Genomic DNA, 57671 nt, shown 5'->3' on the forward strand with positions numbered 1-57671 from the left:
TGTGGAAGTGCAGTAATGCATTAAGCTAACCAGTACTAATTGCCCGTACGGCTTGTCCCTATAACCTTAGCAGGTACAGAGGATAAGACGGTACAACGTTGCGTGTGTGTTGATACACCCATTCATTACCCAAAATCTTTGCTTCTTCCAGATTCATGACGCTGCTGCCCAATTGGGAGCAACCGTCAGTACAAGTTATGCCTGATGACCATAGCAAGTTGGTCCCACCCCTTCCCATCCCGAACAGGACCGTGAAACAACTTTGCGCCGATGATAGTGCTGCAACCAGTGTGAAAGTAGGTTATCGTCAGGCTTGTTATTCGCAGTAGAGAAAAACCCCGCCGGATTCCGGTGGGGTTTTTTTTCGTCTATTGCTTTTACAACGCATTGCTTTAAAGAGTTTTTTGAATCTGAGAAGGCTATTAACTTGTGTGGATTAAGGCAATAAAATCATGCTTTATTAACGTTATGAAAATTATTTTTTCTGACAATATTATATTGTTGTGGAAAATACTTCCTAAATAGTTAATTTTGATTGAACTTATTGTGAAAGAAAAAATGAATAGAATTTTATTGAAATTGTTTGCTGCGATTTCATTGCTGGCATCGATGCAAGTACATGCGCAGAGTATGGTAAAGACTTATGATGTCATCAATGCTGCGAGTGCCCCAGATGGTTCCATCGATTCCAATTTTTATACCGGTAGCGTTACTTCCGGTACTGGCGGATTTAATTATACTGGCGGTAGTGGAACACTGAACGACGGTATAACCGACGGAACGACAAGCCAGCTTATCCAAGGCGGAGGGGCTACAATGGTGACATTGCACCTGTCGGGAAAGACGATATTGAGCGGCATAGACATTTGGGGCGCTCCGGCATTCTGGGATCCGTTTCAGAGCATGTTGAGCAATGTGTCCGTGACTATCAATGGACAGTCGCTCTTGTTTACCTCAGCTGGTCGTAACTGCGCTGTGGGTATTTGTCAGGCAATCAATAGCTTTTCAGGCACAATATTTGACGGAATTGTGACTGATACCGTTGTTTTGGGCCGTTTCATGTCACATGCTTACGACCGTAGTTTCCGTATCAATGAAATTACCGTCAACGGCGTCTCTGCGGTTCCCGAGCCAGAAACGTATGCGATGATGCTGCTCGGTTTGGGGGTGATTGGATTTACTGCGCGTCGCGCCAAACGAACAACGTAGAATATCTATTTGGATAACATGGGGAGTCGTCAACGCAGTTGACGATTCCCTTGCGCTACAGCAATTTTTTCATTTCCTTAAAAATTGTCAGGCTTAACTTCCTCGATAAGTCGAATACGACCACGGCGATACCACCAGCGGCACGTGGTAGTTCTCATCCGTATGCGCGATGCCGAAGGACAGGGTCACCAGATCGATGAAGCGGGGTGAAGGCAATTCCACGCCCTGGGCGGCGAAATAGTCGCCTGCGTTGAATACCAGTTCGTACTGTCCCGCCTTCATGCTGTCGCCTTCCAGCAAGGGCGAGCTGCAACGGCCGTCGCTATTGGTCATATCCATCTTCAACAACACTTTTCCTTCCGGCGCGACCGAAAACAGGGTGACCTTGACGCCGGCTCCGGGCCTGCCGTGGGCGATATCGAGTACATGCGTGCTGAGTTTTCCCATTTGCTATCCTGTATATAGGGTGAGTGAATGTGCTTATCTTGCAAATCATATACCTGCATCAGCGGCTGGCTATATGATTGGGCGTATAACCAACATTGTCTCCTATAGGCGAGCCACCGCATGAGTACTTATGAAAATTATCCGCGCGACTTGATCGGCTATGGCCGCACGCCACCGCATCCTCAATGGCCGGGAAAAGCCCGCATCGCCCTGCAATTCGTCCTCAATTACGAGGAAGGGGCGGAAAACAGCGTGCTGCATGGCGATGCCGCCTCGGAAACTTTTTTGTCGGAAATGATCGGAGCGGCCGCTTTTCCCGCGCGACACTTGAGCATGGAGTCGATTTATGAATACGGCTCGCGTGCCGGACTGTGGCGCTTGCTGCGCATGTTCGAGGAGCGGCGCCTGCCATTGACCATTTTTGGCGTTTCCATGGCCCTGAAGCGCAATCCGGAGGCGGTGGCCGCCTTCCAGCAACTGGGCCATGAAATCGCTTGCCACGGCTTGCGCTGGATTTCCTATCAAAACATGGATGAGGCGACGGAGCGCGAACACATGCGCGAGGCCGTGCAGATCATTCGCGAATTGACGGGTTCCGCCCCGCAAGGCTGGTACACGGGGCGTGATTCGCCCAATACGCGCAAACTGGTGGTCGAGCATGGCGGCTTCCGCTACGACGCCGATTATTACGGCGATGACCTGCCATTCTGGGAAAAAGTGGCGTACACGGATGCGGCCGGCATGCCGGACATGCAGCCGCAGTTGATCGTACCTTATACCCTGGACACGAACGACATGCGCTTTGCCGCCATGCAGGGTTTTAATTCGGGCACGCAGTTTTTCGATTATCTGAAGGATGCCTTCGACGTGCTGTACGCGGAAGGCGACCCGAACGGCCTGAACCAGCCGAAGATGCTGTCCATCGGCCTGCATTGCCGCCTGGTGGGGCGGCCGGGACGGGCCGCGGCGCTGGCGCGCTTTCTCGACTATGTGCAGCGCCATGAGCAAGTGTGGATCACGCGCCGCATCGATATCGCCGAACACTGGCATGCGACGCATCCCTACATTGTCTGAGAGTGCTTGATAGATATTGATATTGGATGATAAGTAAAATCAGTCTTTGCATATAGTTGTCCCATATGCCGGTGTTAATCTCCTATACTGGGACTATACCGAGGCCAGCATGTCAGAACCTATCCGCTTTTACTACCGTGGTGCCGTACAGGAAGTACGCAACGCCGCCCCTACGCAGACTGTGTTGCAGCACCTGCGCGAGGATTTGCATTGCACGGGCACCAAGGAGGGCTGCGCCGAGGGCGATTGCGGCGCTTGCACCGTCGTCATCGGTAGCCTGGTCGACGGCCAGGTCGAGATGAAGGCCGTCAACGCCTGCATCCAGCTCACGCCCACCCTCGATGGCAAAGCCCTGTTTTCCGTGGAAGACTTGCAGCAGCCCGACGGCGCCTTGCACCCGGTGCAGCAGGCGATGGTCGAGTGCCACGGTTCCCAGTGCGGTTTTTGCACGCCCGGCTTCGTCATGTCCTTGTGGGGCATGTATCTGGAGAAAAACGGCGCCACGCCCACGCGCTGCGAAATCGACGATACGCTGTCGGGCAATCTGTGCCGCTGCACCGGTTACCGGCCCATCATCGACGCGGCCAGGCGCATGACTGAATTGCCGCACGTCGCGTTCGATCGCGATGCCTTGGCGCAGCAATTGCAGGCGCTGCAGCGCGGCAGCCTGAGCACGTATGAACATGGCGGCCAGTACTTCCACGCACCGCGCAGCATCGAGGAACTGGTGGCGCTGCGCGCGGAAAAACCGCAAGCCTGTCTGCTGGCCGGTTCCACCGACGTAGGCTTGTGGGTCACCAAGCAACTGCGCGACCTGGGCGATATCATATATCTGGGCAATGTGGCTGCCCTGAAAACCATCGGCATCGTTGACGACAAGCTGCACATCGGCGCCGGCGCCAGCCTGAACGATGCGTATGCGGCGCTGTGCCAGCATTATCCGGACGAATTGTCGGCACTGTGGCAGCGTTTTGCTTCCTTGCCGATCCGCAACGCCGGTACTTTGGGCGGCAATGTGGCGAATGGTTCGCCCATTGGCGACTCGATGCCGTGGCTGATTGCGCTGGGCAGCGATATCGTGCTGCGCGGCCCGGCCGGACAGCGCATCATGCCGCTTGAAAAGTTCTATCTGGCTTACCAAAAGAAAGATATGCAGCCGGGCGAATTCGTCGAAGCCGTACGGGTGCCCTTGCCCCGTGCCGACGTGCATTTCCGCACGTATAAACTGGCCAAGCGCTTCGACCAGGATATCTCGGCCGTGTGCGCCGCGTTTGCCTTCCAGCTCGATGGCGAACGTATCGTCGACGCGCGCATCGCCTTTGGCGGCATGGCGGCCACGCCGCAGCGCGCCGCGCAGACGGAAGCGTTTCTGCGGGGACAGGCATGGAGTGAGGAAAATCTGACTATCGCCATGCGCCTGCTGGCCGACGATTACGCGCCCCTGTCCGACATGCGCGCATCGAACACCTACCGCATGACGACGGCGCAAAACCTGTTGCGCCGCTTCTGGCTGGAAACCCGTCCCGGTGCGCCACTGCCCCCGACGTCCCTCAACGCCTACGCTTGCCGCGCCTGAAAGGACCAGCATGAACCATCCTGCCACGCCCGAACTGCAAGCGGCCGTCTGGGCCGCCGTGGGCAAGCCCAGCCCCCATGAATCGGCGCAACTGCATGTGCTGGGGCAAGCCACCTACACGGACGATATCGCCGAACTGCAAGGCACCTTGCACGCGGCGCTGGGCCTGTCGCAAAAGCCGCACGCGCGCATCACGGCCATGGATCTATCTGCCGTGCGCGCCGCTACCGGTGTCGTCGCCGTCTACACGGCGCAGGACATTCCCGGCACCAATGATTGCGGCCCCATCATCCATGACGACCCCATCCTGGCTGCTGATCTGGTGCAATACGTGGGCCAGCCCATCTTCATCGTGGTGGCCGATACGCACGACCATGCGCGCCGTGCCGCGCGCCTGGCGCAAGTGAGCTATGACGAGTTGCCTGCGATCATGACGCCGCAGGCGGCCAAGGCGGCGCAATGGTATGTGCTGCCGCCCATGCAGCTGACGCGCGGTAATTACCAGGCCGCATTCGAGAAGGCGCCGCATGTGGTCAAGGGCCAGCTGTATGTGGGCGGACAGGAACAGTTTTATCTGGAAGGACAGATTTCCTACGCCATCCCGAAGGAAGCGCAGGGCATGCTGGTGCTGTGTTCGACCCAGCATCCGAGCGAGATGCAGCACGTGGTGGCGCATGCGCTGGGCGTGCATTCGCACAACATCACGGTCGAATGCCGGCGCATGGGCGGCGGTTTCGGCGGCAAGGAATCGCAGTCGGCCCTGTGGGCGGCGGCCGCATCGATTGCGGCAGCCAAACTGAAGCGCCCCGTGAAACTGCGCGCCGACCGCGACGACGACATGCTGGTGACGGGCAAGCGCCACTGTTTTTACTATGAGTACGAAGTGGGCTACGGCGACGACGGCCGTATCCTTGCCGCCAAGGTCGACATGACCACGCGCGCCGGCTATTCGGCGGACTTGTCCGGCCCCGTCGCCACGCGCGCCGTCTGCCACTTCGACAACACCTACTATTTGTCCGACGTGGATATCCGCGCCGCCTGCGGCAAGACGAATACCCAGTCGAACACGGCTTTTCGGGGCTTTGGCGGGCCGCAGGGCGCCATCGCCATCGAGTATGTGATCGATGAAATCGCCCGCCATTTGCAACGCGACGCGCTCGATATCCGCCTGCTCAATTTCTATGGCCGCAACGATGCGGAAGGGCGCAATGTCACGCCGTACGGGCAGAAAATCGTCGACAACGTGATCCATGAGCTCGTTGCGGAACTGGAAGAGAGCAGCGACTACCGCGCGCGCCGCCGCGCCATCGATGCGTTCAACGAAGCCAGCCCTGTCTTGAAGAAGGGCCTGGCATTCACGCCCTTGAAATTCGGCATCGCCTTCAACGTCACGCATTTGAACCAGGCCGGTGCCCTCGTGCACGTGTACGTGGATGGCTCCGTGCTCGTCAACCATGGCGGCACGGAAATGGGGCAGGGCATCAATACCAAGGTGATGCAGGTGGTGGCGCACGAGCTGGGATTGGATCTGGACAGGGTGCGAGCCACGGCCACCGACACCAGCAAGGTGGCGAACACGTCGGCCACGGCGGCTTCCACCGGCGCCGACCTGAACGGCAAGGCAGCGCAGGATGCGGCACGCCAGATTCGCGAACGCCTGGCCGATTACGCGGTCAAACTGTACGGCGGCGTGGCCGCCTCCGTGCGCTTCTTCGACAATCATATCCACGTGCATGGTCACGTCGTGCCGTTTGCCGAACTGGTGCAGAAGGCGTATCTGGCGCGGGTGCAACTGTGGTCGGACGGTTTTTATGCCACGCCGGGCCTGTCGTGGGATGCGAAGACGATGACGGGTCATCCGTTTTCTTATTACGCATATGGCGCGGCCGTGGCCGAAGTGGTGGTCGACACCTTGACGGGGGAATGGAAACTGCTGCGCGCCGATGCCTTGTACGATGCGGGTCAGTCATTGAATCCCGCCATTGATCTGGGTCAGGTGGAAGGGGCGTTTATCCAGGGCATGGGCTGGCTGACGACGGAGCAGCTGTGGTGGAATGCGGCAGGCAAGCTGATGACGCATGCGCCCTCGACGTACAAGATTCCCGGCATTTCCGATTGCCCGGAAGATTTTCGCGTCAAGCTGTTCCAGAACCGCAATGTGGAAGACAGCATCCACCGTTCCAAAGCCGTGGGCGAGCCACCGCTGCTGCTGCCGTTTTCCGTGTTCTTTGCCATTCGCGACGCCATTTCCAGCGTGGGCCATCACGCCGTGCAGCCGCCTCTGAATGCACCGGCCACCAGCGAGGAAATCCTCAAGGCGGTCATGGCCGTGCAAGCGGCGCATGCCGGCGCCTAGGAGCAGACGATGAGCGACTGGTTGGCAGCAATCGACAATGACACGCAGGCATCCGTGCTGGTGACGGTGGCCCTGGTGGAAGGTTCCGGGCCACGCGAGGCGGGCGCGAAGATGCGCGTCAGCCTCGAAGGCCAAGTGGACACCATCGGCGGCGGCCACCTGGAATTGCGCGCCGTGGAAATCGCCAAGACCATGCTGGCGACAGGAGACACGCATGCGCGGCTCGAGCGTTTTGCGCTGGGCCCCAGTCTGGGACAATGCTGCGGTGGCGTCGTCCACCTGGCGTTCGAGTATGTCGATGCGAGCCTGAAAGAATTGCTGGCCGCCTTGCGCGAACGCCGCCAGCAGGACAGCTGGCGTTTGACGGCGCTCGATGGCGACGCCGCGTCGGCCCTGTTCGATGCCGCCGGTAAGTTGATCGCCGGCACGCCAGGCCAGGCGCCTGACACGTTCTCGCGCGAGCGCAGTACCCATGTCGCGCAGGGGATTGAAGGGCGGCGTTGGCTGGTCGATCCCTGCCTGGCGCCGCGCGCCCATCTGACCCTGTTTGGCGCCGGCCACGTGGGCGCGGCCATCGTGCGCGCGCTGGCCCACTTGCCCTGCAATGTCACCTGGGTCGATGAACGCGAAGACATGTTTCCCCTACAAATGCCAGATAATGTGCGCATCGCCGCCACCGACACGCCCGAGGAGTTCGTCGCCATGGCGCCGCCGGGCGGCAGTTTTCTCGTCATGACGCATAGCCATGCGCTCGATCAGCGCTTGACGCAAGCCATCATGGAGCGCGAGGATGCGGGCTGGTTTGGCTTGATCGGTTCGCACACGAAGCGCAAGCAGTTCGAGCACCGGCTGCGCGCGCGCGGCGTGCCGGACGAACGCATTGCGGCCATGGTGTGTCCGATCGGCATGCCCGGCATCCGCAACAAGGCGCCGGCCGTGATCGCCGCCTCCGTTGCCTGTCAATTACTGATGGTGTGGGAGGAAGCCGCCAGCGCGGCCCTGGCCGCACCGCTGCGGCTGGCCTCTGCCAGCGCGCCACCGCGCCGCGAACCACGCGCCGCCATTCACCCGTTATAGAAAGAAGTCATGCCGATTGTTCCTGCCACATTGCAAGCTTACCGTGCCAGCTTGCTGCACTTCCACGCCGATCCCGCTTTCACCGAGGAGGCGCATGCCTGGCATGCGGACGGCTTGCTGATCGTGGCCGACGGCAAGGTCGTGGCGGCCGGCGATTACGCGCGGTTGCTAGCAACTTTGCCGCCCGGCACGCAAATCGTCGACTACCGCGGCAAGCTGATCGTGCCCGGTTTCATCGATACGCATCTGCATTTTCCGCAGACGGAAATGATCGCTTCGCCCGCCCCCGGTTTGCTGCCGTGGCTGGAAACGTATACGTTTCCCACCGAGCGCGCGTTTGAAAATCCCGAGCATGCGCGCGATGTCGCCGAGTTCTTTCTCGATGAACTGCTGCGTTGCGGCACCACGACGGCCATGGTATATGGCAGCGTGCACCCGCAATCGGTTGATGCCTTCTTTGGCGCCAGCGAGGCGCGCGGCTTGCGCATGGTGGCGGGCAAGGTCATGATGGACCGCAACTGCCCCGAGTTCCTGCGCGACACGGCCGAATCCGGCGCGCGCGAAAGCGAAGAGCTGATCCAGCGCTGGCACAAGCACGGCCGCTCGCTGTATGCGATCACGCCCCGCTTCGTGCCGACGTCGACGAATGAACAGATGCACCTGGCGGGCGAGCTGGCGCGCGCCTATCCGGATGCCTATCTGCAAACCCACGTGTCGGAAAACGAGGATGAATGCCGCTGGGTGCGCGAACTGCATCCGCAGGCGCGCAGCTATCTCGATGTGTACGACCACTACGGCATGCTGCGCCCGCGCGCCATGTTCGGCCACTGCATCTGGCTCGATGAGCGGGACCGCGCGCGCATGGCGGAAACGTCTTCGGCAGCCGCCATTTGCCCTACGTCAAACCTGTTCCTCGGTAGCGGCCTGTTCGATTTCGAGCGGGCCGATGCGGCGAAAGTGCTGCTGTCGCTGGCCACCGATGTGGGCGGCGGCACCTCGTTCTCGATGTTGCAAACAATGAACGAAGCCTATAAAGTAGCACGCTTGAAAGGCAGCTATCTGCCCGCCTTGCGCATGTTTTACCTGGCGACCCTGGGCGCCGCACGGGCCATGCAGCTGGAAGGCATCCTGGGCAATTTCACGGCTGGTACGGAAGCGGACTTCATCGTGCTCGACAAGCAATCGACGCCGCTGCTCGAACGCCGCACGGCCGGTTGTCAAAGCCTGGAGGAATTGCTGTTTGCCTTCGCGCTGCTGGGCGACGACCGCGCCGTGGCCGCCACCTATTCGGGCGGGCAATGCGTGCATGTGCGGGGGCAGGGCTGACCTACCCGTTGTTCAACACGAATCATCCTGAGCGAGAATGCGAATGCACAAGAAACTCACTGGCCTGGCGCTTGGCGCCGCGCTGGCATTGACCGGAGCGGCGCAGGCCGCCAAGGCCGTGGCCACCCCGTCTTCCAACGAAGCAGCCACCGCGCGCCATTTTGCCACCCTGGTTGGCGGTGCGCAGCCGAAGACCGCCGAGTTGAGCCTGTTCTTTTCCATGATGCCCAAGGGCGGCGACTTGCATCACCATTACTCGGGTGCCATTTATGCCGAGCAATTCCTCGACTGGGTCGACAAGGAAAACTATTGCGTCAACAAGACGACCTACCGCATCGAAAGCAACAAGGACGTCGTGGCGGCCGAGCGCGCCAAGCCGGCCGCGCAGCGCAGCTGCCTCTCGTCCACGGAAGTGTTTGCCGATGCGGGCCTGTATGCGGAATTGCTGCAGCGCTGGTCGACCAAGGATTTCTATAACCACGGCGCCATCCAGACGCCGCCGGACCGTACCTTCTTTGACACCTTCGGCTACTTCGGTCCCGTGGCATCGACGAATACGGCCGATGGCCTGAAAACCCTGAAGCAGCGCGCCATCGCGGAAAACCTCAGCTACATCGAGACGATCTTCGAGCTGTCGCCATTCGTGCAAAACACGCAGTTCGACCAGCAGGTGCTGGCGCCGGGCTTGCCGCCGGCAGCGTTGCAAGCCGTGCTGGCCAAGTGGACAGCCAGCCTGGAGCAGGACGCCAGTTTCCAGAAAAGCATTACCGCGTATAACGACAATGTGAACGCCAGCAGCGCCGGCATCGACGATGCGCACTTCACCATGCGCTACCAGGCGTATGTGCTGCGTTTCCTGTCGCCATCGCAAGTGTTCTCGTCCATGGTGGCCGCGTTCAAGGCAGCGAGCCTCAATCCGCTGCTGGTGGGCGTGAATATCGTGGGCCAGGAAAGCGTGAATGTGTCCATGCGCGATTACAGCCTGCACATGGAAATGTTCAAGTTCCTCAAAACAAAATATCCGAACGTCAAGATCGCCCTGCACGCGGGCGAGCTGGCGCTGGGCATGGTGCCGCCGGAAGGCATGGCGTTTCATATCGCCGAAGCCGTCGATGTGGCCGGCGCCGACCGTATCGGCCATGGCATGGATATCGCCTACGAACACAATGCGTTGGCGACCATGCAGAAGATGCGCGAACGGGGCATCCCCGTGGAAGTGAACCTGACCAGCAATGATTACATTCTCGGCATCAAGGGCCAGGCCCATCCGATTACCTTGTACCGCAAGTATGGCGTGCCCTTCGTGATCTCCACCGATGACGCTGGCGTGTCGCGCAATACCCTGTCGAATGAATACGTGCTGTTTGCCAGCCAGTACAAGACCGATTATGCGGAAATCAAAAAGCTGTCGTATAACAGCTTGCGCTATTCCTTCTTGGCGGAAGCGGACAAGCAACGTTTGCTGAAAGCGCTCGATGCCCGTTTTACCCGTTTTGAAGCGCAAATTGCCGTGGCCGACAAGGCAGGCAAGAGCAGCAAACCGTAAGTTGCACGACGTTCACAACTTATACTCTCAGGGCGGCCGGATCTTCCGGCCGTTTTTCATTTCTGCCCTCGAATCCCCGCCATGTTTTTCTGTTAATTTTGTGGCGGCCATGCGACACAATTAACGGCAGATACACGACTTTATCCAATTTCCTGGATGAATCAATTTCAAGTACATATTGCTCATTTATAATCTCGCGCCATAAGCCCGAACGCTGTCAGCACGATATCAATCCCGCTCGTTCCCCCATGCTATTTATATTTTAAATATATAAATATGTAAAAAAAAACGTATTTGTCATCCATTTTTTGATGATGCATAGTGGGATGAAGGTGATATTAAAAAGTCACAATTCATCTGGGCGATATCGTATGAAGATGGGTATTTGCAGTAAATAAAGGTGAGATGCAGAGTGAAACAAACAGTCGCGCAGCTAAATGACGACATTCCTCTGCATTTTGCCGCCGTGTCACAGTCTTGAAATATTTAACAATTACACTCGCGGCTTGCCATGTTGGCCGGCTCAGCATGTCGGGTGAATGACACAGATGCTAGCGCTCAGTGTTGTACGGCCAGGAAACATCGTTTTCCGTCGTTATTGCTTGAATTGCCATGGCTGTGATGTGTGGAGAGGCGTTTGTGATGGTCTTGTCAGGACCGCAGCCAGTCCAGCCGGCGTAACAGTTGCAGCATCGTAAAGAGGAGATCTTGTGTTTGTGTTGCTGTGCGGCGCAGCCGGACGGTGGGGCAATCCAGGATTTTCAAAAATAATAGTCTTTTCTGGGGTTAAAGATGATCAATCACAAACGACTTCGGCTAACGCAAATCGCGTTCAGCCTGTCTATTGCACTGGCGGCGGTACCATCGTTCGCACAGAACACTACCTCGGCCATCAGCGGACGTATCTCGTCCAATGACGGCAAGCCTGCAGCTGGCGCACAGGTCAATATCGTTCACGTTGAATCTGGCTCAGTCAGCAACGTGACCACCGATGCTGAAGGCCGCTATGTTGCACGTGGCTTGCGCGCAGGCGGTCCTTACACGATCACCATCACCAAGAATGGCGAAGTGGAAAAACGCGAAGGCGTCTTCATCCAGCTGGCGGAAACGGCCAGCGTCGATGCGACCCTGGGCGCACAGATGCAAGTGGTGAATGTCAGCACGAATGCCATCCGCAACCAGGTGTTTAACCGCAACAACATGGGCGCCGGCACTAATATCAGCCCGACCGAACTGGCAACCCAGGCATCGATCTCGCGCAGCTTGCAAGATTACGCCCGCGCCGACCCGCGCCTGTCGCAAACCGACAAGGAACGCGGCGAAATTTCCGTCGCTGGCCAGAACTCGCGCTACAACTCGATGACGATTGACGGCGTGGCCGTGAACGACACCTTCGGCCTGGAAGCTTCCGGTACCGCCACTGGCAAGCAACCGATTTCGATCGAAGCGATCCAGTCCGTGCAAGTGAACGTCGCTAACTATGACGTGACGCAAAAAGGCTACACGGGCGCCAACATCAACGCCGTGACCAAATCCGGTACCAACAAGGTCAAGGGCAGCGTTTACTACGTGTTCCGCAATGACAGCACCGCTGGCGATCGCTACAACGATACGACCGGCGAATATTACGCACCGCCAAAATCGAAAGACACCACCAAGGGCATCACCCTGGGCGGCCCGCTGATCGAAGACAAACTGTTCCTGTTTGCCAACTACGAAGAAACCAAGAGTTCGCGCGGCGCCCCGGCCTTCGGTCCTGTCGGCAGTGCGCAGACCAACGTCGCGATTACCCAATCGGCCATCGATGGCGCTATCGCCATCGCCAAGGACAAGTACGGTATCCCTATCGGCAGCCTGGCGATCCCTGGTGGCTCGGCATTCACGGCCAAGGAAAAGCTGCTGAAACTGGACTGGAACTTGACCGATACCCAACGCATCATGTTGCGTTACGCCAAGACCGAGCAAGCTGAACCGATCTACACCGGCTTCTCGCCGACCGGCCTGTCCCTGAGTTCTTACTGGTACAACCAGGAAAAGAACCTGGAAACGCTGGTTGGCCAATGGACGGCCGAATGGACCCCAACGTTCTCGACCGAAGTCAAGGTATCGTCGCGTAAATATGACAGCGTGCCAAAAAACAATGCTTACCTGCCAGCCATGGGCTTGCAGTTCTCGGGTGCATTGCCTGATGGCGCGCCAGCCAGCCTGGCGACCGGTAACCGCTTCCTGAACTTCGGTACCGAGCAAAGCCGTCAAATGAATGTGCTGGGCACCAAGACCAAGGATTTCTATGCTGCCGGTACCTGGGCACTGGGCGATCATGAAGTCAAGTTTGGTACCGACTACAGCAAGAACGATGTCTACAATGCCTTCTTGCAAAACGTCAATGGTAATTACACCTTTGGCTGTATCAACAGCAGCGCCAAGGTCACGTATTCGTTCGGTGCTATCGATTGCGGCAACAAGGCCACGACCGCAGCGCAGATCCAAGCTGCCGTACTGGAAAACTTCCGCCTGGGCCGACCAAGCTCGTATAGCTATCAGGTTCCGCAGCCTGGCCGCACGTTGGCTGACGCCACTGCAACGTTCTCGCTGAAAAACATCGGCCTGTTCGTGCAAGATACCTGGGACGTCAGCAAGCAGCTGACCATTAGCGCCGGCTTGCGCATTGACGGTACCCGCATCGGCGAAAAGCCCATCTACAATCCGACCGCGGCGCTGCCAACGGTCGCACGTACCAGCCAGTTCGGTCGTCAAACCGGCGGTTTCGGCGTGGATAATACGCGTACCATCGACGGAGAAAACCTGTACCAGCCGCGCGTCGGCTTCAATTACAAGTTTGACTCGGCACGTCCGACGCAAGTGCGCGGCGGCTTCGGCTTGTTCCAGGGCGCGGCAGCCAGTGTCTGGCTGGGCAATCCATACCAGAACACCGGCATGGCCACGCAAAACTACACCTGCTCGTCTTCGGCCGGTACCTGCCTGGATACGCCTGGCTTCTTCAATCCTGATCCAACCAAGCAGCCTACCAATCTGGGTCCTGTGATCCCTGCAATGAAAGTCGACTTGCTGAGTTCCGATCTGGCGCAACCTTCGGTGTGGAAAGCCAACTTGGCATTCGAACATGAATTGCCATGGATGGGCCTGATCGTAGGTGCAGAGTACCTGCGTCTGCAAACCAAGAACTCGATCTACTACCAGGAGCTGAACCTGGGTGCGCCAACGGCAACCGGTAGCGATGGCCGTCCTCTGTACTATGGCAAGAACGCATATGACGCCGGCTGCTGGAATGCTTCGGGCAGCTTGAAAGGCGGTGCATCTTGCAGCGCCTTGACCAAGGCGGGTTCCAACGAGAAATTCGGCCAGGTGCTGATGGCAACGAACACCGACAAGGGTGCTTCGAATGTGCTGACCCTGTCGCTGCGTAGCCCGCTGCGCGAAGGCCTGTCGTGGGGTTCGTCGTACACCTACAGCGATGCCACGGAAGTGTCGCCGTTGACATCGTCGACCTCGAGCTCGAACTGGGGCGGCCGTGCCGTCTTCAACCCGAACGAAAACGTCGCGTCGAACTCGAACTACATGGTCAAGGACCGCTTTACGGCTAACGTCAACTGGCAAAAACGCTTCTTCGGCGAATACAAGACCACCTTCGGTCTGTTCTATGAAGGCCGTAGCGGCAAGCCATACAGCTGGACCATCAACAACGACTTGAACGGTGACGGCCTGGCCGGCAATGACTTGATGTACATTCCTAAAGCCCCAGGTTCGGGTGAGGTCGTGTTTGCCGGCGCCACGCCAGCGGCACGTGCCGCCAACGAAGCGGCGTTCTGGAGCGTCGTCAACGCAAATGGCGACCTGCGTAAAGCCAAGGGCGGCGTGATTGGCCGTAACGAAAGCTTTGCACCATGGACCAACAGCTTCGACGTGCGTCTGAGCCAGGAGGTGCCGGGCTTCTTCAAAGGTAACAAGGGTATCTTCACCTTCGATATCCTGAACGTCGGTAACATGATCAACCGTAAATGGGGCCGTATCAATGAAGTGGCCTTCCAATCGGCCGGTGGTCAGGTACGCAGCTTCGTCGACTACGTCGGTATGGAAAACGGCAAGTATGTGTACAACACCCGTCCTGTGGTGGAAAGCCTGGAAACGCGTCAAGTCAAAGGCGAATCGCAATGGGCGCTGCAAGCGACGATCAAGTACGAGTTCTAATCTCGTTCTTGCCTCGTAGCTTGGCAAACTAAAAAACGGCTGGTGGCGACACCAGCCGTTTTTTTTATAGACCAGATGGTTTACCCTTTCTCTTTTTTGACATATTGATTCCATGGCTCACTTCTTACGCACCCAGGTCGCCAGCGCGGCCCTGATTCTCATCCTGTCCGGCTGCAGCAATTTCGCTTCCGCGCCACAGCTTGCGCCGAGCGGCCCGATTGAACTGAACCTGGTCGCCCTGAACGATTTTCACGGCAACCTCGACCGCAGCAAATTCACCTACACGAGCGCCGCCGATGCCGAGCGCAGGACGGCGCAGGCGGGCGGCATCGATACCCTGTCCGGCGCATTGAAGGCGTGGCGGCGCGAAGATGCGCAGCTGATTTTTGTCGGCAATGGCGACCTGATCGGCGCCAGCCCCGCCATGTCGGCGCTGTGGGCGGACGAACCGAGCATCGTGGCGATGAACATGCTGGGCATGAAGGCCAGTTCCGTCGGCAACCATGAATTTGACCAGGGCAAGGCGGAATTGCTGCGCCAGCAGCGCGGCGGTTGCGAGTCCTCGCGCGCCGACAAGGCCTGCAAGTTCACGCCCGACTTCAAGGGCGCCAGCTATACCTATATGGCGGCCAATGTGATCGACACGCAGACGGGCAAGTCCCTGCTGCCCGCCTACCGCATCGAAGAGGCGCATGGCGTCAAGGTGGGCTTGATCGGCGCCGTACTGAAAGATACGCCGTCCGTGGTGACGGCCGCCGGCATTGCCGGCTTGCAGTTCGGCGACGAAGCGGACGCCATCAACGCCACCTTGCCGCAGTTGCGCGCGCAGGGCGTGGGGGTGTTCGTCGTGCTGCTGCACCAGGGCGGCGAGACGAAGGAAGCCGTCGACCAGCCCGATTGCAGCCACCTGAAGGGCGAAGTGGTCGATGTCGTGAAACGCCTCGATCCGGCGATTCAGCTCGTCATCAGCGGCCATTCGCACCAGGGCTATCTGTGCCGTGTCGATGGCCGGCTGGTGACCCAGGCGCAGATGGGCGGACACATGTTGACGCGCATCAAGCTCAAGGTCGATCCTGTCAAGAATACGCTGATCGATGCCAGCGCGCAAAACGTCGTCATGCTGCCAGGCATGTATGAGCCGGACCCGGCCGTGGCAGCCTACCTGGAATCGGTCAAGCAGCGCAGTGCGCAAGAATTGTCGCGTCCCGTGGCCGCCATTGCCGTGCCGAACGTAGGCCGCAGCACCAAGGGTGGCGGCGCCTCCCCGCTGGGCGACCTGGTGGCCGACAGCACCTTGTTCGGCGCGCGCGCTGCTGGCGCGCAAATCGGCCTGATGAATAATGGCGGCATCCGCAAGGACCTGGAAGCGGGCGCCGATCTGATGACGAACGTGGGCCAGAACCAGGCGGTTGTACCGTTCGGCAATACCCTGATCGTCGTGAGTCTTTCCGGCGCGCAAATCCGCACCTTGCTCGAGCAGCAATGGCCGGGCGCCGAAGCGGAGGACAACAATCTGCTGCAAGTGTCCGAAGGTTTTACTTATCGCTGGGACAGCACGCGGCCCCAGGGCCAGCGCGTGCTGCCAGGCAGCATCATGCTCAATGGCATTCCTCTTGAAGACAATCAACAATACCGTGTCGCCGCTAACAGTTTCCTCGCCGGCGGCGGCGACCGCTTTACCGTGCTGGCGGCCGGCACGCGCCGGCTCGACACGGGCGTGCGCGACATCGACGCCTTCAGCGACTACCTGATCGCCCGCGCGCGCGCCGGCAAGCCGGCCGGCAGCGCCACGGCGGCAGGCCGCATCGTGCGCGTCAAATAACATTAAAGGAATAACCATGCGTCGCTTATTTGTTTCCGTTCTTCTCTCCAGCCTGTTCGCGGGCACGGCCCACGCCGATTTCACGATACCCGGCTTTGAACTCGTGCATACCTCGCCCGTGGAAACCACCTTGACCAATCCCGACCTGCGCGAGCCCGTTGCCGTGTGGAGCGAGCTGTTCGATGCGGCCAAGAAAGAGATCGTCATTGCCCAATTCTATGCCGTCAGCAAGCCGGGCACCGCTTTTGAAAAAGTGCTGGCCAGCCTGACGGCCGCCGGCCAGCGCGGCGTGAAGATCCGCTTCCTGCTGGACCAGAAGGGCGTGGGCTTGTCGGAAGCGGCCACCATCGCCCGGATCAAGGCGATTCCGAACCTGGACTTGCGTCTCATCGATTTCAATAAGATCACGGGCAACGGCATCGTGCATGCGAAATACCTGGCCGTCGATGGCCAGGTGGCATACATCGGCAGCCAGAATTTCGACTGGCGCTCGTTCGAACACATCCATGAGACGGGCTTGAGAATCACCGAGCCCGCCATGGTGAGCCAGGTGCAAGCCATCTTCGAACAGGATTGGCAAGCGCAGGCGCTGACGTCGCAAGGCAGCCGCGCCACGGTGCTCAACAGCAAGGTCGTGCCGGCCAATTACGCGCAAAACGCTTTTTTGCTGGCCAGCCCGAACGCGTACAACCCGGCCGGCGTGGGCGACTCGGAAACAGGCTTGCCCGCCTTGCTGGCGCAAGCGCAAAGCGAAGTGCGCATCCAGCTGCTCGACTATGCACCGCTGTCCTACGGTCCGAACCGCACGCGGCCGTATTACGCCGTGATCGATAACGCCGTGCGCGCGGCCGCCCAGCGCGGCGTGAAGATCAAGCTGATGGTATCCGCGTGGAATACGGAAGCGCCGGCCATCGCCTACCTGAAAAGCCTGGCCCTGGTGCCGAACGTGGAAATCCGCATCGTGACGATTCCGGCCGCTTCGACGGGTTTCATACCGTTCGCGCGCGTGATCCACAGCAAGACCATGAGCATCGACGGCAAGCTGGCCTGGGTCGGCACGAGCAACTGGGCGGGCGGCTATTTCGACTTGTCGCGCAACCTGGAAGTGGTGCTGCGCAACGATGCTATGGCGCAACGCATCGCTGCGCTGCATGAGCAGACATGGAGCTCGGCATATGCGCAACCGATCGACATCAACAAGCAATATCCGAAGCCGGCGAAAGCCACGCCGCAAGGCAAGGAATAACATGAAAAAACTGCTGAGTGTGCTGGCGCTGGGCGCCGCATTCGCTTCCGGCAATGTGCTGGCCTGGGGCAATGACGGTCACCGCGCCGTGGGTGCCATCGCCGATCAATTGCTCAAAGGCAGCGTGGCCCAGGCCCAGGTGGCCAGGTTGCTGTTGCCGGGCGAAAGCCTGGAAAAGATCGCCAACTGGCCCGATTGCGTGAAGGGCACGTATTGCGGCCCGCAATCGCCGGAAATGCTGACGTATGTGGCGGCGAACCCCAAGCATGGCGAATACCATTACACGAATGTGCCGTTCCAGAATGCGCATTACCACGACCATGGCGTGGGCACGGCGGACGACGATATCGTGCAGACGCTCAAGCAGGCGATCCTGGTGTTGCAAGGCAAGGCCGATGCGGCCGGCAATCCGCACGGCTTCAGCCAGCGCGAAGCGCTGATCCTGATCACGCACCTGGTGGGCGATATCCACCAGCCGCTGCATGTGGGCAATGCGTTTCTCGGCAAGGATGGCCAGTTCTTCGTGCCCGCCACGCAGGCGCAGATCGATGACGCCACTATTTTCAATGCCCGCGGCGGCAACGACTTGCTGCTCGACGATGCGAAGATGACGGCCCTGTCCGATGCCGTGATTCCCGCGCCGCTGCCGGTAGACGAGGGCGAGCCCAAGCCTGCCAGCAGCTATCCAAAGTCGCCCACCAAGCCACTGCATTCCTACTGGGACACGACCGTGGTCGATTACGCCATGCGCCGCCTGAGCACGCGCACGCCGCAGCAGTTCGCCAGCACCGTGATCGCCAGCGCGCCTGTGGTGAGCGTCAATACTGGCGACCCCGCCACCTGGCCGTATCAGTGGGCCGATGCCTCGCTGGCGGCGTCCAAGATTGCTTTCACGGACGTGGTGGCCGGCCCCGCCACGCAGCAGACCAGCCGCAAGGGCGAGGTCTACAACGTGTGGACCTTGACGGTGCCGGACAGTTATCCCGTGCCCAGCTCGGCGCTGGCGAAGCAGCAGCTGACCGAGGCGGGCTATCGCCTGGCTGCCGTGCTGCAGGCGATTTGGCCACAGTGAAATGCGTGAAAAGCGGCCTGCGGGCCGCTTTTTTCATGCCAGGGTGATGGCGATTCCCATCTCGCGGAAGGGCGCGAGCAGAGCGTCTTCCATGTCGCGGTGCACGATGATATCGTTGACCTGGTTCAAGGGCGCGATTTGGAACGGCGACGCCGTGTTGAACTTTTCCGGCGATGCCAGCACGACGGTGCGGCTTGAGGCCTCGCTCAGCGCGCGTTTCACGCATGCTTCTTCGTAATCGCCCGTGGTGATGCCCGCTTGCGGATGCAGGCTGGATACGCCCATGAAGTACAGGTCGGCGCGGATGCGGCCGATGGCTTCCACGGTGGCCGCGCCGACGCCCACGATCGAGTGCTTGTACAGGCACCCGCCCAGCATCAGCACGTCGATCGATGGGTGAGTCGCCAGCTCGACGGCAACCGATGGGCTGTGCGTGACGATGGTGGCGCGCAAGTCGCGCGGCAACTGGCGCGCCAGCTGCACGGCGGTCGTGCCGCCATCGATGAACACCACTTGCCCCGTTTGTATCATGGCGCCCGCTGCGCGGCCGATGGCGGGCTTGGCTTGCGGCGAAATCTGTTCGCGCCCCGCAAACGGCACCAGCGCGGGGGAGCGTGGCAGCAAGGGCAGGGCGCCGCCGTGCACGCGTTCCAATAGCCCTTCTTTCGCCAGCTCGCGCAGGTCGCGCCGTATCGTGTCTTCCGACAAGCCCAGACTATCGCTGACGGCCTTGGCGACGATCTGGCCTTCGCGCTGGAGCAAGTCCAGCAGGTATTGTTTGCGTTGATGTGTCAGCATGGTTTTTCTTGAATATTCTTGTATTTTCTTGATATTGCACGAGTTTGCATGATAAAGTCGTCGAACGCAAGCACAAGGAGACACTATGCACGAAGAAAATAGCAAGCAGCAACGGGTCCGCATCCAGCAGGTGCACACCCTGTCGCACGACTGGTATCTGCTGCAAAAGACCACCTTCGATTACCTGCGCCACGACGGCCAGTGGCAGACGCAGACGCGGGAAACCTATGACCGTGGCGACGGGGCCACCATCCTGCTGTACAACAAGGCCAAACGCACGGTGATCCTGATCCGCCAGTTCCGCTTCCCCACCTACCGCGAAGGCCACGATGGTTTCCTCATCGAGTCGGCGGCCGGTTTGCTGGAAGAGGCCAGCGCCGAGCAGCGCATCCGCGCCGAGGTGGAAGAGGAAACCGGTTACCGGGTGGGGCAGGTGCACAAGATATTCCAGGCCTTCATGAGTCCCGGCTCCGTGACGGAGCGCCTGCATTTCTTTGTCGCCGAATACGATCCCGCCAGCCGCATCGGCGACGGCGGCGGCCTGGCGCACGAGGGAGAAGATATCGAGGTGCTGGAATTGCCGCTGGCGCAAGCCATGCAGATGGTGGCGGACGGGCGCATCTGCGATGGCAAGACCATCATGCTGCTGCAGCATGCGCAACTGCATTTGATGCCAGGCAAACGGGGGCTGCAGATTCTCGTTGCCGGGCCCTACCGTTCCGGCACGGGCGATGATCCGGCCCTGATGGCGGCGAATGTGGCGGCCATGGAAGCCGTCTGCCTGCCCTTGTATGCCAAGGGACACATGCCCGTGCTCGGTGAATGGCTGGCCTTGCCCATGCTGGCGCTGGCAGGCTCACGCCAGGTGGGTGATGCCGTGTATGAGGAACTGTTCCACGCGCACTCGACGCGTTTATTGAGTCATTGCGATGCCGTGCTGCGCCTGGGCGGCGCTTCCCAGGGGGCCGACCAGATGGTGGCCGTGGCGCGCAACCTGGGCTTGCCCGTATATTTCTCGCTGGACGAGATTGCCCAGGCGTAAAAAAAGCGAAGCCCGCGGGCTTCGCTTTTCTGATGCTGTCACAGTCTCTTAACGGGACTTAACAAAGGGGATACCGATCGCTTTCGGCGCGATGGATTTCGCCATCAAGCCCGCCAGCACGATCACGGTGACCACGTATGGCACCATCTGGATCAGCGAGCCGGGGATGCGGCCCACGACGGGCAAGTCCACGCCTTCAATTTGAATCTGGATGGCGGCGAAGAAGCCGAACATCAGGCAGCCGAGGAAGGTGTAGACGGGACGCCAGTTGCCGAACACCATGGCCGTCAGGGCCAGGTAGCCGGCACCGGCCGACATGTCGCGCAGGAAGAAGCCGCTTTGCACGATGGCCAGATACGCGCCCGAGAACGAGCACAGGATGCCGGCCACCAGCATGGCCAGGTAGCGCGTCGCTTCCACGCTCACGCCGGCCGAGTCGGCCGCATGCGGATTTTCGCCGCAGGCGCGCAGGCGCAGGCCGAAGCGCGTGTGGTACAGCAGCCAGTGCACGAGCGGGATCAAGAGGAAGGCCACGTAGACGAGGATGGAATGGCCGCCGATCAGATGGGCATACACCCAGCCGATGAACGGGATGTGTTCCACGTACTGCGTGCCCGGCAAGACCACGTCGAACAGCCGCGCCGAACCGAGGTCGGGCGTGCGGCCGCCTTGCTGGAAGAAGAATTGCGCCAGCACGAACGTCAGTCCGCTCATGGCGATGTTGATCGCCATGCCGGCCACCAGCTGGTTGCCCTTTTGCGTGATGCTGACGTACGCCTGCAGCAAGGCCAGGGCGACGCACACGAGCATGCCGGCAGCCATGCCGTAGTACGGGTTTTGCGTCGTGTAGGCGACGGCGGCGGAAGCGAAGGCGCTGGCCAGGATCTTGCCTTCCAGGCCGATGTCGATCATGCCGCTGCGTTCGGCGAACAGGCCGGCCATGGCGGCAAAGATCAGGACGGGCGCATTGCGCACGGTCGATACCAGGATGCTGGCGAATTGAAAGTCGTCGAGTGTCATGGTGTTAGCCTTTGGTGCGCTTGAGCAGGGCGGAAATGGCCGGTGCGTAGAAGTTTTCCATGGCGCCGCAGAACAGGATGATCAAGCCCTGGATGAAAATGAAGGTTTCTGTCGGGATATTCGGTTTTTCCAGCGACAGGTCGAAGCCGCCCTGGATCAGCGCGCCGAACAGCACGGCCGACAAAAAGATGCCGACCGGATGCTGGCGACCCATCAGGGCGATGGCGATGCCGATGAAACCGGCGCCGCCGACGAAGTTGAGCGACAGGTAATGGGTCGAGCCCATGATGGAATTGACGGAACCCAAGCCCGCCAGCGCGCCCGAGATCAGCATGACGATGATGATCATCTTGCTGATCGACACGCCCGCATAGTGGGCCGCGTGCTTGTTGAGGCCCGTGGCGCGCAGCTTGAAGCCCCACGACGAACGCCAGACCATCACGCCGTAGATGACCAGCGCGGCGATCGCCAGGATAAAGCTGATGTTCAGCGGCGTGTCGCCCAGCGACGGGAACCAGGTGGAGAGGCGCGGCATTTCGCCGCTTTCCGCAAACACGCGGCTGGCCGTATTCTGCTCGCCCGGCGGAATCAGGTACTTCACGATAATAAAATTCATCAGGCTGGCGGCGATGAAGTTGAACATGATGGTGGTGACCACGATGTGGCTGCCGCGTTTCGCTTGCAGATAGCCGGGCAAAAAGCCCCACAACGCGCCGAACAGGGCCGCGCCGATCATGGCGGCAGGAATCAAGAGCCAGGCGGGCAGGGTCTGGTCGAAGGCCAGCATGGCCACCGTCAAGCCCAGGCCGCCGATGTACATCTGGCCTTCGGAACCGATATTGAACAGGCCGGCCTGCATCGCCACGGAAACCGACAGGCCCGTGAAGATGAAGGTGCTGGCGTAGAACAGGGTGTAGCTCAAGCCTTCCGGATTGAGGATCGCGCTGTGGACCAGGATCGACAGCGATTCGGCCGGGTCTTCGCCCAGCATATAAATCACCAGGGCGGCGACCAGCAAGGCCGACAGCAGGTTTAACATGGGCATGACAAAGGCTGTCGCCCAGCGTGGCAAGTCGTTATTCATGATTTATGCATTCCCCCCATCAACAGACCGATGCGGGTGGTATCGAATTCTTCAATTTTCAGTTCGCCGGTGATGCGTCCGCCGCACATGACGAGAATGCGGTCGGCCAGCGCCCGCACTTCTTCCAGTTCGACGGACACCAGCAGGATCGCCACGCCCGCGTCGCGCAGGGCCAGCAATTGCGTATGGATGCTTTCGATGGTGCCGATGTCGACGCCGCGCGTGGGTTGCCCCACCAGCATCAGTTTCGGCTTGGCCAGTACTTCGCGCGCGATCACCACCTTTTGCTGGTTACCGCCTGACAACAAGCCGATGCGCAGGTCCGGATTGGCCGGGCGCACATCAAACGTCTTCAGCAGTTCCGCGCAGCGGGCGCCGATGGCCTTGAAGTTGAACAGGCCCCAGCGGTTCTTCAGGTGGTCCTGGTAACCGAGGATGGTGTTTTGCATGACGGAGAAATTCTTCACCACGCCATCGCGCAAGCGGTCTTCCGGAATGTGGGCGATGCCCAGTTCGCGGAAGGCCAGCGGCAAGCCATCGGCATCGTGGCGCTTGGCAAACGGCAAGTCCTTGTCCAGGAAGCGCAGCGTGCCGGACGTGGGCAAGCGCATGCCCGAGAGGATTTCCAGCAGCTCGCTCTGGCCGTTGCCGGAAACGCCCGCGATGGCGACGATTTCGCCGGCGCGCAAGTTGAAACCTATATCGGCCAGCAATTTGACTTGCTGTTCGTCAGCCAGTTGCAAGCCGTCAACTTCCAGCACCGTGGCGCCCGGATTGTACGGGGCGCGCGGCAAGTGGCTCTGGATGGGGCGCCCGACCATCATGTTGGCCAGTTCCTCTTTCGAGGTGCCGTTTGTCGCCACGGCGCCCACCACCGTGCCGCCGCGCATGACGGTGACGTTGTCGGTGATTTCCAGGATCTCTTGCAGCTTGTGCGTGATCAGGATGATGGTCTTGCCTTGCTCCTTGAACAGGCGCAGGATTTCAAACAGCGACGCCGTTTCCTGCGCCGTCAGCACGGCCGTCGGCTCGTCGAGGATCAGGATGTTGGCGCTGCGGTAAATCTGCTTGAGGATTTCCACGCGCTGCTGCGCACCGACGGACAGGTCTTCGATCTTCGCCAGCGGGTCGACGTCGAGGCGGTAGCGCGCGCAAATTTCGCGCAATTTCGCTTCCGCTTCCGTGCGGTGGCTGGCCAGGCGAAAACCGCCTTCCGTGCCCAGCATGATATTGTCGAGGACGGTGAAGTTCTCGACCAGCATGAAGTGCTGGTGCACCATGCCGATGCCGAGGTTGATCGCTTCCTGGCTGTTGCGGATAGGCTGTACTTTACCGTCGAGCAAGATTTCTCCGCCGTCGGCACGGTAATACCCGTACAGGATGCTCATCAAGGTCGATTTGCCGGCGCCGTTCTCTCCCACCAGGCCGTGGATACTGCCCTTGGCGATGGAGAAGCTGACGTCGGCGTTCGCCTTCACATGTCCAAACTGCTTGGAAATGCTGCGAAATTCTACTGCTGGCTGCATAGGTTCATAACTGGATAGTTTCATGGAAACGCGCCGCGCGGAGACAGGCCCCGGCGGCGCGCTAAAAGATACGGAGAAAAATTAAACCGGGCAGCTGCTGCCGACGCGGTAATCGATCACTTTGATCTTGCCATCGATAATGTCCTTACGCGCACCCAACACGCGTTTTTCGATTTCCGGCGTAATCAGCTTGCGGTTGTTGGCGTCGAGCGCCCAATCTACGCCGCCTTCTTTCAAGCCTTTATAGCTGACGCCGCCCTTCCAGGTGCCGTTCTTGACTTCCATGAAGCTGTCGTAGACCGTGTTGTCGACGCGCTTGACCATCGAGGTCAGGATGCTGCCTGGATACAAATGGTTCTGGTTCGAATCGACGCCGATGGCCAGCTTGCCTTTTTCCTTGGCCATTTGCAAGGTGCCCATGCCGCTGCCGCCAGCGACGGCGAAGACGACATCGACGCCGCGCTCGAATTGCGAGCGGGCCAGTTCGCCACCCTTGGCCGGGTCATTCCAGGCGCCGGACGTGGTGCCGACCATGTTTTGCGTGATTTCCGCCTTCGGATTGACGGCCTTGACGCCTTGCGCGTAGCCGCAGGCGAAGTTGCGGATCAGGGGAATATCGATGCCGCCGATGAAGCCGACCTTCTTGCTCTTGCTGGCCATGGCCGCAGCCACGCCCACCAGGTAGGAGCCTTCTTCTTCCTTGAAGACGACGGAATTGACGTTGCTGCCGGCGGCCTGGCCGTCGATCAGCACGAATTTCACGTTCGGGAATTCCTTGGCGACCTTTTGCACGGCTTGCGTTTGCGCAAAGCCGATGGCAGCGATCATGTCGAGTTTCTTTCGGGCCAGGCCGCGCATGACTTGCTCGGCTTGCGTATCGCTCGATGCCTGTACTTCGATGAAGGAAATGCCCGTGTCTTTTTTGAAGCGCGATGCACCTTCGAAAGCGGATTGGTTGAACGACTTGTCGAACTTGCCGCCCGCGTCATACACGACACCCAGTTTTGGGGTAGCCGCGGACGCTTGAGCAGTCAGAAAAACGGCTGCGATCGTCAAACTAAATTGTGTAAGTTTCATGAATTGGCTCCTGGAAGATCGATATTGTATATTTTTTATAGGTGAAACATATAATTTGGGGCCGATTTAGCCTGTTTTTGATGCACGAGGTGATGATTTCTTATCAACATTGCACTGTATTGCACAAGATCATTGCTGGCCTCGTATGCTTTTATGTCGACAGTGTGATGCTCATGCAACAGTCGCGCCCCGTCTCTTTTATAAGTACAACATCGAATGGGGCTGCCGGAGCGGGCTGGGATGCGCCGTCAGTGGACGGGCAGGGCAGGCACGGAACCGGCGCCGCGATGGGCGTCCGAATCACTATGCATCATGCCAGATATGTATGACAAATACGTTTTTGTTTATGTATTTATATGCGGCGCATATAAATAGGTTTTAAGAACGCATAACAAAACCGTAGCGAGCGGCAGTGAGTTGTGGTCGAGAAGCGGAGCTGTGCGAATGCACAGTGAGCATCGGAGGCCGCGACCCGCGACGCGCAGTAGGTTTTGTTCGCGTTCTCAGGCTGATGGGGGATTGATGATGTTCAGGAAAGCCCGCACGACGGGAGCGTCGTCCAGCGTGGTGTAGCTGATGTACAGGTTGGCCGACGGCGGATTGGTCTTGATCGGCAGAAACACCACGCCGGGCCAGCCGATGCGGCTGGTCGTTTCCGGCACCAGGGTCACGCCCAAGCCCGCACCCACCATGGCCAGCAGGGTTTGCGGCTCGCTCGCTTCCTGGAAAATCACGGGTTCGAAGCCGGCGTTGATGCAGCACTGCACCAGGTAGCGGGGAAACGCGGATTTGTCGAGGTTGAGGGTCAGCATCGGCTCGTGGGCGATGTCGATCAGTTCGATTGCCGTGTTTTTGGCCAATGGATGGTGTTCGTTGACGGCCACGCACACGTTTTCGCGGAAGCACAGTTCCTGGCGCAGATTATCGTGGCGCAAGTCGTCATCGTTGAGCTTGGGTTCGCGCCAGAAACCGACGTCGATCTGCTTGGCGCGCAAGGCTTCGTATTGCACCGTGGGACCGAATTCATGGATGGTCCAGGTGACGCGGGGGAACTTGGTCTGGAATTCTTCCAGCAGGCTGGGGATGGGGCCCCACATGGCCGAGCCGACGATGCCCACGCGCAAGCGGCCTACTTCGCCCCGGTCAATCTGGCGGATGGTGTCGATGGTCATGCGCATCTTGGCCAGCAGCTCGGCCGCCTCGTTCATCAGCGCCTTGCCCGCCACGGTCAGCTCGAAGGTGCGCGTGGTGCGCGCAAACAGGCGCACGCCCAGTTCGCTTTCCAGTTTCATGATCTGCTGGCTCAGGGGCGGCTGCGAGATATGCAGGCGCTCGGCGGCGCGGCTGAAGCTTTTCTCCTCGGCAACGGCAAGAAAATACTTTAACTGTTTCAGATCGATGGACATGCTTTCCTTGGCGTTGCGTGGTGCCTGGCGATGGAACGGCGCGCGGACCGTGCAGGCGCGCGCGCTTTCTTTACAGCAGTCCTATTATCGTGCCACGACCGCCTGCATGGCAATGGCCAGCGCGGTGCCGACTTGCGCATTGTGCTTGACCAGGGCGATATTCGTCGCCAGGCTGCGGCCATCCGTCAGCTGCTTGATGCGCGACAGCAGGAATGGCGTGACTTGCTTGCCCTTCACGCCGCCCGCGTCCGCTTCCTGCAAGGCTTGCGTGGTGATCGCATCGATTTCTTCCTTGGGCATCGCTTGCGCGGCGGGCACGGGGTTGCTGACGATCACGCCGCCTTTCAAGCCCAGCTGCCACTTGGTACCGATGAAGGCGGCCTGCTCGGCGGCCGTGTCGAGGCGGAAATCGGCCTTGAAGCCGCTTTCGCGCGTGAAGAAGGCGGGGAAGCCTTCCTGGCCCACGCTGATGACGGGCACGCCGTGGGTTTCCAGGTATTCCAGGGTCAGGCCGATGTCGAGGATGGATTTGACGCCCGCGCAGACGACGGCCACGGACGTGTGCGCCAATTCCTGCAAGTCGGCCGAAATGTCGAAGCTCGTTTCCGCGCCGCGGTGCACGCCGCCGATACCGCCCGTGACGAACACGGCAATACCGGCCAGTTCCGCGCAAATCATGGTGGCGGCCACGGTGGTGGCGCCCAATTTGCCCTGCGACAGGACGAACGGCAGGTCGCGGCGGCTGACCTTCATGGCGTCGGGCGAGGTGCCCAGCAATTCCAGCTGCTCCGGCGACAGGCCCACGCAGATCTTGCCGCCGATGATGGCGATGGTGGCCGGCACGGCGCCGCCGTCGCGGATGATCTGTTCCACTTCGCGCGCCATTTCCACGTTTTGCGGATACGGCATGCCGTGCGAAATGATGGTCGATTCCAGCGCCACGATGGCCTTGCCGGCGGCGCGCGCGTCGAGGACTTCTTGCGAGAACGAGAGGAAGTTATGCAGTTGCGTCATGGGTCAATCCTGTTGAAAGAGGGTAGGGGGAGGGGGCGCCAGGTCGGCGTCGTCGATGTCGTCGAGGGCGCCGGCCGAAATCCGGGGCGAGACGGTGGCAGCCGATTCCAGGGTCATGGCCGCCAGCTTCAGGCCGCGCCGGCAAGCCAGTTTCAAGTCGCCGCTGTCGTGGTAAAGCGACCAGCAGACGGCGGCGGAAAACGCGTCGCCGGCGCCCGTCACGTCGACGGCGTCCACTTCGCGCGCGGCCAGGTGGACGATAGGCGCATCAAGATTGTCGCCATCCGTGAAGTACACGCCTTCGCCGCCGCAGGTGACGATCACCTGGCGCGCGCCCTGGCGCTGCACTTCGCGGCAGGCGGCGCGCACCTCGAACGCCGTCGGCAAGGCCCGCGCCACGCGCGTTTCCAGCTCGCCCCGGTTGAGGATCAGCAGATGCAAGCCCGTCAGGACTTGCGGCAGGTGCGCCATCTTCGGCTGCGAGACGGCGACGATGACCAGCGGCGTCGCGCGGGCCGCATCCTGGCGCGCGTCGGCCAGCAGTGCCTGCACGCTGTCGTGACCCAGGTTCAGGTCGCAGACGGTGAGGGCGGCTGCGGCGCGCTGCGGCTGGCGGCTGTGCAAAAAGGCCGGCGTCAGCTGTTCGTACAGCTGCATGTTGGCCATCGCCAGCAGCATTTCGCCATGTTCGTCGAGCACGGCCGTGTAGGTGCCGCTGCTGGTGTTACTTAAATGCAAGCTGCCGCGCATGTCGATGCCCGCGTCTTCCGCGTGCGTCTGCAGCGCATGGCCGGCCGCGTCGTCGCCCAGCGCCGTCAGCAGGGCGACGGGAATCGACAATCGGGCCAGGTTTTCCGCGATGTTGCGGCCCACGCCGCCAAACACTTCTTCCGAGCGCACGGGATTCGAGGTGCCCATCTGCAAGGTCGCCAGCGTGCGCATCTTGCGGTCGAGGTTGGCGGCGCCTATGCACAGCACGGGGCGGCTGTCGGGCAGCACGTAGGCGCGTCCCAGCAGGCGTCGCTCGCGGATCAAGCCGGCGATGTGGCCGGCGACGGCCGAGCGCGACAAGCCCAGCTCGCTCGCCAGGTCTTGCTGCGAGATGAAGGGGTTGTTGCGGATCAGCGCGTACAACTGGTCTTTTTTATTGGTATCGGTCACAAGGTTTCGCTGAAGGGTTAAACATTTGTCCAAAACTTTAAACATTTGTTCGATTAGTGTCAAGCGGGTGCGAAAAGCGTTCGTATGGAGCTTGTATGCATGCATTTCCCGGCGATTGCCGGGGCGTGGCCGCTGCTGGCGGGCGAGCGCTTGCCTGGACTATAATGTCGGCCATTTATATTTAAATTGTATAAATTGGTAAGAAAAATGGTATTTGCCATACATATTCCGTTTGATGCATAGTGGCGGCAAATAGAGGCAATACGCATTTCGATATACCTGTAACACCATACATACCCGATACCTGAGCCGCAGTCCCTCACCGGGCGCGGCTGCGCAGGCAGCAACCAATCATCATTAGTCAATCAGAGGATAACCATGTCGAACAACGCCCCTTTCCACGCCGCCGAAATCATCCGTGCCCGCGCTCCTGAAAATTTCAAGCCGCGCGTGGCGATGATCCTCGGCTCCGGCCTGGGCGTGTTGGCCGAGCAGATGACGGACGCCGTCAGCATCAGCTTTGACGAATTGCCGGGTTTCCCGATCAGCACCGTGCACGGCCATGCCGGCGAACTGGTGGTAGGTACCCTGTCTGGCGTCGCCGTCGTCTGCATGAAGGGCCGTGGCCATTTCTATGAAGGCTATGGCATGGGCGTGATGACGAGCGCCATCCGCACCTTGAAACTGCTGGGCTGCGAAATGCTGTTCGTCACCAACGCCGCCGGTTCCCTGCGCCCTGAAGTGGACGCCGGCAGTCTGGTGGCCATCAGCGACCATATCAACCTGCTGCCAGGCACGCCGATGGTCGGCCCGAACGACGACCGCTTCGGTCCGCGCTTCTTCAGCATGGCCAACGCCTACGATGCGGATCTGCGCCAGCTGGTCAAGGACACGGCAGCCTCGAATGGCATCACCTTGCACGAAGGCGTGTTCGTCGCCTACCCAGGCCCGAACTTCGAGACGGCCGCCGAAATCCGCATGATGGCCCGCCTGGGCGCCGATACGGTCGGCATGTCCGTGGTGCCGGAAGTGGTGTCGGCCCGTCATTGCGACCTGAAAGTGGTGGGCGTGTCCGTCATCACCAACCTGGCCGAAGGCATGTCGCCATTCGCCCTGTCGCACGAACAAACCCTGAAATACGCGGCCATCGGCGCGAAAGACCTGGTCAAGCTGATCCTGGCATTCCTGGCGACCGTATCGGCTACGCCGCAAGCCTAAGCACTTTTTTTTACGCAGTAGCGGCGCGCCGGCCACCGGCGCTGCCGCGCGGCAGGCAGGGAAAATCCGGCCTACACTGTCCGCATCATCTTTGCATCATTCCATAAAGCGAGCCTTATCATGTCACGCGCATTTATCCTCCTGCTTGATTCCTTCGGCCTTGGCGCGACGCCAGACGCCGCCAAGTATGGCGACGCAGGTGCCAATACCTTTGGCCACATTGCCAGCACTGTCGCCAAAAGCGGCAAGACCTTGAAACTCCCGAACATGGAACGCCTGGGACTGGGCGCCGCGGCGCACCTGGCCAGTGGCGAATGGGCCACCGGCTTCGACCAGCGCGACGGTTTTACCGGCGCCTACGGCGCGGCGCGCGAGCGCTCCACCGGCAAGGACACGCAGAGCGGCCACTGGGAAATCGCCGGCGTGCCCGTCGAATTCGACTGGGGATATTTTCCCCGCACCACGCCGTCGTTCCCGGCCGACCTGACCGACAAACTGAAAGCTCTGTCCGGCGTGCCGGGCTTCCTCGGCGACTGCCATGCCTCGGGCACGGACATCATCAACAAGCATGGCGACGAGCACGTCGCCACCGGCAAGCTGATTATCTATACCTCGGGCGACTCGGTGATGCAGATCGCCGCGCACGAAGAATCGTTCGGCCTCGAGCGCCTGTACGAAGTGTGCGAAATGGCCTTCAAGCTGGTCGAGCCGTACAACATCGGCCGCGTCATCGCGCGCCCGTTCACTGGCAGCAATGGCAACTACACGCGCACGTCCAACCGCCACGATTATGCGGTGGCGCCGCCAAGCAAGACCCTGCTCGACCACGTCAAGGATGCGGGCGGCGAAGTCGTCGGCCTGGGCAAGATCAGCGATATTTTCGCTGCCCAGGGCATTTCGCGCGTCGTCAAGGGCGTCGACAACATGGCGCTGTTCGAAGCGCTGTTGAAGACGGCCGATGAAGTGCAGGACAAGTCGCTCACGTTCGTGAACTTCGTCGATTTCGACCAGGCGTTCGGCCACCGCCGCAACGTCGAAGGCTATGCCGACGCGTTGCGCGAAATGGATGGTCGCCTGCCGGAATTCATGGCCAAGCTGAAGGAAGGCGACCTGGTCGTGATCACCGCCGACCATGGCTGCGACCCCACCTGGCACGGCTCCGACCACACCCGCGAACACATTCCGATGATCTTCTTCGGCCCCGGCGTCGCCCCGCGCGCACTGGGTATTTCCGAGACCTTCTCCGATATTGGCCAAACCCTCGCCAAGCACCTTGGCGTACCACCACTTGCTAATGGAACCAGCTTGTTATGACACTCATGCACCCCGAATTCAAGCGTAACGAGGCCGTTGGCCTCGACCTGGGCTGGATCAACCAGATCCGCGTCAACCGCGCCGCGACGGACCGCCGCGCGGCCAGCCTGGCGAACCGCCGCACGGTGAAAAAGGAATACCAGGCCGCCTGGCTGGTGAAAGCCATTCAGATGATCGACCTGACCACCCTGGGCGGCGACGATACGCCGGGCCGCGTGGAGCGCCTGTGCATGAAGGCCATGCGCCCGCTGCGCGCCGACCTGATGGACGCGCTGGGCTTGACGCAGCTGAGCACCGGCGCCGTATGCGTGTACCACGAGATGATTCAACCTGCCGTGAAAGTCATCCAGGGCCGCTTGCCCATCGCCGCCGTGTCGACGGGTTTCCCGGCTGGCCTGACGAGCATGGAAACGAAGCTGCGCGAAATCGAACTGTCGGTCGCCGCTGGTGCTTCCGAGATCGATATCGTCATCACGCGCCAGCACGTCCTGAACGGCAACTGGCAAGTGCTGTACGACGAAATGCTGGCCTACCGCAAGGCGTGTGGCGAAGCGCACGTGAAGGCGATTCTCGCCACGGGCGACTTGCTGACCATGGAAAACGTGGCCAAGGCGTCGTGGGTCTGCATGATGGCGGGCGCCGATTTCATCAAGACCTCCACCGGCAAGGAAGGCGTGAACGCCACCATCCCCGTGGCCCTGACGATGGTGCGCACGATCCGCGAATACCACGAGCAGACGGGTTTCCAGGTGGGCTTCAAGCCGGCCGGCGGCGTCAGCTCGGCCAAGAGCGCGCTGCAATACCTGACCCTGATGAAGGAAGAACTGGGCAATGAATGGCTGCAGCCGCACCTGTTCCGCATCGGCGCTTCCAGCCTGCTGACCGACATCGAGCGCCAGCTCGAGCACTACGTCACCGGCAGCTATTCGGCCAATCATCGTCACGCACAACCTTAAAGAACAATCGTCATGCCAACAATTAACGAGATTCTCACTACTATGGACTACGGCCCTGCTCCCGAAAGTCAAAAAGAAGCGCAGGCGTGGCTCGACGGCCACCAGCGCAAGTTTGGCCTGTTTATCGACAATGCCTGGAGCGAGCCTGCGGAACTGTTCGCCTCGACCAATCCTGCCGACGGTACGCAGCTGGCCGAGCTGACGCAAGCGAGCGATGCGGACGTGGAACGCGCCGTGGAAGCGGCCCGCCGCGCGCTGCCCGTATGGCAAGGCATGGGCGGCCATGGCCGCGCGAAAGTCATGTACGCGCTGGCCCGCTTGCTGCAAAAGCATTCGCGCCTGTTCGCCGTGCTGGAAACCCTTGACAACGGCAAGACCATCCGCGAAACGCGCGATATCGACCTGCCGCTGGCCGCGCGCCATTTCTACCATCACGCCGGCTGGGCGCAGCTGCAATCGGAAGAATTCGCCGACTACCGCGCCGTGGGCGTGGTGGGCCAGATCGTGCCGTGGAATTTCCCCCTGCTGATGCTGTCGTGGAAAATCGCCCCGGCCCTGGCGGCCGGTAACACGGTCGTCTTCAAGCCGGCCGAATTCACGTCGCTGACCGCCATGCTGTTCGCCGAATTGTGCGTGCAGGCGGGCGTGCCGGCCGGCGTGGTCAATATCGTCACCGGCGACGGTAGAGTGGGCTCGGCCATCGTCAACCACCCTGGCGTCGACAAGATCGCGTTTACGGGTTCCACTGAAGTTGGCCGCTTGATTCGCGTAGCGACGGCCGGCAGCGGCAAGAAGCTGTCCCTCGAATTGGGCGGCAAGTCGCCGTTCATCGTCTTCGAAGACGCGGACCTGGACGGCGCCGTGGAAGGCCTGGTCGATTCGATCTGGTTCAACCAGGGACAAGTCTGCTGCGCCGGCTCGCGCCTGCTGGTGCAGGAATCGGTCCAGGAGCGCTTCCTGAACAAGGTGCGTGCCCGCATGGAAAACCTGCGTCTCGGCTCGCCTCTGGACAAATCGATGGACGTGGGCGCGCTGGTTGACCCCGTGCAGCGCCAGCGCATCGCCGCGCTCGTCGATTCGGCCCGTGCCGAAGGCTGCGACGTGTGGCAACCGGCGTGCGAACTGCCGGCTGACGGCTCGTGGTTCCCGCCTACCCTGATCACGGGCGCGTCGACGTCGGCTGCCGTGGCACAGGCTGAAATCTTCGGCCCCGTGCTGGTGGCCATGAGCTTCCGCACGCCGCCCGAAGCGGTGCAGCTGGCGAACAACACGGTGTACGGCCTGGCCGCCAGCGTGTGGACCGAGTCGATCAGCCTGGCCCTCGATATCGCGCCCGCCATCAAGGCTGGCGTGGTGTGGATCAACAGCGCCAACCAGTTCGATGCGGCCTGCGGCTTCGGCGGCTACCGCGAATCGGGCTTCGGCCGTGAAGGCGGCCGCGAAGGCATGCTGGAATACATGACGGCCCTGGCCGAAGATGCGCGCCCGGCCTTGCCGGTGGTGGAAGCGAAGGCCAAGGGCAACGTGAAGCAGGCGGCAGCCGACCCCTTCGCCATCGACCGCACGGCCAAGATGTACATCGGCGGCAAGCAGGCGCGCCCTGACAGCGCCTACAGCGCGCCCGTGTTCGGCGCGAATGGCGCCCTGCTGGCCGAAGTGGGCGTGGGCAGCCGCAAGGACATCCGCAACGCCGTCGAAGCGGCCCATAAAGCGTCCGGCTGGACCAGCGCCACGGCGCACAACCGCGCGCAAGTGCTGTACTACATCGCCGAAAACCTGGCGGCGCGCGCCGACGAATTCGCCGCCCGCATCGCCGCCATGACGGGCAGTAAAAATCCCGAGAAGGAAGTGCAGGCATCGATCGAACGCCTGTTCTACTACGCCGCCTGGGCCGACAAATACGACGGCCTGGCGCACCAGCCGCCCGCCAAGGGCATCACCGTGGCGCTGAACGAAGCGGTCGGCGTGATCGGCATCGTCTGCCCGAATGAAGCGCCTTTGCTCGGCTTCGTCTCGCTGGTGGCGCCGGCCATCGCGCTGGGCAACCGCGTGGTGGTGGTGCCGTCGGAAGCGCATCCGCTGTCCGCGCTGGACCTGTACCAGGTGTTCGACACCTCCGACCTGCCGGGCGGCGTCGTCAACATCATCAGCGGCAACGCCGATGAACTGGCGCGCACCCTGGCCACGCACGCCGACATCGACGCCGTCTGGCGCCATGACGGCTCCGCCGACGGTTGCGCGGAAGTCGAGCGCCTGTCGGCCGGCACGCTGAAGCGCACCTGGGTCGGCGGCGCGAAGGGCCGCGACTGGTACAGCGCCGCGCAAAGCGGCGGCCGTGCCGTGCTGGCGCATGCGTCGCAAGTGAAAAACGTGTGGATTCCTTACGGCGTCTGATTGACAACTGGAGTTGCAAAGCTGGGGTCAGAACCGTAGGGACTGACCCCAGTCTATTATGATCGGAGTTAATTCATGTTTTTAACCCAGGAAATCATCCGCAAGAAGCGCGACAAGGGCATCCTGAGCGCCGAGGAAATCCAGTTTTTCGTGCGCGGTATCACTGACGGCAGCGTCAGCGAAGGGCAGATCGCGGCGCTCGGCATGGCCGTCTATTTCAACGACATGAACATGGACGAGCGCGTGGCGTTCACCCTGGCCATGCGCGATTCCGGCCAGGTGCTGGACTGGCGCTCGCTGAACCTGCCGGGCCCCATCGTCGACAAGCATTCGACGGGCGGCGTGGGCGACGTCGTCTCCCTGCTGCTGGGCCCCATGGTCGCCGCGTGCGGCGGCTACGTGCCGATGATCTCGGGCCGCGGCCTGGGCCACACGGGCGGCACCCTGGACAAGTTCGACGCCATTCCCGGCTATTGCACGGTGCCGGACAATGCACTGTTCCGCAAGGTGGTGCAGGAGATCGGCGTGGCCATCATCGGCCAGACGGCGCAGCTGGCACCGGCCGACAAGCGCTTCTACAGCATCCGCGACGTCACCGCCACGGTGGAATCGGTGGCCATGATCACCGGCTCCATCCTGTCGAAGAAACTGTCGGCCGGGCTGGACGCGCTGGTGATGGACGTGAAAGTGGGCACCGGCGCCTTCATGCCGACCTACGACAAGTCGGTGGAGCTGGCCGAGAGCATCGTCGCCGTGGGCAATGGCGCGGGCATGCAGACGTCGGCGATTCTGACGGACATGAACGAGTCGCTGGCGCCGTACGCCGGCAATGCGCTGGAAGTGCGCGGCGCCATGGATTACCTGACGGGCCGTTCGCGTCCCGCGCGCCTGCACGAAGTCACCCTGGCGCTGTGCGCCGAGATGCTGGTGCTGGGCGGCCTGGCCGCCAACGAAGACGAAGCGCGCGCGAAATTGATCGCGGCCCTCGATTCGGGCGCGGCGGCCGAGCGCTTTGCGCGCATGGTGTCGGCCCTGGGCGGCCCGGCGGATCTGGTCGAGAACCCGGACAAGCACCTGGAGCAGGCGCCGTTCATCGTGCCGGCGCCGGCGCTGTCCGCCGGCTTTGCCAACGTGCGCGATTGCCGCGCCATCGGCCTGGCCGTGGTGGCATTGGGCGGTGGCCGCCGCCGTCCGAGCGACAGCATCGATTTTGCCGTCGGTCTGACGGACCTCGTGGGCCTGGGCGAGCAGGTGGCCGTTGGCCAGCCGCTGGCCATGGTCCACGCGCGCACGGAAGCGGCGGCGCAGCAAGCCGTCAAGGAAATCCAGGACGCGTATGCCATCAGCGCCGTGGCGCTGGCGGGCAATCCGGTGATTTATCGTACCATTCGTCCGTAACAATTTTTAGCCCCAACGCAGGGTCTGGGGTCGTACCCTGAGAGTCCGACCCCGGCCTTTGCGGGTTTACAGGTAAATAATCAAATGAACAACCAAGAACTGATCGCCGAAGCCAACGCCGGCCGTGAACTGGCCTACGCGCCATACTCGCGCTTCAAGGTGGGTGCGGCGCTGCTGTGCAGGGATGGCCGCGTCTTCCGCGGCTGTAACGTGGAAAACGCCGCCTATGGGCTGTGCAACTGCGCCGAGCGCACGGCGTTTTTCAGCGCCATCGCGCATGGCTGCAAACCGGGCGACTTCGCCAAACTGGCCGTCACGGGCGACACGGTCGAGCCGATTTCGCCATGCGGCGCCTGCCGCCAGGTGATTTTCGAGATGGGCGGCGCCGACCTGCCCGTGATCCTGACGAACCTGAAAAACGATGTCATGGAAGTGACGGCGGGCTGGCTGCTGCCGCACGGCTTCGGCAATTCCGACCTGGACATGAAGTAACAGGATCCGCTTGAACAAGACGATCGATATCCAGGCCGCCGTGGCGATAGCCGCGGCCGAAGCCATGGCAGCGAAGACGCAGGGGACCTTTGGCGTGGGCGGCGTGCTGCTCGATGGCGCCGGCAACGTGCTGCAATCGATGCACAACAACGTCGTGCGCCATGGCCTGGTGTTCGATCCCACCGCGCATGGCGAGCGCCAGCTGGTGGACTGGTATTTCGCCGAGCGCGCCAAGGGCGCACCCTTGCCGCCGCCGGGCGAACTGACCATCGTCACATCGCTCGATCCCTGCTGCATGTGCACGGGCGCCATCCTGGCGGCCGGTTTCAACGTGGTGGTCGCTGCGCCCGACGTCAAGGCGGGCATCAATTACGATGGCAGCGCCACGTTTACGGCCTTGCCGGCGCCGCTGCAGGCGCAGGCCGGCCGCAGTTTTTGCTATCCGGCTGTGCGCGGCGCCACCGAGTATGCGCGCGCCCCGTCCGGCGCCGCGCCCAAATCTTTTTTCATCGGCAAGAGCATCCACGAGGCGACGCAGGCACTGTGTTCGCTCGTGTTCGAAGCGACATCGGCGCAGGTGATGCAGCTGCTGAACGCCGGCGACGATGTGCCCCTGCGCGATCTGGCCGCCTTGCCGCCCGAGCATGCGGTGGTGCGCGCCTTGCGTCGCCGCTATCCCGATGCCCTGACTTACCGTTGCGACCCGCACGCGCCCGATGCGGGCCTGGCGCCATTCCTGCAGGCGGCCATGGAGCAGGACGCGCGCGATGGCGGCCAGGGCGATGCGGCCGCCTTGCTCGATTCCTTCGGCAACCTGCTGCTGTGCATGCCGGGTAAGTTGAGCCAGTCGGCCATCCGCACGCCGTTCATGGAATGCACGCGCCAGTACGCGCAGCTGCGCTATGAATTGATGGCGAATGCGGCGCCGGCGCTGCAGGAAGAAATCAAAAGCTACCTGGGCCACCCCAAGCACGGCACCTTCGTGCTGGCCATCGGCCCGGATGACAGCGCCGCCAGTTTCATGACCCTGGGCGCCTACGGCTCCACCATGGAAGGGGCGCTGCCGGAGAATAATCCCGCACAGTTCCAGTACGTGCGTCCGGCCATGGCACAAGACGCGCTGCTGGCGCTGTGCGAGTCGATGCCGCCCCTGTACCGCAAGCTGATACGCATCCGGCCGCGCCAGGTGGCGAGCCAGGCCCTGGTCCAGGCGCTAGGCTAATCTAGGCGTCATCGTCGGGCAGGTTTTTCAGCAGGAAGTCGCGCACGTTTTCGCCGGCGACGCGGCGGATCTGCGCTTCCGACAGGCCCGCGTCGAGCAGCGCCTGCGTCAGTCGCGGCAAGCCGGCCGCGTCGATGGCCGTGGTGACGGCGCCGTCGAAGTCCGAGCCATAGGCCACGTGTTCGGCGCCGATCAGCTTGACCGTATACTTGATGGCGCGCGCGATCGATGCCACGTCCTTGCCGCAGACGGCCGTATTCCAGAAACCGATGCCCACCAGGCCGCCCTGGGCGGCGATGCGTTTCAATTGGGCGTCGCTCAGGTTGCGCCCGTTGGCGCAGGTGCCGCGCACGCCCGTGTGCGAGACCATCACGGGGCGCTTCGCCAACGTCAGCACGTCATCGATGGTGGCCGGCGAGGCGTGCGCCAGGTCGACGATCATCTTGCGCTGTTCCATGTCGCGCAGCCATTGCCGGCCCAGCGGCGTCAGGCCGCCTTTTTTCAGGCCGTGCTGGGAGCCCGACAGTTCCGTGTCGAAGAAATGCGTGGGCGCGGCCATGCGGTAGCCGGACCGGTACAAGGTATCGAGGTTGTCCAGCTTGCCTTCGAGCGCATGCGCGCCTTCCAGTGTCAGCCAGCCTGCCAGCAGGGCGGGGTCTTTTTCGCGCGCGGCGATGAAGCTGCGCAGCTGGGCGCGGCTGCCGATGACCCGGACCTTGCCATGGCTCTTGGCCGTTTGCTGGCGCAGCTCGTCGGCCTGGTAAGTAGCGCGCCAGCAGGCTGTTCCAGGTGGCGGGCGGCAAGCCTTGCGCCACCACCAGCGCCGTGATGTTGTCCGTGTCGCTGCCGTTGCGCTCGATATTCATCTTGCGCGGCGTCTTGGTAACGACGGAAAAGGCTTGCAGCGCCACGTTGGCCCGCTGCAGGCGGGGGAAGTCGACATGGCCGCGCTGGCTGTCGCGGTTCAGATTGCGTTGCCACAGCAGGCTGTCGGCGTGCAGGTCGGCGATCCACAGGCTCTGGTGCAGGGCCATGGCCGCTGCCGACGGCGCCTTGCCGGACGGCGCATGGACACGGTTGAGGTGTTCGTCGACAAGGACGGGAGCGGACAGGAAACCGCCGATCAGCGCAAGGCTGGCGGCGGTGAGGGTACTGATAATCATTGTTCTCCGTTTTACCATGGATCGTAGGTGCCCAGGCTCCAGAGGTGACCTTCCGGGTCGCGGCAGGTAAAGCCCCGTCCGCCGTAATCTTCATCCTTGATGTCGAGCACGATCTCGGCGCCGGCTTCGCGCGCGCTGCGGTAGACGGCATCGGCATCGCTGACGACCAGGTAGCAGCTTTGCGTGTTGGCGCCGCCGAGTTCGCTTGGCAGTTTCATCAGGCGGCCATAGTCGCTGTCGAGCGCCGGTGCCACCATGACCATGCCGTTGCCAAAGCTCAGTTGCGCATGGGCGACGCCTCCGTTGCCGTCAGGCACGATCAATTGTTTTTCAAAACCGAGCGCCTTGCACAGCCATTCAATGGCGGCGGGCGCGTCGCGGTAGCGCAGGCAGGGAATGGTCGTAGCTATTGTGGCTTTTGCTGTCGTGGTCATCAGAAAACTCCTATGGCTGAAGGGGAGTAGCTTCGATCATGGATCCTGCGTGGCGTTCCGTATCAAAGCCATCCATCTCGATGGCTTTGATGCCCGTCAGTGCCGCGCGCATCCATACTGCCATAGAAACATCATTGCACTCTTGCCACGACGCAAATTTTTATTGCGGCGACTGCTGCGAGCCCGATGCTTTCTGATCTGCGCCCGCATCGTCGCTGTTGCTCGCCCATCTCAGCAGCATGACGAGGGCAAACAGCATGATGGCCAGCGGCAAGATGGTGATCAGGAACGCCAGGCCCAGGCAGCATGCCAGCAACATGGGCCAGGACATGGCGCGCAAGGCGGCCATGCCTTGGCGCGTGTAAGCGCACAGTTCGTTCCAGAAAGCGCTGAAGGAAGTGCTGCCCGGTGCCGAATTGATGTCTTTCATGCCGTTCTCCTGTCGTGTGGGTGCCGCTGCCGTATGCATGCTGGCGATGAAACCACTATAGGCAAATCCTTGCTGCCGGGCATTGCGTATGCGACGAATGGCAGGAATGGCGGATCGAACGGCGACAGGCCGGGACAAGCGGTTATTCGAATACCTTCAGTTTCAGCTGGAAACTGAGAGCGCCATACAGGCGGTCCTTGTAGGACGGCACGATGGCGATATTCACGCCCACGCGCTGGTATTCATAGCTGATGGTGGGGACCAGGGCCGGGAACCAGCCGCCATCGCGCATCTTCGGATAGCCGCTGAAGCCGCCAACGACGGCGCCGATGCGCAGCGGGCCCACCTTGATCGGCTGGTAGTACACGCCCAGGTAGTTCGAGTAGGCGCGGTCGCTATTGTAGAAGCGGCCGGCCGTGACCGACGCGACCGTGGAAAAGCGGTATTCGGCGCCCAGGCCCGGATTGCTGTCGTTCAGGTTCTTGTCGCGCTGAAAGTGATACGAATAAAAGCCCGCGTTGAGCCAGGTTTCGCTGAGCGGCTGGTTGTCGATCATGTTAAACACATCGGCTTGCGCGCCGCAGGCATATGCCAGCATCAGTGCGCCTAGGGACAATCGTTTCATGCGTGCTTCATCCTTATGATTTCATACTTTGTGGGCTGGCCTGGTCTGGCGCTGCCGCGATCGTATCACCAAGTTGGCTGCGCTTCTAAGCAATATTGAAAGTGCAGAACAGACGGCTGTTTGCCCGTCTGTTCAACGCGTCACGAAGATGGCCGGGGCATTCTCCGGGCAGCATCGGGAGAATGATTATCATTGTGCAACTATGTTTGCATTATTGTTATAAAAGTTGTTGGTTTGCGACATGTCAAACACGATGGGTATGATATTCTGGCGTCAAGTTAATTTTCTTTTTGGAAATAAAATGTCAATCATGCCTAAATCATCATTCGTTCTCGTTTTGTCGACCGTGTTTGCCGCCGGCGCCGCGCAAGCCGGTGTGGTCGATTTGGGCATCGGTGGCGCCAATTTGTATTCCCTGAGTAACTTCAGCGCGTCCGGCAGCGATGTCGAAGGCGGCGTGCTGGTTGCCGGTAACTTGACGGCATCGAACTATTCGGTCAATGACAAGAACAAGGATGCCTACGTCACGCATGGCAACACCGGTTATGCGCTGGTCGTTGGCGGCAACCTGAACTACAGCTCCGGCTCGATCAAGAACGGCAATTACTATGTGGGCGGCAGCACGACGACGAGCAGCGTGGGTCTGAACACGGCAAGCAAGACCACGGTGTCGCCCGTGTCGTTCGCCGCGACGTCGGCGCAGCTGAAAAACACCTCGACGTCGCTGGCCAACGTGGCAGCGACGGGCAGCAGCTCCGTCGCCTATGGCGGCATGACCCTGAAGGGCGGCACGGGCAATGTGCAGGTATTCGACCTGACATCTGCGGCGCTGGGCTCGGTGAACAACTTCAAGTTCAGCAACCTGCACACGAACGACACCCTGATCCTCAATATCAGCGGCACGAACGTGAATCTGTCCGGCGGCTACGGCGATTTCAGCAAATACAATGTGCTGTACAACTTTTACGAAGCCAAGAGCCTGACCTTGAACGGCGTGGGCCTGTACGGCAGCGTCCTGGCGCCGCTGGCGACCCTGGCCGGCGGCAATGGCCAGATCAATGGCAGCGTGGTGGTGGGGAACTGGGCCTCGAACATCCAGGTCAATGCGAACCATTATTTCAACCCTACCAACGTGGCCGGTTATGTGTCGGCCGTGCCGGAACCGGAAACCTATGCGATGCTGCTGGCAGGCCTGGGCATGATCGGCTTCATGGCGCGCCGCCGCAAGAGCAAGACGGCAGCGTAAGCGTTCGCGCCGTTCAGGAAACCGCCTGTCGTGGCGGTTTTTTTTCGCCTGCCGGCGGCATGGACACCGCCGCCAGCACCATGTGTGCGATCAGGATTTCGGCATCCTCGTAATCCTTGCGCGTGAGCTGCTTGCGTTCCAGCACCAGGGCCATCTGCGCCGAAAAATCCGCATACGATTGGGTCATGGCCCAGATGGCGAACATCAGATGCGTGGCGTTGACGGGCGCGATCCGGCCGGCGGCGATCCAGGCTTCGAAGACGGCGATATCCTTGCGCAGCAGGGGCACGACCCGGTCGCGTATCTGCGCGCCGTACAGGGGTGCGCCATTGATCACTTCCAGCGCATACACGCGCGAGGCCCATGGCTGTTCACGCGAAAAACGCAGCTTGGCGCCGATATACGCGCGCAGCACGTCGCGCGGCTCGTCGTGTTCATTGGCCAGCATGTCCATGCGCGCCAGCCAGTCGTCGAGCACGTCGTCGAGCACGCGCTGGTACAGCAGCTGCTTGGACGGGAAGTAATACATCAGGTTTTGCTTCGACAGGCCGGCCCGCTCGGCGATGGTGGCGATCGACGCGCCCTCATAGCCGCATTCGGCGAACGCGCGCACGGCTTGCTCCAGGATGTCCGCTTCCAGGCGGTCGCGGTTTTGCAAACGCCGGCCGCCGGCATTTTTCACGGGAAGGGCAGGGGATTTGTCGCTGGCCATGGCGGGTTCTTTAGCGTGGGCGTATCGATTGCAGGAAGGCCTGCAGCACGGGGGTATCGGTGTAGGCCACGTTGAAGCGGAACCACACCGTCTCGGGCGCGCGCAGCATGAAAAATTCGTTCGGCGACAGCAGGATGCCCGCCTTCAAGGCCATGTCGGCGATGACCTTTCCATTCCATTCCGGCGTTTGCACGTCGGGCCAGCCGGCGCTGACGAACATGCCGCCGCGGGGCCGCGCCACGGGCGCCATGCCCGCCTGCGCCAGGCAGTCGATGCTGCGCTCGCGGGCCGCATCGAGCTGCGCCACCAGCCGTTCGACCATGCGCTTGTAGGGCCGCGCGCAGACGGCGTGGTAGACGGCGCGCTCGTTGATTTCCGACGTCGTCAACCCTGCCAGCATTTTGACGCGCACCAGTTCTGCCACCAGCGGCGGCGAGGCGCAAATCGATCCCACGCGCAGCACGGGCGACAGGGTCTTGGAAAAACTGCCCACGCGGATCACGCGGCGCAAGCCGTCCATCGCCGCCAGCGACGCTTCGCCGCGCGCCGCCAGTTCGCGGTAGATATCATCTTCCACCAGCCAGAAATCGAATTGCTCGGCCAGCGCCAGCAGGCGATGCGCCTGCGCCTGGCTCAGGGAAGTACCGAGCGGATTTTGCAGCACCGTGTTGACGAACATGAGCTTCGGCTGCGCGCGCGCGGCTTCAACGGCCAGCGCATCGAGATCGAGGCCCGCTTCGCCGCGGTGGACGCCCACGGGGATGCAGCCATGGTGGCGTATCAGCGACTGCAGGTTGCTGTAGCCGGGGTCTTCCACCAGCACCGTGTCGCCCGGCTTGGTCAGGCTGCGCAGGATCAGGTCGAAGGCATGCGTGGCGCCGTGCGTCAGCAGGACCTGGTCCGGCTCCACCTGGAACAGCTCTTCCGACAGGCTGGTTGCCAGGTGCTGGCGCAGCGAGGGAAAGCCGAGAGGGTGGCCATAGCCGCGCAGGCGGCTGGCGGGAATGCGCATGGCCTGGCGCACGGCGTCGAGCACGGTCGCTTCGCCATACATCTCGGGCGGCAGCCAGCCCGCGCCCACGGGCAGCGCATCGGACACGCCCGAATACAGGTCCGGCGTGAGGGCGTCGATGGCCGTGGGGCTCGCATGCACGGCCAATTGCGGCGAGGCGGCGATATCGTGGCGCGCGACGAAATAGCCGGAGCCGCGCCGCGACGACAGCAAACCGAGGTTGACCAGGCGGTCATACGATTCGACGACGGTAAACGTCGACACGCCATTGCAGCGGGCGAACTGGCGCACGGACGGCATGCGCGTGCCGATGCGCAGGGCGCGGCTGCCCACCATGACGCTGATGGCGATGACGATCTGCTCGACGAGGCCGCCCTTCTTCTGGCGGTCGATGTCGAGCACAGGCCAGCCGCTGGCTTGCTCGGGGGCATCGTCTGTGCTGTCGCTGTGCTTCACGGTGGCTCCTTATGCTGCCTTGCACAAAACTGTAGTGGTTTTTCGACCTGTACGGTTGGGATACTTTGCCGTTTGTGTATCTGTGCCATTGGGGATGGCCTGTCTATTATTACATCAGCTTTTTGCCAACTGGTAAATTATTTTACGCTTCGTCAAAAACGATCCTGGCCCCCGCGCCAGCCCATCCCAAGGAGAAGGTCATGAACGAAACAAGGCCGGAATCGATGTCGGCATTCTGGATGCCGTTTACGAATAACCGCGATTTCAAGGCCAATCCGCGCCTGCTGGTGTCGGCCGAAGGCATGTACTACAAGGACGTCGATGGCAACGCCATCCTCGATGGCACGGCGGGCCTGTGGTGCGTGCCGTGCGGCCATGCGCAGCCGAAAATCGTCGGCGCCATCCGCGACATGGTGGGCCAGCTCGACTTCGCCCCCACTTTCCAGATGGGCCATCCTGCCGCCTTCGACCTGGCGGAAAAACTGATGGACTACACGGGTCACAAGTTCGGCCACGTGTTTTATACGAATTCCGGCTCCGAAGCCGTCGACACGGCGTTGAAGATTGCGCTGGCCTACCATCGGGCGCGCGGCGAGGGTGCACGCACGCGCCTGATCGGCCGCGAACGCGGTTACCACGGCGTGGGCTTCGGCGGCATTTCCGTGGGCGGCATCGGCGGCAACCGCAAGACCTTCGGCCCCTTGCTGCCGGGCGTGGACCACCTGCCGCACACGCATAACCTGGACAAGAATGCCTATACGGTGGGCGAGCCCGAATACGGCACCCACCTGGCCGATGAACTGGAACGCATCGTCGCCCTGCACGACGCCTCGACGATCGCCGCCGTCATCGTCGAACCGGTGGCCGGTTCCACGGGCGTGCTGATTCCGCCGAAAGGCTATCTGAAGCGCTTGCGCGAACTGTGCACCAAGCATGGCATCCTGCTGATTTTCGATGAAGTCATCACGGGCTTCGGCCGCATGACGACGCCGTTCGCGGCCGACTATTTCGACGTCGAGCCGGACCTGATGACGACGGCCAAGGGACTGACCAACGGCATGGTGCCGATGGGCGCCGTGTTCAGCAAAAAGTATATCCACGATGCCTTCATGGATGCGCCACCAGGCATCGAACTGTTCCACGGCTATACCTATTCCGGCCACCCGCTGGCCTGCGCCGCCTCGCTGGCCACCTTGCAGGTGTTCGAGGAGCAGGACATCCTGGGCCACGCGAAAGCGATGCAGGCGTATTGGAGCGACGCCGTGCATTCCTTGAAAGGCTTGCCGCACGTGATCGACCTGCGCAGCATTGGCCTGATCGCCGGCATCGAACTCGATCCCATCGCCGGCAAGCCGGGCACGCGCGCCTTCAACGCCTTCAAGCAGGCCTTCGCCGACGGTGTGCTGATACGCACGACGGGCGACATCATCGCGCTGTCGCCGCCGCTGGTACTGGAAAAACAGCATGTCGACGAGCTGTTTGGCAAGCTGGCCAAGGTACTCAAAAATCTCGACTAAGGAACACCATGAACGATCTCGACACGATTACCCACTTCATCAACGGCGCCCAGGTCGACACCCGCAGCGGCCGCTACGGCGACGTCTACAATCCCGCCCTGGGCGAGCCTGTGGCGCGCGTGGCGCTGGGCACCGTGGAAGACGTGGACGCGGCCGTGCAGGCGGCGGCCGCCGCCTTCCCCTCGTGGTCGGCCACGCCGCCGCTGACGCGCGCCAGGGTCCTGTTCCGCTATCTGCAGCTGTGCCAGCAGCACACGGACGAATTTGCCGCCATGCTCACGCGCGAGCATGGCAAGACCTTTGCCGATGCCCAGGGCGAGGTGGCGCGCGGCATCGAGATGGTGGAGTTTGCCGTCGGCATACCGCAACTGCTGAAGGGCGAATTCACGGACCAGATTTCGCGCGGCATCGATGCCTGGTCCATGCGCCAGGCGCTGGGCGTGGTGGCCGGCATCACGCCATTCAATTTTCCCGTGATGGTGCCGATGTGGATGTTCCCCGTCGCCATCGCTTGCGGCAATACCTTCGTCTTGAAACCGTCCGAGCGCGATCCGTCCGCGTCCCTGCTGCACGCGAAACTGCTGAAAGAAGCGGGCTTGCCCGACGGCGTCTTCAACGTGGTGCAGGGCGACAAGGTGACGGTCGACGCTCTGCTCGACCACCCCGTGGTGCAGGCGATCAGCTTTGTCGGCTCGACGCCGATCGCCGAATACATCTATGCGCGCGGCAGCGCCAGCGGCAAGCGCGTGCAAGCTTTGGGTGGCGCGAAAAACCACATGGTGGTGATGCCGGACGCGGACATGGAGATGACGGTCGACGCGCTGATCGGCGCGGCCTATGGTTCTGCGGGCGAGCGTTGCATGGCCATCTCCGTCGTGGTGGCCGTGGGCGACGCGGGCGACAAGTTGATCGATGCACTGGCAACGCGCACGGCCGCACTGAAAGTGCGCGACGGCATGGAGCATGGTGCGGAAATGGGGCCGGTCGTGTCGCTGGCGGCCAAGCAGCGGATCGAAAAACTCATCGCCTCGGGCGTGGAGCAGGGCGCGACGCTGGTGGTCGATGGGCGCAACCATGTGGTACCTGGCCGCGAGAACGGCTTCTTCGTCGGCGGCACCTTGTTCGACCATGTGACGCGCGACATGAGCATCTACAAGGAAGAAATTTTCGGCCCCGTGCTGTGCGTGCTGCGCTGTCCTGACGTGGTGCAGGCGGTGGAGCTGATCAACGCCAACGAGTATGGCAACGGCGTGGCCATCTACACGCGCGACGGCGGCGTGGCGCGCGAATTCGTGCGCCAGATCCAGGTCGGCATGGTGGGCGTCAACATCCCCTTGCCCGTGCCGATGGCCTTCAACAGTTTCGGCGGCTGGAAGCGCAGCATGTTCGGCGACCACCACGCGTATGGCCCTGAAGGCGTGCGCTTCTACACGCGCCACAAGGCCGTGATGCAGCGCTGGCCGAACACGGCAAGCGCTGGTGTGGAATTTGCTTTTCCCCAGATGAAGTAAGGGTTTCAGACGACAAATTGGCCGCACATAAAAAGAGGAATACGCGATGATCGAGTCCTTGAGTTATTTACCGCATCCCGCCCTGCCCAACGAGGAATTGGCGGGCCATTTCACGGACCTGGCGCCGCCCCTGACGGCGCGCCAGGCCGCCATCGAAAGCGCCCGCTGCCTGTATTGCTACGACGCGCCGTGCAGCCGCATCTGTCCGTCGGAAATCGACGTGGCCAGCTTCATCCGCAATATCCACGACAAGAACATCAACGGCGCCGCCGCCGGCATCCTGAAACAGAACATCCTCGGCGGCAGCTGCGCCCGCGTCTGTCCCACGGAAATCCTGTGCGAGGATGTCTGCGTGCGCAATCACGACGCCGAAGGCCAGCCCGTCAAGATCGGCCTCTTGCAGCGCTACGCCGTCGACCACATGCACTTCACCAGCCACCCGTTCAAACGGGCGGCAAGCACGGGCAAGACGATTGCCATCGTCGGCGCGGGCCCTAGCGGCCTGTCGTGCGCGCACCGCCTGGCCATGCTGGGCCACGACGTGGTGATCTTTGAAAAAGAGGACAAGGCGGGCGGCCTGAATGAATACGGCATCGCCAAGTACAAGCTGACAGACGATTTCGCGCAGAAGGAAGTTGAATTTTTACTGGGCATCGGAGGCATCGAGATCCGATGTCGCCAGGCGCTGGGCGAAAACGTGCAGCTGCGCGACTTGCATGCGCAGTACGACGCCGTCTTCCTCGGCCTGGGCCTGGGCGCCAGCCGCAAGCTGGGCTTGACTGGCGAAGAGGCCCCGGGCTTGCTGGCCGCCGTCGATTACATCGCCGCGCTGCGCCAGGCGGACGACCTGGCCGCGCTGCCCGTACCGAAACGGGCGATCGTGATTGGTGCCGGCAATACGGCCATCGACATGGCCGTGCAGATTCAGCGTCTGGGTGCCGAGGAAGTCACCCTGGTCTACCGGCGCGGTTTCGACGCCATGACGGCCACCCACCACGAACAGGAGATCGCCAAGGCGAACCAGGTGCGCATGCTGACGTGGGCCCAGCCGCAGCAGGTGCTGCTCGATCCTGCCGGCAAGGTGGCCGGCATGCGTTTCGAGAAAACGCGCATGCAGGGCACGCGCCTGGCGGGCACCGGCGAAACGTTCGACGTGGCGGCCGACGCCATCTTCAAGGCCATCGGCCAGAGCCTTGATACGCAGGTGCTGCATGACCCGATGGCATCCTTGTTGCAGCGTGAAGGCGACAAGATCGCCGTCGACGCGGGTTTTCGCACAGTGCTGCCGGGGATCTACGCGGGCGGCGACTGCGTGGCGCCGGGGCAGGACTTGACGGTGCAAGCCGTCCAGCATGGCAAGCTGGCCGCACTGGCCATCCATTCCGATTTGTTGAATAAAGTGGAGGCTGCATAATGGCTGATCTCAGTATCGAATTTTGCGGCATCAAGGCACCGAACCCCTTCTGGCTGGCGTCCGCACCGCCGACCGACAAGGCCTACAACGTGGTGCGCGCCTTTGAGGCGGGGTGGGGCGGCGTCGTGTGGAAGACGCTGGGTGAAGACCCGGCCGCCGTCAACGTCTCGTCGCGCTATTCCGCCCTGTACGGCAAGAACCGCGAAGTGGTCGGTTTCAATAACATCGAGCTGATTACCGACCGTTCGCTGGAGATCAACCTGCGCGAAATCACGCAGGTGAAAAAGGACTGGCCCGACCGCGCCATGATCGTCTCCCTGATGCTGCCCTGCGAAGAGCACTATTGGGCCGACATCCTGCCCAAGGTCGAAGCGACGGGGGCGGATGGCATCGAGCTCAATTTCGGATGCCCGCACGGCATGCCGGAGCGGGGCATGGGCGCGGCGGTGGGCCAGGTGCCCGAGTATGTGCAGATGGTGACCGCCTGGTGCAAGAAGCACAGCCGACTGCCCGTCATCGTCAAGCTCACGCCCAACATCACGGACGTGCGCATGCCGGCGCGCGCGGCCAAGGCGGGCGGCGCGGACGCCGTCTCGCTGATCAACACCATCAATTCGATCACCTCGCTGGACCTGGACCGCATGGTGGCCTTGCCCATCGTGGGCGGCGCCAGCACGCACGGCGGCTATTGCGGGTCCGCCGTGAAGCCCATCGCCCTGAACATGGTGGCGGAAATCGCCCGCGATCCGCAGACGCGCGGCTTGCCCATTTCCGGCATCGGCGGCATCGGCAACTGGCGCGACGCGGCCGAATTCATCGCCCTGGGCGCCGGCTGCGTGCAGGTGTGCACGGCCGCCATGCTGCATGGCTTCCGCATCGTCGAAGAAATGAAGGATGGCCTGTCGCGCTGGATGGATGAAAAGGGCTATGCACGCATCAGCGACTTTTCCGGCAAGGCCGTGGCCAACACGACAGACTGGAAATACCTGGACATGAATTACCAGGTCATTGCGCAGATCAACCAGGATGACTGCATCAAATGCGGCAAGTGCTACGTCGCTTGCGAAGACACGTCGCACCAGTCGATTGCGCAACTGATCGACGCCGCCGGCACGCGCACGTATGAGGTGATCAAGGAGGAATGCGTGGGCTGCAACCTGTGCGAAATCACCTGTCCGGTGCAGGGCTGCATCACGATGGTGCCGCAGGTTACGGGCAAGCCGTACATGAACTGGACGCAGGATCCTCGCAACCCCCGGGCATTGGCGGAATCGGTATAGGGCACGTTTTTTGCGTACGTATATTTTATAAACAGTTGCCCAACTTTGCAGTAAGCTAGGCCGCAGCCGTTTTTAAAACGCCCAACCTCCCAACCGATGGAGCAAACCTGTGAACCACGACTATTCAGGCAATACGCAACTCTGGAATGAAGACCTGGCGCCCACCACGGCGGCGCAGCGCACCTGGCGCTGGTATCACTTTGCCGCGCTGTGGGTGGGCATGGTGATGTGCATTCCCGCCTATACCCTGTCGGCCAGCCTGATCGACAGCGGCATGTCCGGTTACCAGGCCGTGCTCACGGTCTTTCTCGCCAACGCCATCGTGCTCTTGCCCATGCTGCTGATCGGCCATGCGGGCACCAAGTACGGCATCCCGTATGCCGTGCTGGCGCGCGCCTCGTTCGGCACCATGGGCGCGCGCCTGCCGGCATTGATGCGCGCCATCGTCGCCTGCGGCTGGTACGGCATCCAGACCTGGTTCGGCGGGCAGATGATCTACACCCTGATGGGCGTGCTGATGGGCCATGAACTGGGCGGCGAAAAGATCGCGGGCCTGGGCATCAACGGCAGCCAGCTGCTGTGCTTCCTGGCTTTCTGGGCCATCCAGTTCTATTACATCCTGCACGGCATGGAATCGATCCGCAAGCTCGAAACCTACACGGCGCCCCTGAAAATCCTGATCTGCTTCGTGCTGCTGTACTGGGTGCACAGCAAGGCAGGCGGCGTGGCCAGCCTGCTGGACCAGCCGTCGCAATTCATCCCCGGCGGTAAAAAGGCGGGCCAGTTCTGGAGCGTCTTCTGGCCATCGCTCACCGCCATGGTGGGTTTCTGGGCCACCCTGGCCTTGAACATTCCCGACTTCACGCGCTTTGCCAAAACCCAGCGCGACCAGATCGTGGGCCAGTCGGTCGGCTTGCCCGTGCCCATGGGTTTGCTGGCCATGCTGGCCGTGATCGTCACTGCCGGTTCGGTCGTCATGTACGGCAAGGCCATCTGGGACCCCGTCGACCTGGCCAGCCGCATGACGGGCGCCGCCGTGCTGATCGCCCTGATCATCCTCCTGATCGACACGGTCAGCGTCAACCTGGCGGCCAACCTGGTCGGGCCGGCGTATGACTTTTCCTCGCTGGCGCCGAAGCAGATTTCGTACAAGATGGGCGGCTACATCACGGCCTTCATCGCCATCGTCATGATGCCGTGGAAGGTGCTTGAGTCGACACAGGGCTATATCTTCACTTGGCTGATCGGCTACTCGGCCCTGCTGGGCCCCATCGCCGGCATCCTCATCGTCGACTATTATTTTGTGCGCAAGACGCAGCTCGACGTCAGGCAGTTGTACCGCGATGACGGCATCTACTCGTATGGCAATGGCTGGAACATGGCGGCGCTGATCGCCTTTGTCATCGCCGTGCTGCCGAATATCCCGGGCTTTTTGAACGCGGCCTTTCCCACGGCGTTTCCCGGCGTGGGCGAAGGCTTCAAAACCATCTATACCTACGCCTGGTTCGTGGGCGTGGCCATCGCCGCAGTCGTCTACGGCGTCATGATGAAGGGCAAGGTAGCTGCGCGCGTACAGCAGGCGCCGCAGTCCTGATCTTTTCGAGAGGGAGACAAGATGACTACACTGATACGTGGCGGTACCGTCGTCAACGCCGACCGCGCGTTTCGCGCCGATGTGCTGATCGAGGGCGACACCATCGCCGCCGTCGGCGAGAACCTGGCGCTGCCGGCCGGCGCCACCGTGATCGACGCGGGCGGCCTGTACGTGATGCCGGGCGGGATAGACACGCACACGCACATGAATCTGCCCTTCATGGGCACCGTGACGTCCGACGATTTTTTCACGGGCACGGCGGCGGGACTGGCGGGCGGGACCACCACCATCATGGACTTTGTCATCCCCGCGCCGAAGCAGTCGCTGATCGAGGCCTATCACCAGTGGCGCGAGTGGTCGGCCAAGGCGGCCGGCGACTACACCTTCCACGTGGCGATCACATGGTGGAGCGAACAGGTACATGAAGAGATGGGCACCCTCGTGCGCGAGCATGGCGTGAACAGCTTCAAGCACTTCATGGCCTATAAAAATGCCATCATGGCCGACGATGAAACCCTGGTGAAAAGCTTTACCCGTTCCTTGGAGCTGGGGGCGCTGCCCACCGTGCATGCGGAGAATGGCGAGCTGGTTTTCCAGTTGCAGCAAGCCTTGTTGAAGAAGGGAATTACCGGGCCGCAGGCGCACCCGCTGTCGCGCCCACCGGCCGTGGAAGCGGAGGCGGCCAACCGCGCCATCGCGATCGCCAACGTTTTGAATACGCCCGTGTACATCGTGCACGTCTCGTGCGCGGAGTCGCTCGACGCCATCACGCGCGCACGCGCCAACGGCCAGCGCGTGTATGGCGAAGCGCTGGCGGGCCACCTGGTGATCGACGACAGCGTCTACCAGAGCGACGATTTCGACTACGTGGCGGGCCACGTCATGAGCCCGCCGTTCCGCGGCAAGCACCATCAATCGGCTTTGTGGCACGGCCTGCAAAGCGGCAACCTGCACACGACGGCCACCGACCACTGCACCTTCTGCGCCGAGCAGAAGGCGGCCGGCAAGAATGACTTTACGCGCATCCCGAACGGCTGCGGCGGCGTCGAGGAACGCATGGTCGTGGTGTGGGACGCAGGCGTCAATTCCGGCATGCTCACGCCCTCCGAATTCGTCAAGGTGTCATCGACCAATGCGGCGCAGATATTCAATATGTATCCGCGCAAGGGCGTCATCGCCGCAGGCAGCGATGCCGATATCGTGCTGTGGGACCCGCAAGGCACGCGCACCATTTCCGCCGCCACCCAGTTCGCCAAGGGAGGCTTCAATGTCTTCGAAGGGCGCACCGTGCGCGGCATCCCCCGCACAACGATTGCCGCCGGCAAGGTGGTATTTCACCAAGGCGAACTGACGGCCGTCGCGGGCGCGGGGCGCTATATCGAACGCCCGGCCTTTTCCGCCACCACCGCATGAAGTCAGGAGACAATAATGGATGATCTACGCATCAATGGCGAACGGCTGTGGGCAGCCCTGATGGAACTGGCGCGGATCGGCGCGACAGCGAAGGGCGGCGTCAAGCGCCTGGCCCTGACGGACCTCGACAAAGAAGGCCGCGACCTGGTGGTAGGCTGGGGCCGCGAGGCGGGCATGAGCATCACGATCGACCAGATCGGCAATGTCTTCATGCGCCGCGACGGCACCGACAATACCTTGCCGCCCGTGATGACGGGCAGCCATATCGACACGCAGCCCACGGGCGGCAAGTTCGATGGCAATTACGGCGTGCTGGCCGGCCTGGAAGTGGTGCGCACCCTGAACGATTTACAGATCAAGACGCAGGCACCGATCGAAGTGGCGTTCTGGACCAACGAGGAAGGCTCGCGCTTCGTGCCCGTGATGATGGGCTCGGGCGTCTTTTGCGGCGCCTTCTCGCTGGAGACCGCTTATGCGGCCAAGGACACGGAAGGCAAGACCGTGGGCGAGGAGCTGGCGCGCATCGGATACAAGGGTGAGCAGGTGCCGGGCGACCATCCGATCGGCGCCTATTTTGAGACGCATATCGAACAGGGGCCCGTGCTGGAAGACGCGGACAAGGTTATCGGCGTGGTGCCGGCCGTGATGGGTCTGTCCTGGTACGACTGCGTGGTGACGGGCATGGAAGCGCATGCGGGCCCCACGCCCATGGGCTTGCGCAAGGATGCGCTGCAGGTGGCCACCACCATCATGCAGGAAGTCGTTGCGATTGCCAACCGCTACCCGCCATATGGGCGCGGTACGGTGGGCATGGTGCAGGTCTTCCCGAACAGCCGCAACGTGATCCCCGGCGAAGTGACATTCAGCATCGACCTGCGCAATGTGAACGACGAGCTGCTCAACACCATGCATGGCGAGATCACGGCCTTCATCGATGCCACGCGCGAAAAAACAGGCTTGGGCATTTCACTGGAAAGGGTGTCCTATTACCCGCCATGTCCGTTCCACCGCGACTGCGTGAGCGCCGTGCGCAATGCGACTGAAAAACTCGGCTACTCCGTGATGGATGTGGTGTCCGGCGCCGGCCACGACGCCATCTACGCGGCCCGGCTGGCGCCGGCCGGCATGATCTTCGTGCCGTGCAAGGACGGCATCAGCCACAATGAAATCGAAGACGCCAGGCCCGAGCACCTGGAAGCGGGCTGCAACGTGCTGCTGCATGCGATGCTGGAGCGGGCCGTGGCCGTGTAGGGCAAGGAGTACTATGCCGATGAGGTGCATCGGTGGTCCATACATACGCCGTCTCAAACTGCATGCAGACTTGTAGCTGGTGTGTTCATGTTGCCCGCTGGCGCTGTGGCGGTAGAGGCTGTACTCTGCCATTTATCCATGGCGCCAGGAGGTGCTCTTACAGTGCATGGTCGCCATCACTTGGTTTTATTGATGTCTGTCGAGACGGTGTTCACGTTAAGCAAATTCACGTTACCTTCAGCCGCGCCCTCCTGGCGCCATCTTTCCGCTGCTTCATCATCGCTCCCGTACTGAGTGGCCAGTACCAGCGACTCTTCAGTCAATGCCGCCGTCGAGATGTCTTCACACTCCAATTCGATGGCTGGCAGTCATCTATCTCTTTGGAATAGTGGATGGCCGCTGCTATAGCCTTCCCCTTTGCTTGCCAGCCCTGCTTTCTTGTCGCAAGCGACGTCCGGTGAGCCAAAGAGCTGGGGGGCATTCCACGCTGACACGATGTCTTGATAATAAGATGACTTATTTGCGTATCGTATTCTTGTGGCAATTTTCATTGCAACATAATTGACTTTATGGGTTAAGTTCTTGGTAAATTGGCATTAAAAAAATACTTGTATTTTTTATCCCTCTTGCCTTGCTGTCTGAGCACTACATCGGAATGCTGATAAAGGGTCGGGCTGCGTGTTAAAATGCATGAAAGAATAATTCTACATAAAATCTTCCCAATCTCATCTGGTTTGTTGCCGACTGTCGGATCTTATATTTCCTATTCATGAATTCATTTTTTTCCTATAAAGAATCTCCGCATGTATATTTCTTTTCAGGAAAGACTGTCTATATTCGCTGTTTTTTATGGTTGCTGTTGCCAAGTATAGTATGGAGCTTTGCTTTCGGTGGCTTTTATTTTTGTGCGGAGCCTTTTGTCTTTCCTTATCTCGAAAAACGTATTAATCCAAAATTTTCATTTGGATTGAAGGTCCTTTGGATATTTATTTTTTTGATCGCAATGTTGGCTAGTTGGAACATACATCCAGCTGCGTATCATTTTTATTTTTCGATCTTGACAGGAGAAGTTCCGTTTCAGGTTGTGGTCGCGTGTATTGTTTTTGTTTTTTTGATGTGTATTTTTTTGTATTTAACTCCTTATAGAGAAACTTCTACGGGGTTTAAGAAAAACATCATGGCCGTCGGTGTTTTTTTTATTGTTCTGAAATTCATGATGCCTTTCTTTGATCAAGGCGATAGCCTGATAAAGAAAAATATCATTGCATCGTCGCCATTTGTCGTGAAGATGTTGTTGCTTGATGCTCAAACTAACGACAAAAAATTCTTGGGCTCAACAAATTCACCGACATTTTTAAATCATCTCACGAGCGCTCGGGAAATTCCCGCCAAAATTGTCTTGCTGGTGGTCGAGTCATGGGGAGAGAGCGAGGCTTCTCTGTCGGAAGTGCGGAAAAGTATCCGGCATGATGGTGTCAATATTATCGAGGCAGGTTTTACCGATTATCACGGATCGACCCTGCAGGGAGAAGTTCGTGAACTATGTTCTCAGTATATTAAACTGGATGCTCGTCCGAATTTTTCCTCATTTCACGAAAATTGTGCTCCCGCATACATGAAAAGAAAAGGTTATGAGGTATTGGGCTTGCATGGCTATCTGCAGATGTTTTATGCAAGAAAATCTGTCTGGAAGGAGTTAGGGATCACTAATGCTTACTTTCAGAAAAATTTGAGCCAACTGAAGACTTGCCCGGGACGTTTTTCAGGTATCTGCGACGAAGAGTTGATCAGGTATGGCATTGACCTGATTAGCGAAAAAAATAAAGCATTTTTATATATGTTATCGCTGTCGAGCCATGAGCCTGTAGCGTCTTCCATGCTTGACACTCCCACGCAGTATTTCCGGAGTATTCATGCGGCTAGCGAATCTCAAATTGTCGCACGCAATGCCGTGGGAACATTGGTGGCAGCCTTGAGTAATAAACCTCAACTTGGCTGTACCCAGGCTTACGTAGTTGGTGATCATCAACCTCCATCAATGGGTAATAGTGATCAGCTTCGGGCGCATCAGGTGCCATATATCCTGATGTCCTTTCACTGCCGCAGCTAGATGTGGAAGCAGGGGGCAATGATGACTAAAAATATATTGTTGTCGCTAGTTGGCCTGCACCGTAGTTGCATGACTTGGATGCCGCATCACTTCGGGCAAGGCGTATACATCTAGCTGATGCAGCAGTCAGCCTGATCGATGTTGTTGTTGCGCAACGATTTTTCTCACCGTGCGCAACTGCTTCCGAACGCCTATATGCGCATACGCGTTTTCTTTATTGACATCGATGACATGCAGCGTGCTGGTCAAACTCTTTTTGTTGAAACCTGCGCAAAAACGCCAGCAGCGCGCGCGCCGCGATGTCGGCGTCGTCGGCCGTCATGGTTTCCAGCGGGTTGTGGCTGATGCCGCCATTGCCGCAGCGGGTAAACAGCATGGCCACGTCGGTGATGGCGGCCATGGCCATGGCGTCGTGGCCGGCGCCCGACAGCAGCGCATACGGTTCGATGCCGACCGATTCCACGGCCTGCGCCAGCTGCGCCATCAGCCACGGCGCGCACGGCGCCGCGCGCGCCGATAGCAGCAGTTCCAGCTGGTAGTCGATCTGGCGTCGCGCGCAGATGGCGGCGATGCCATCCAATATATCGTCGACGGCTGCCTGGCGCACGGTGTCGCTGGCCGCGCGGATATCGAGCGACAGGGTGCAGGCGCCGGCGATCACGTTGACGGAGCCGTTGGGCACGTGCAGCTGGCCCACGGTGCCCACCAGCGCTTCTCCCTGGCTGCAGCGCCGTTCCACCAGCAGGATGATTTCCGCGGCCGCGCTGGCCGCATCCTTGCGCATGGACATGGGCGTGGTGCCCGCATGGCTGGCCACGCCGCCAAGATTGACCAGGTAGCGCGAGCTGCCGGCGATCGCCGTGACGATCCCCAGCGGCAGGTCGCGCTCGAGCAGCACGGGGCCCTGTTCGATGTGCACTTCCACATAGCCGAGCAAGTCTTCGGGATCGCGCGCGATGGCGCCGATGGCGCTCGCCTCGTGGCCGGCGGCGGCCAGCGCGTCGCGCATGCTCACGCCATCCGCATCCAGCTGCTCCAGCAGCGATACGTCGAATTTGCCCGTCACGGCCGTGCTGCCCAAAAACGTGCTCTTGAAGCGCACGCCTTCCTCTTCCGCGAAACCGACGACCTCGAAATGAAACGGCAGCTTTTCGCCCCGTTCATGCAGGTGGCGCACGACGGCGATCGGCAGCACGATGCCCAGCCGGCCATCGTACTTGCCGCCGTTGCGCACCGTGTCGTAGTGCGATCCCGTCATCAAGGTCTTCGCGCCCGGCGCGTCGGACAGATAGCGGCCGACGACATTGCCGACGGCGTCGATGTGTACCTGCATGCCCGCGTCCCGCATCCAGTCGGCCAGCTGCGCGGCCGTTTTGCGGTGCGCCGGCGTCAGGTAGGCGCAGGTCAGGTTGTAATCGCTG

Annotated in this window: 44 protein-coding genes, 1 rRNA gene and 1 pseudogene (1 of these 46 running past the window's edge); 30 read left to right on the top strand and 16 right to left on the bottom strand. The window is 61.0% G+C overall.

Going from position 1 to position 57671, the window contains the following annotated elements; all coding sequences use genetic code 11:
• The first annotated feature begins 200 nt into the window (after window positions 1-200).
• Window positions 201-313: ribosomal RNA gene (gene rrf / locus ACQ4WQ_RS16040) — 5S ribosomal RNA — on the top strand.
• A 218-nt stretch (window positions 314-531) separates the two neighbouring features.
• Window positions 532-1209, top strand: coding sequence for a PEP-CTERM sorting domain-containing protein (locus ACQ4WQ_RS16045; protein ID WP_436498347.1), 678 nt, complete (start codon window positions 532-534; stop codon window positions 1207-1209).
• A 93-nt stretch (window positions 1210-1302) separates the two neighbouring features.
• Here ACQ4WQ_RS16045 and uraH read toward each other — a convergent pair whose 3' ends face one another.
• The gene (gene uraH, locus ACQ4WQ_RS16050; RefSeq protein ID WP_436498349.1) at window positions 1303-1656 is read right to left on the bottom strand and encodes a hydroxyisourate hydrolase; all 354 of its coding nucleotides are present in this window, start codon (window positions 1654-1656) and stop codon (window positions 1303-1305) included.
• Window positions 1657-1776: 120 nt separating this feature from the next.
• Between uraH and puuE the strand changes: the two genes are divergently transcribed.
• The 10 genes from puuE to ACQ4WQ_RS16100 all read left to right on the top strand — a co-directional run bounded on the left by puuE (window position 1777) and on the right by ACQ4WQ_RS16100 (window position 18960).
• Window positions 1777-2730: an allantoinase PuuE gene (gene puuE / locus ACQ4WQ_RS16055; protein WP_436498351.1), complete on the top strand. Its 954-nt coding sequence runs from the start codon at window positions 1777-1779 to the stop codon at window positions 2728-2730.
• Between the two features lie 109 nt (window positions 2731-2839).
• The gene (gene xdhA / locus ACQ4WQ_RS16060) at window positions 2840-4306 is read left to right on the top strand and encodes a xanthine dehydrogenase small subunit (protein ID WP_436498353.1); all 1467 of its coding nucleotides are present in this window, start codon (window positions 2840-2842) and stop codon (window positions 4304-4306) included.
• A 10-nt stretch (window positions 4307-4316) separates the two neighbouring features.
• Window positions 4317-6662 (top strand): xanthine dehydrogenase molybdopterin binding subunit, encoded by a 2346-nt coding sequence (gene xdhB, locus ACQ4WQ_RS16065; RefSeq protein WP_436498355.1) that lies wholly within the window; start codon window positions 4317-4319, stop codon window positions 6660-6662.
• A 9-nt stretch (window positions 6663-6671) separates the two neighbouring features.
• Window positions 6672-7739, top strand: coding sequence for a xanthine dehydrogenase accessory protein XdhC (xdhC, locus tag ACQ4WQ_RS16070; protein ID WP_436498357.1), 1068 nt, complete (start codon window positions 6672-6674; stop codon window positions 7737-7739).
• A 9-nt stretch (window positions 7740-7748) separates the two neighbouring features.
• Window positions 7749-9065, top strand: coding sequence for a guanine deaminase (guaD, locus tag ACQ4WQ_RS16075; RefSeq protein ID WP_436498359.1), 1317 nt, complete (start codon window positions 7749-7751; stop codon window positions 9063-9065).
• A 43-nt stretch (window positions 9066-9108) separates the two neighbouring features.
• Window positions 9109-10611, top strand: a complete 1503-nt coding sequence (locus ACQ4WQ_RS16080; RefSeq protein WP_436498361.1) for an adenosine deaminase family protein — start codon at window positions 9109-9111, stop codon at window positions 10609-10611.
• A gap of 792 nt (window positions 10612-11403) precedes the next feature.
• Window positions 11404-14820, top strand: coding sequence for a TonB-dependent receptor (locus ACQ4WQ_RS16085; RefSeq protein ID WP_436498363.1), 3417 nt, complete (start codon window positions 11404-11406; stop codon window positions 14818-14820).
• Window positions 14821-14932: 112 nt separating this feature from the next.
• A complete protein-coding gene (locus ACQ4WQ_RS16090) occupies window positions 14933-16642 on the top strand; it encodes a bifunctional metallophosphatase/5'-nucleotidase (protein WP_436498365.1) in 1710 nt (569 codons plus the stop codon).
• 16 nt (window positions 16643-16658) lie between these two features.
• Window positions 16659-17888 (top strand): phospholipase D-like domain-containing protein, encoded by a 1230-nt coding sequence (locus ACQ4WQ_RS16095; protein ID WP_436498367.1) that lies wholly within the window; start codon window positions 16659-16661, stop codon window positions 17886-17888.
• Window position 17889: 1 nt separating this feature from the next.
• Window positions 17890-18960: a S1/P1 nuclease gene (locus ACQ4WQ_RS16100; protein ID WP_436498369.1), complete on the top strand. Its 1071-nt coding sequence runs from the start codon at window positions 17890-17892 to the stop codon at window positions 18958-18960.
• A gap of 33 nt (window positions 18961-18993) precedes the next feature.
• Here the strand turns inward: ACQ4WQ_RS16100 and ACQ4WQ_RS16105 are convergent, their stop codons facing one another.
• A complete protein-coding gene (locus tag ACQ4WQ_RS16105; protein ID WP_436498371.1) occupies window positions 18994-19758 on the bottom strand; it encodes a DeoR/GlpR family DNA-binding transcription regulator in 765 nt (254 codons plus the stop codon).
• Window positions 19759-19843: 85 nt separating this feature from the next.
• Here ACQ4WQ_RS16105 and ACQ4WQ_RS16110 point away from each other — a divergent pair.
• Window positions 19844-20428 (top strand): annotated as a pseudogene (locus ACQ4WQ_RS16110) (NUDIX domain-containing protein); the annotation flags it as partial.
• Window positions 20429-20848: 420 nt separating this feature from the next.
• On the opposite strand, the gene ACQ4WQ_RS16115 reads toward ACQ4WQ_RS16110, so the two are convergent.
• The 7 genes from ACQ4WQ_RS16115 to ACQ4WQ_RS16145 form a co-directional block, all read right to left on the bottom strand.
• Entirely contained in the window at window positions 20849-21820 is a 972-nt protein-coding gene (locus tag ACQ4WQ_RS16115) for an ABC transporter permease (RefSeq protein ID WP_034754516.1), read from the bottom strand.
• 4 nt (window positions 21821-21824) lie between these two features.
• Complete coding sequence (locus tag ACQ4WQ_RS16120; RefSeq protein ID WP_034754518.1) at window positions 21825-22904, bottom strand: ABC transporter permease; 1080 nt, start codon at window positions 22902-22904, stop codon at window positions 21825-21827.
• The gene (locus ACQ4WQ_RS16125; protein WP_436498373.1) at window positions 22901-24430 is read right to left on the bottom strand and encodes an ABC transporter ATP-binding protein; all 1530 of its coding nucleotides are present in this window, start codon (window positions 24428-24430) and stop codon (window positions 22901-22903) included. Before ACQ4WQ_RS16125 ends, ACQ4WQ_RS16120 begins: the two co-directional genes overlap by 4 nt.
• Window positions 24431-24511: 81 nt before the next feature.
• Entirely contained in the window at window positions 24512-25507 is a 996-nt protein-coding gene (locus tag ACQ4WQ_RS16130; RefSeq protein WP_092798098.1) for a BMP family lipoprotein, read from the bottom strand.
• A gap of 503 nt (window positions 25508-26010) precedes the next feature.
• Window positions 26011-26913, bottom strand: a complete 903-nt coding sequence (locus ACQ4WQ_RS16135) for a LysR family transcriptional regulator (RefSeq protein WP_086140167.1) — start codon at window positions 26911-26913, stop codon at window positions 26011-26013.
• An 84-nt stretch (window positions 26914-26997) separates the two neighbouring features.
• Window positions 26998-27918 (bottom strand): pseudouridine-5'-phosphate glycosidase, encoded by a 921-nt coding sequence (locus ACQ4WQ_RS16140; protein ID WP_436499157.1) that lies wholly within the window; start codon window positions 27916-27918, stop codon window positions 26998-27000.
• A 12-nt stretch (window positions 27919-27930) separates the two neighbouring features.
• The gene (locus tag ACQ4WQ_RS16145) at window positions 27931-29088 is read right to left on the bottom strand and encodes a carbohydrate kinase (RefSeq protein WP_436498376.1); all 1158 of its coding nucleotides are present in this window, start codon (window positions 29086-29088) and stop codon (window positions 27931-27933) included.
• 378 nt (window positions 29089-29466) lie between these two features.
• Here ACQ4WQ_RS16145 and xapA point away from each other — a divergent pair, with 378 nt between their 5' ends.
• The 7 genes from xapA to ACQ4WQ_RS16180 all read left to right on the top strand — a co-directional run bounded on the left by xapA (window position 29467) and on the right by ACQ4WQ_RS16180 (window position 38082).
• Window positions 29467-30306: a xanthosine phosphorylase gene (xapA, locus tag ACQ4WQ_RS16150; protein WP_076568967.1), complete on the top strand. Its 840-nt coding sequence runs from the start codon at window positions 29467-29469 to the stop codon at window positions 30304-30306.
• 120 nt (window positions 30307-30426) lie between these two features.
• Window positions 30427-31620: a phosphopentomutase gene (locus ACQ4WQ_RS16155; RefSeq protein WP_436498378.1), complete on the top strand. Its 1194-nt coding sequence runs from the start codon at window positions 30427-30429 to the stop codon at window positions 31618-31620.
• A complete protein-coding gene (gene deoC, locus ACQ4WQ_RS16160) occupies window positions 31617-32576 on the top strand; it encodes a deoxyribose-phosphate aldolase (protein WP_034785577.1) in 960 nt (319 codons plus the stop codon). Before ACQ4WQ_RS16155 ends, deoC begins: the two co-directional genes overlap by 4 nt.
• Window positions 32577-32588: 12 nt before the next feature.
• Window positions 32589-34970: an aldehyde dehydrogenase family protein gene (locus ACQ4WQ_RS16165; protein ID WP_436498380.1), complete on the top strand. Its 2382-nt coding sequence runs from the start codon at window positions 32589-32591 to the stop codon at window positions 34968-34970.
• Between the two features lie 75 nt (window positions 34971-35045).
• Entirely contained in the window at window positions 35046-36368 is a 1323-nt protein-coding gene (deoA, locus tag ACQ4WQ_RS16170) for a thymidine phosphorylase (protein ID WP_436498382.1), read from the top strand.
• An 84-nt stretch (window positions 36369-36452) separates the two neighbouring features.
• Window positions 36453-36860, top strand: coding sequence for a cytidine deaminase (locus tag ACQ4WQ_RS16175; RefSeq protein WP_436498384.1), 408 nt, complete (start codon window positions 36453-36455; stop codon window positions 36858-36860).
• Between the two features lie 4 nt (window positions 36861-36864).
• The gene (locus ACQ4WQ_RS16180) at window positions 36865-38082 is read left to right on the top strand and encodes a nucleoside deaminase (RefSeq protein ID WP_436499159.1); all 1218 of its coding nucleotides are present in this window, start codon (window positions 36865-36867) and stop codon (window positions 38080-38082) included.
• A gap of 1 nt (window position 38083) precedes the next feature.
• On the opposite strand, the gene ACQ4WQ_RS16185 is transcribed toward ACQ4WQ_RS16180, so the two are convergent.
• Window positions 38084-38944 (bottom strand): dipeptidase, encoded by an 861-nt coding sequence (locus ACQ4WQ_RS16185; protein WP_436499161.1) that lies wholly within the window; start codon window positions 38942-38944, stop codon window positions 38084-38086.
• On the opposite strand from ACQ4WQ_RS16185, the gene ACQ4WQ_RS16190 reads away from it, so the two are divergent.
• Complete coding sequence (locus tag ACQ4WQ_RS16190) at window positions 38889-39272, top strand: hypothetical protein (RefSeq protein WP_436498386.1); 384 nt, start codon at window positions 38889-38891, stop codon at window positions 39270-39272. The two genes, ACQ4WQ_RS16185 and ACQ4WQ_RS16190, sit on opposite strands and share 56 nt — an antisense overlap.
• Here the strand turns inward: ACQ4WQ_RS16190 and ACQ4WQ_RS16195 are convergent.
• The 3 genes from ACQ4WQ_RS16195 to ACQ4WQ_RS16205 form a co-directional block, all read right to left on the bottom strand.
• Window positions 39257-39679, bottom strand: coding sequence for a VOC family protein (locus ACQ4WQ_RS16195; protein ID WP_326456582.1), 423 nt, complete (start codon window positions 39677-39679; stop codon window positions 39257-39259). The two genes, ACQ4WQ_RS16190 and ACQ4WQ_RS16195, sit on opposite strands and share 16 nt — an antisense overlap.
• A gap of 160 nt (window positions 39680-39839) precedes the next feature.
• The gene (locus ACQ4WQ_RS16200) at window positions 39840-40109 is read right to left on the bottom strand and encodes a hypothetical protein (protein WP_326456581.1); all 270 of its coding nucleotides are present in this window, start codon (window positions 40107-40109) and stop codon (window positions 39840-39842) included.
• 142 nt (window positions 40110-40251) lie between these two features.
• Window positions 40252-40734, bottom strand: coding sequence for a hypothetical protein (locus ACQ4WQ_RS16205; protein ID WP_070219311.1), 483 nt, complete (start codon window positions 40732-40734; stop codon window positions 40252-40254).
• 310 nt (window positions 40735-41044) lie between these two features.
• Between ACQ4WQ_RS16205 and ACQ4WQ_RS16210 the strand changes: the two genes are divergently transcribed.
• Window positions 41045-41980, top strand: a complete 936-nt coding sequence (locus ACQ4WQ_RS16210; protein WP_436498389.1) for a choice-of-anchor A family protein — start codon at window positions 41045-41047, stop codon at window positions 41978-41980.
• Between the two features lie 13 nt (window positions 41981-41993).
• Here the strand turns inward: ACQ4WQ_RS16210 and ACQ4WQ_RS16215 are convergent, their stop codons facing one another.
• Window positions 41994-42692 carry a TetR/AcrR family transcriptional regulator gene (locus ACQ4WQ_RS16215; protein WP_326456579.1) on the bottom strand — a complete coding sequence of 233 codons (699 nt, stop codon included), beginning with the start codon at window positions 42690-42692 and terminating at the stop codon, window positions 41994-41996.
• A 10-nt stretch (window positions 42693-42702) separates the two neighbouring features.
• Window positions 42703-44160, bottom strand: a complete 1458-nt coding sequence (locus tag ACQ4WQ_RS16220; protein WP_436498391.1) for an aminotransferase-like domain-containing protein — start codon at window positions 44158-44160, stop codon at window positions 42703-42705.
• A gap of 200 nt (window positions 44161-44360) precedes the next feature.
• On the opposite strand from ACQ4WQ_RS16220, the gene aptA reads away from it, so the two are divergent.
• The 8 genes from aptA (at window position 44361) to ACQ4WQ_RS16260 (ending at window position 56250) form a co-directional block, all read left to right on the top strand.
• Entirely contained in the window at window positions 44361-45677 is a 1317-nt protein-coding gene (gene aptA, locus ACQ4WQ_RS16225; protein ID WP_436498393.1) for an omega-aminotransferase AptA, read from the top strand.
• 8 nt (window positions 45678-45685) lie between these two features.
• On the top strand, window positions 45686-47188 hold the full coding sequence (locus tag ACQ4WQ_RS16230) for a CoA-acylating methylmalonate-semialdehyde dehydrogenase (protein ID WP_436498395.1): 1503 nt from the start codon (window positions 45686-45688) through the stop codon (window positions 47186-47188).
• A gap of 46 nt (window positions 47189-47234) precedes the next feature.
• Window positions 47235-48602 carry an NAD(P)-dependent oxidoreductase gene (locus ACQ4WQ_RS16235; RefSeq protein ID WP_436498397.1) on the top strand — a complete coding sequence of 456 codons (1368 nt, stop codon included), beginning with the start codon at window positions 47235-47237 and terminating at the stop codon, window positions 48600-48602.
• Window positions 48602-49882 carry an NAD-dependent dihydropyrimidine dehydrogenase subunit PreA gene (preA, locus tag ACQ4WQ_RS16240; protein WP_436498399.1) on the top strand — a complete coding sequence of 427 codons (1281 nt, stop codon included), beginning with the start codon at window positions 48602-48604 and terminating at the stop codon, window positions 49880-49882. Before ACQ4WQ_RS16235 ends, preA begins: the two co-directional genes overlap by 1 nt.
• 109 nt (window positions 49883-49991) lie before the next feature.
• Window positions 49992-51476 carry an NCS1 family nucleobase:cation symporter-1 gene (locus ACQ4WQ_RS16245; RefSeq protein WP_326456573.1) on the top strand — a complete coding sequence of 495 codons (1485 nt, stop codon included), beginning with the start codon at window positions 49992-49994 and terminating at the stop codon, window positions 51474-51476.
• Window positions 51477-51497: 21 nt separating this feature from the next.
• The gene (gene hydA, locus ACQ4WQ_RS16250) at window positions 51498-52889 is read left to right on the top strand and encodes a dihydropyrimidinase (protein ID WP_436498401.1); all 1392 of its coding nucleotides are present in this window, start codon (window positions 51498-51500) and stop codon (window positions 52887-52889) included.
• 15 nt (window positions 52890-52904) lie between these two features.
• The gene (locus ACQ4WQ_RS16255; RefSeq protein WP_436498403.1) at window positions 52905-54140 is read left to right on the top strand and encodes a Zn-dependent hydrolase; all 1236 of its coding nucleotides are present in this window, start codon (window positions 52905-52907) and stop codon (window positions 54138-54140) included.
• A gap of 769 nt (window positions 54141-54909) precedes the next feature.
• The gene (locus tag ACQ4WQ_RS16260) at window positions 54910-56250 is read left to right on the top strand and encodes a sulfatase-like hydrolase/transferase (RefSeq protein ID WP_436498405.1); all 1341 of its coding nucleotides are present in this window, start codon (window positions 54910-54912) and stop codon (window positions 56248-56250) included.
• 214 nt (window positions 56251-56464) lie between these two features.
• On the opposite strand, the gene ACQ4WQ_RS16265 is transcribed toward ACQ4WQ_RS16260, so the two are convergent.
• Window positions 56465-57671 carry the 3' portion of an allantoate amidohydrolase gene (locus tag ACQ4WQ_RS16265; RefSeq protein WP_436498407.1) on the bottom strand. It continues 581 nt past the right edge of the window, so only the last 1207 of its 1788 coding nucleotides appear in the window; its start codon lies off the right edge, out of view; the stop codon is at window positions 56465-56467.

Origin of the sequence: Janthinobacterium goodfellowi (genome assembly GCF_051380695.1) — a bacterium.
In the GTDB taxonomy this organism is placed as follows: domain Bacteria; phylum Pseudomonadota; class Gammaproteobacteria; order Burkholderiales; family Burkholderiaceae_D; genus Janthinobacterium.

Bases quoted from the DNA above. Each gene is read 5' to 3' on its own strand.
- uraH (WP_436498349.1), bottom strand. From the start codon at position 1,656: ATGGGAAAACTCAGCACGCATGTACTCGATATCGCCCACGGCAGGCCC.
- puuE (WP_436498351.1), top strand. From the start codon at position 1,777: ATGAGTACTTATGAAAATTATCCGCGCGACTTGATCGGCTATGGCCGC.
- xdhA (WP_436498353.1), top strand. From the start codon at position 2,840: ATGTCAGAACCTATCCGCTTTTACTACCGTGGTGCCGTACAGGAAGTA.
- xdhB (WP_436498355.1), top strand. From the start codon at position 4,317: ATGAACCATCCTGCCACGCCCGAACTGCAAGCGGCCGTCTGGGCCGCC.
- xdhC (WP_436498357.1), top strand. From the start codon at position 6,672: ATGAGCGACTGGTTGGCAGCAATCGACAATGACACGCAGGCATCCGTG.
- guaD (WP_436498359.1), top strand. From the start codon at position 7,749: ATGCCGATTGTTCCTGCCACATTGCAAGCTTACCGTGCCAGCTTGCTG.
- ACQ4WQ_RS16080 (WP_436498361.1), top strand. From the start codon at position 9,109: ATGCACAAGAAACTCACTGGCCTGGCGCTTGGCGCCGCGCTGGCATTG.
- ACQ4WQ_RS16085 (WP_436498363.1), top strand. From the start codon at position 11,404: ATGATCAATCACAAACGACTTCGGCTAACGCAAATCGCGTTCAGCCTG.
- ACQ4WQ_RS16090 (WP_436498365.1), top strand. From the start codon at position 14,933: ATGGCTCACTTCTTACGCACCCAGGTCGCCAGCGCGGCCCTGATTCTC.
- ACQ4WQ_RS16095 (WP_436498367.1), top strand. From the start codon at position 16,659: ATGCGTCGCTTATTTGTTTCCGTTCTTCTCTCCAGCCTGTTCGCGGGC.
- ACQ4WQ_RS16100 (WP_436498369.1), top strand. From the start codon at position 17,890: ATGAAAAAACTGCTGAGTGTGCTGGCGCTGGGCGCCGCATTCGCTTCC.
- ACQ4WQ_RS16105 (WP_436498371.1), bottom strand. From the start codon at position 19,758: ATGCTGACACATCAACGCAAACAATACCTGCTGGACTTGCTCCAGCGC.
- ACQ4WQ_RS16115 (WP_034754516.1), bottom strand. From the start codon at position 21,820: ATGACACTCGACGACTTTCAATTCGCCAGCATCCTGGTATCGACCGTG.
- ACQ4WQ_RS16120 (WP_034754518.1), bottom strand. From the start codon at position 22,904: ATGAATAACGACTTGCCACGCTGGGCGACAGCCTTTGTCATGCCCATG.
- ACQ4WQ_RS16125 (WP_436498373.1), bottom strand. From the start codon at position 24,430: ATGCAGCCAGCAGTAGAATTTCGCAGCATTTCCAAGCAGTTTGGACAT.
- ACQ4WQ_RS16130 (WP_092798098.1), bottom strand. From the start codon at position 25,507: ATGAAACTTACACAATTTAGTTTGACGATCGCAGCCGTTTTTCTGACT.
- ACQ4WQ_RS16135 (WP_086140167.1), bottom strand. From the start codon at position 26,913: ATGTCCATCGATCTGAAACAGTTAAAGTATTTTCTTGCCGTTGCCGAG.
- xapA (WP_076568967.1), top strand. From the start codon at position 29,467: ATGTCGAACAACGCCCCTTTCCACGCCGCCGAAATCATCCGTGCCCGC.
- ACQ4WQ_RS16155 (WP_436498378.1), top strand. From the start codon at position 30,427: ATGTCACGCGCATTTATCCTCCTGCTTGATTCCTTCGGCCTTGGCGCG.
- deoC (WP_034785577.1), top strand. From the start codon at position 31,617: ATGACACTCATGCACCCCGAATTCAAGCGTAACGAGGCCGTTGGCCTC.
- ACQ4WQ_RS16165 (WP_436498380.1), top strand. From the start codon at position 32,589: ATGCCAACAATTAACGAGATTCTCACTACTATGGACTACGGCCCTGCT.
- deoA (WP_436498382.1), top strand. From the start codon at position 35,046: ATGTTTTTAACCCAGGAAATCATCCGCAAGAAGCGCGACAAGGGCATC.
- ACQ4WQ_RS16175 (WP_436498384.1), top strand. From the start codon at position 36,453: ATGAACAACCAAGAACTGATCGCCGAAGCCAACGCCGGCCGTGAACTG.
- ACQ4WQ_RS16195 (WP_326456582.1), bottom strand. From the start codon at position 39,679: ATGACCACGACAGCAAAAGCCACAATAGCTACGACCATTCCCTGCCTG.
- ACQ4WQ_RS16200 (WP_326456581.1), bottom strand. From the start codon at position 40,109: ATGAAAGACATCAATTCGGCACCGGGCAGCACTTCCTTCAGCGCTTTC.
- ACQ4WQ_RS16205 (WP_070219311.1), bottom strand. From the start codon at position 40,734: ATGAAACGATTGTCCCTAGGCGCACTGATGCTGGCATATGCCTGCGGC.
- ACQ4WQ_RS16210 (WP_436498389.1), top strand. From the start codon at position 41,045: ATGCCTAAATCATCATTCGTTCTCGTTTTGTCGACCGTGTTTGCCGCC.
- ACQ4WQ_RS16215 (WP_326456579.1), bottom strand. From the start codon at position 42,692: ATGGCCAGCGACAAATCCCCTGCCCTTCCCGTGAAAAATGCCGGCGGC.
- aptA (WP_436498393.1), top strand. From the start codon at position 44,361: ATGAACGAAACAAGGCCGGAATCGATGTCGGCATTCTGGATGCCGTTT.
- ACQ4WQ_RS16230 (WP_436498395.1), top strand. From the start codon at position 45,686: ATGAACGATCTCGACACGATTACCCACTTCATCAACGGCGCCCAGGTC.
- ACQ4WQ_RS16235 (WP_436498397.1), top strand. From the start codon at position 47,235: ATGATCGAGTCCTTGAGTTATTTACCGCATCCCGCCCTGCCCAACGAG.
- preA (WP_436498399.1), top strand. From the start codon at position 48,602: ATGGCTGATCTCAGTATCGAATTTTGCGGCATCAAGGCACCGAACCCC.
- hydA (WP_436498401.1), top strand. From the start codon at position 51,498: ATGACTACACTGATACGTGGCGGTACCGTCGTCAACGCCGACCGCGCG.
- ACQ4WQ_RS16255 (WP_436498403.1), top strand. From the start codon at position 52,905: ATGGATGATCTACGCATCAATGGCGAACGGCTGTGGGCAGCCCTGATG.
- ACQ4WQ_RS16260 (WP_436498405.1), top strand. From the start codon at position 54,910: ATGAATTCATTTTTTTCCTATAAAGAATCTCCGCATGTATATTTCTTT.